The sequence below is a fragment of the Enterobacter cloacae complex sp. P6RS genome, assembly GCF_014982245.1.
GTDB classification, from domain to species: domain Bacteria; phylum Pseudomonadota; class Gammaproteobacteria; order Enterobacterales; family Enterobacteriaceae; genus Enterobacter; species Enterobacter bugandensis.
The window spans coordinates 1-57,671 of the sequence record NZ_JADCLB010000004.1; the positions used below are offsets into that span (position 1 = coordinate 1).

Annotated in this window: 56 protein-coding genes, 1 tRNA gene and 1 other RNA gene (1 of these 58 running past the window's edge); 13 read left to right on the forward strand and 45 right to left on the reverse strand. The window is 56.7% G+C overall.

The genetic code is table 11. The features are described from left to right. From INF73_RS02270 to INF73_RS02280, 3 genes are all read right to left on the reverse strand, one after another. The coding region (locus INF73_RS02270) for a FimD/PapC N-terminal domain-containing protein (RefSeq protein WP_227414397.1) at positions 1-319 on the reverse strand (319 nt) is incomplete at its 3' end. A gap of 45 nt (positions 320-364) precedes the next feature. Then, positions 365-928 (reverse strand): fimbrial protein, encoded by a 564-nt coding sequence (locus INF73_RS02275; RefSeq protein WP_227414398.1) that lies wholly within the window; start codon positions 926-928, stop codon positions 365-367. Positions 929-965: 37 nt separating this feature from the next. Beyond that, positions 966-1,496 (reverse strand): fimbrial protein, encoded by a 531-nt coding sequence (locus INF73_RS02280; protein WP_193540867.1) that lies wholly within the window; start codon positions 1,494-1,496, stop codon positions 966-968. Positions 1,497-1,917: 421 nt separating this feature from the next. Here INF73_RS02280 and INF73_RS02285 point away from each other — a divergent pair, with 421 nt between their 5' ends. Then, on the forward strand, positions 1,918-2,820 hold the full coding sequence (locus INF73_RS02285; protein ID WP_193540869.1) for a helix-turn-helix domain-containing protein: 903 nt from the start codon (positions 1,918-1,920) through the stop codon (positions 2,818-2,820). Positions 2,821-3,817: 997 nt separating this feature from the next. On the opposite strand, the gene INF73_RS02290 is transcribed toward INF73_RS02285, so the two are convergent. Both INF73_RS02290 and actS read right to left on the reverse strand, forming a co-directional pair. Continuing rightward, positions 3,818-3,891 (reverse strand) — tRNA-Gly (locus tag INF73_RS02290). 80 nt (positions 3,892-3,971) lie between these two features. After that, on the reverse strand, positions 3,972-4,715 hold the full coding sequence (gene actS / locus INF73_RS02295) for an amidase activator ActS (protein ID WP_255518525.1): 744 nt from the start codon (positions 4,713-4,715) through the stop codon (positions 3,972-3,974). Positions 4,716-4,878: 163 nt separating this feature from the next. Between actS and idi the strand changes: the two genes are divergently transcribed. Beyond that, positions 4,879-5,421, forward strand: coding sequence for an isopentenyl-diphosphate Delta-isomerase (gene idi, locus INF73_RS02300; RefSeq protein ID WP_041908358.1), 543 nt, complete (start codon positions 4,879-4,881; stop codon positions 5,419-5,421). Between the two features lie 38 nt (positions 5,422-5,459). Here idi and lysS read toward each other — a convergent pair whose 3' ends face one another. From lysS to xerD, 5 genes are all read right to left on the reverse strand, one after another. Then, on the reverse strand, positions 5,460-6,977 hold the full coding sequence (lysS, locus tag INF73_RS02305; protein WP_014885130.1) for a lysine--tRNA ligase: 1,518 nt from the start codon (positions 6,975-6,977) through the stop codon (positions 5,460-5,462). A 9-nt stretch (positions 6,978-6,986) separates the two neighbouring features. Continuing rightward, positions 6,987-8,085, reverse strand: a protein-coding gene (gene prfB, locus INF73_RS02310) for a peptide chain release factor 2 (protein WP_100170824.1) whose coding sequence is annotated in 2 segments (ribosomal slippage) — positions 6,987-8,009 and positions 8,011-8,085 — 1,098 coding nt in all. Because the reading frame shifts where the segments join, the coding sequence is not laid out codon by codon here. A gap of 90 nt (positions 8,086-8,175) precedes the next feature. Beyond that, the gene (gene recJ, locus INF73_RS02315) at positions 8,176-9,909 is read right to left on the reverse strand and encodes a single-stranded-DNA-specific exonuclease RecJ (protein WP_041908356.1); all 1,734 of its coding nucleotides are present in this window, start codon (positions 9,907-9,909) and stop codon (positions 8,176-8,178) included. Between the two features lie 5 nt (positions 9,910-9,914). After that, entirely contained in the window at positions 9,915-10,628 is a 714-nt protein-coding gene (dsbC, locus tag INF73_RS02320) for a bifunctional protein-disulfide isomerase/oxidoreductase DsbC (protein ID WP_028014319.1), read from the reverse strand. A 28-nt stretch (positions 10,629-10,656) separates the two neighbouring features. Next, positions 10,657-11,553: a site-specific tyrosine recombinase XerD gene (gene xerD / locus INF73_RS02325; protein ID WP_193540871.1), complete on the reverse strand. Its 897-nt coding sequence runs from the start codon at positions 11,551-11,553 to the stop codon at positions 10,657-10,659. A 101-nt stretch (positions 11,554-11,654) separates the two neighbouring features. On the opposite strand from xerD, the gene fldB reads away from it, so the two are divergent. Then, entirely contained in the window at positions 11,655-12,176 is a 522-nt protein-coding gene (gene fldB, locus INF73_RS02330; protein ID WP_041908355.1) for a flavodoxin FldB, read from the forward strand. Positions 12,177-12,182: 6 nt separating this feature from the next. On the opposite strand, the gene INF73_RS02335 is transcribed toward fldB, so the two are convergent. Both INF73_RS02335 and sdhE read right to left on the reverse strand, forming a co-directional pair. Next, entirely contained in the window at positions 12,183-12,593 is a 411-nt protein-coding gene (locus tag INF73_RS02335) for a protein YgfX (protein ID WP_028014322.1), read from the reverse strand. After that, the gene (gene sdhE, locus INF73_RS02340) at positions 12,574-12,840 is read right to left on the reverse strand and encodes an FAD assembly factor SdhE (RefSeq protein ID WP_010435322.1); all 267 of its coding nucleotides are present in this window, start codon (positions 12,838-12,840) and stop codon (positions 12,574-12,576) included. Before sdhE ends, INF73_RS02335 begins: the two co-directional genes overlap by 20 nt. Positions 12,841-13,134: 294 nt before the next feature. On the opposite strand from sdhE, the gene ygfZ reads away from it, so the two are divergent. Beyond that, positions 13,135-14,115, forward strand: coding sequence for a tRNA-modifying protein YgfZ (ygfZ, locus tag INF73_RS02345; protein WP_193540873.1), 981 nt, complete (start codon positions 13,135-13,137; stop codon positions 14,113-14,115). Positions 14,116-14,202: 87 nt separating this feature from the next. Here the strand turns inward: ygfZ and INF73_RS02350 are convergent, their stop codons facing one another. Further along, complete coding sequence (locus tag INF73_RS02350) at positions 14,203-14,862, reverse strand: hemolysin III family protein (protein WP_023331242.1); 660 nt, start codon at positions 14,860-14,862, stop codon at positions 14,203-14,205. Positions 14,863-15,127: 265 nt separating this feature from the next. Between INF73_RS02350 and INF73_RS02355 the strand changes: the two genes are divergently transcribed. Beyond that, entirely contained in the window at positions 15,128-15,859 is a 732-nt protein-coding gene (locus INF73_RS02355; RefSeq protein WP_193541034.1) for a MurR/RpiR family transcriptional regulator, read from the forward strand. A 116-nt stretch (positions 15,860-15,975) separates the two neighbouring features. Next, on the forward strand, positions 15,976-17,409 hold the full coding sequence (gene bglA, locus INF73_RS02360; RefSeq protein WP_193540875.1) for a 6-phospho-beta-glucosidase BglA: 1,434 nt from the start codon (positions 15,976-15,978) through the stop codon (positions 17,407-17,409). A gap of 50 nt (positions 17,410-17,459) precedes the next feature. On the opposite strand, the gene INF73_RS02365 is transcribed toward bglA, so the two are convergent. From INF73_RS02365 to INF73_RS02400, 8 genes are all read right to left on the reverse strand, one after another. Then, positions 17,460-18,203 (reverse strand): SDR family oxidoreductase, encoded by a 744-nt coding sequence (locus INF73_RS02365; RefSeq protein ID WP_193540877.1) that lies wholly within the window; start codon positions 18,201-18,203, stop codon positions 17,460-17,462. Between the two features lie 68 nt (positions 18,204-18,271). After that, the gene (gcvP, locus tag INF73_RS02370) at positions 18,272-21,145 is read right to left on the reverse strand and encodes an aminomethyl-transferring glycine dehydrogenase (RefSeq protein WP_192971652.1); all 2,874 of its coding nucleotides are present in this window, start codon (positions 21,143-21,145) and stop codon (positions 18,272-18,274) included. A gap of 118 nt (positions 21,146-21,263) precedes the next feature. Then, on the reverse strand, positions 21,264-21,653 hold the full coding sequence (gene gcvH, locus INF73_RS02375; protein WP_008499718.1) for a glycine cleavage system protein GcvH: 390 nt from the start codon (positions 21,651-21,653) through the stop codon (positions 21,264-21,266). A 23-nt stretch (positions 21,654-21,676) separates the two neighbouring features. After that, positions 21,677-22,771, reverse strand: coding sequence for a glycine cleavage system aminomethyltransferase GcvT (gene gcvT, locus INF73_RS02380; protein ID WP_193540879.1), 1,095 nt, complete (start codon positions 22,769-22,771; stop codon positions 21,677-21,679). Between the two features lie 397 nt (positions 22,772-23,168). Beyond that, positions 23,169-24,371, reverse strand: coding sequence for an FAD-dependent 2-octaprenylphenol hydroxylase (gene ubiI / locus INF73_RS02385; RefSeq protein ID WP_193540881.1), 1,203 nt, complete (start codon positions 24,369-24,371; stop codon positions 23,169-23,171). 12 nt (positions 24,372-24,383) lie between these two features. Beyond that, positions 24,384-25,562, reverse strand: a complete 1,179-nt coding sequence (gene ubiH / locus INF73_RS02390; protein ID WP_193359757.1) for a 2-octaprenyl-6-methoxyphenyl hydroxylase — start codon at positions 25,560-25,562, stop codon at positions 24,384-24,386. Further along, positions 25,559-26,872, reverse strand: a complete 1,314-nt coding sequence (gene pepP / locus INF73_RS02395) for a Xaa-Pro aminopeptidase (RefSeq protein WP_120247341.1) — start codon at positions 26,870-26,872, stop codon at positions 25,559-25,561. Before pepP ends, ubiH begins: the two co-directional genes overlap by 4 nt. A 31-nt stretch (positions 26,873-26,903) precedes the next feature. Next, on the reverse strand, positions 26,904-27,482 hold the full coding sequence (locus INF73_RS02400; protein WP_028014333.1) for a YecA family protein: 579 nt from the start codon (positions 27,480-27,482) through the stop codon (positions 26,904-26,906). 167 nt (positions 27,483-27,649) lie between these two features. Here INF73_RS02400 and zapA point away from each other — a divergent pair, with 167 nt between their 5' ends. The 3 genes from zapA (at position 27,650) to INF73_RS02415 (ending at position 28,825) form a co-directional block, all read left to right on the forward strand. Beyond that, positions 27,650-27,979 (forward strand): cell division protein ZapA, encoded by a 330-nt coding sequence (gene zapA / locus INF73_RS02405; protein WP_006811891.1) that lies wholly within the window; start codon positions 27,650-27,652, stop codon positions 27,977-27,979. A gap of 41 nt (positions 27,980-28,020) precedes the next feature. After that, positions 28,021-28,204: non-coding RNA, 6S RNA (gene ssrS / locus INF73_RS02410), on the forward strand. Between the two features lie 24 nt (positions 28,205-28,228). Next, the gene (locus INF73_RS02415) at positions 28,229-28,825 is read left to right on the forward strand and encodes a 5-formyltetrahydrofolate cyclo-ligase (RefSeq protein WP_048960956.1); all 597 of its coding nucleotides are present in this window, start codon (positions 28,229-28,231) and stop codon (positions 28,823-28,825) included. Positions 28,826-28,921: 96 nt separating this feature from the next. Here INF73_RS02415 and serA read toward each other — a convergent pair whose 3' ends face one another. Both serA and rpiA read right to left on the reverse strand, forming a co-directional pair. After that, on the reverse strand, positions 28,922-30,154 hold the full coding sequence (gene serA, locus INF73_RS02420; protein WP_041908347.1) for a phosphoglycerate dehydrogenase: 1,233 nt from the start codon (positions 30,152-30,154) through the stop codon (positions 28,922-28,924). A gap of 266 nt (positions 30,155-30,420) precedes the next feature. Further along, positions 30,421-31,080, reverse strand: coding sequence for a ribose-5-phosphate isomerase RpiA (rpiA, locus tag INF73_RS02425; protein WP_003860091.1), 660 nt, complete (start codon positions 31,078-31,080; stop codon positions 30,421-30,423). 127 nt (positions 31,081-31,207) lie between these two features. On the opposite strand from rpiA, the gene argP reads away from it, so the two are divergent. Beyond that, on the forward strand, positions 31,208-32,101 hold the full coding sequence (gene argP / locus INF73_RS02430; protein ID WP_003860089.1) for a DNA-binding transcriptional regulator ArgP: 894 nt from the start codon (positions 31,208-31,210) through the stop codon (positions 32,099-32,101). 43 nt (positions 32,102-32,144) lie between these two features. Here argP and INF73_RS02435 read toward each other — a convergent pair whose 3' ends face one another. From INF73_RS02435 to tkt, 7 genes are all read right to left on the reverse strand, one after another. Further along, the gene (locus INF73_RS02435) at positions 32,145-32,876 is read right to left on the reverse strand and encodes an oxidative stress defense protein (protein ID WP_028014336.1); all 732 of its coding nucleotides are present in this window, start codon (positions 32,874-32,876) and stop codon (positions 32,145-32,147) included. A gap of 92 nt (positions 32,877-32,968) precedes the next feature. Continuing rightward, entirely contained in the window at positions 32,969-33,604 is a 636-nt protein-coding gene (argO, locus tag INF73_RS02440; protein WP_021242063.1) for an arginine exporter ArgO, read from the reverse strand. A 145-nt stretch (positions 33,605-33,749) separates the two neighbouring features. Continuing rightward, complete coding sequence (mscS, locus tag INF73_RS02445; protein ID WP_003860082.1) at positions 33,750-34,604, reverse strand: small-conductance mechanosensitive channel MscS; 855 nt, start codon at positions 34,602-34,604, stop codon at positions 33,750-33,752. Positions 34,605-34,790: 186 nt separating this feature from the next. Further along, entirely contained in the window at positions 34,791-35,870 is a 1,080-nt protein-coding gene (gene fbaA, locus INF73_RS02450; protein ID WP_008499731.1) for a class II fructose-bisphosphate aldolase, read from the reverse strand. Positions 35,871-35,962: 92 nt separating this feature from the next. After that, the gene (gene pgk, locus INF73_RS02455) at positions 35,963-37,126 is read right to left on the reverse strand and encodes a phosphoglycerate kinase (protein ID WP_028014337.1); all 1,164 of its coding nucleotides are present in this window, start codon (positions 37,124-37,126) and stop codon (positions 35,963-35,965) included. Positions 37,127-37,175: 49 nt separating this feature from the next. After that, the gene (gene epd, locus INF73_RS02460) at positions 37,176-38,195 is read right to left on the reverse strand and encodes an erythrose-4-phosphate dehydrogenase (RefSeq protein ID WP_045260751.1); all 1,020 of its coding nucleotides are present in this window, start codon (positions 38,193-38,195) and stop codon (positions 37,176-37,178) included. 325 nt (positions 38,196-38,520) lie between these two features. Then, positions 38,521-40,512 carry a transketolase gene (gene tkt / locus INF73_RS02465; RefSeq protein ID WP_045260752.1) on the reverse strand — a complete coding sequence of 664 codons (1,992 nt, stop codon included), beginning with the start codon at positions 40,510-40,512 and terminating at the stop codon, positions 38,521-38,523. Between the two features lie 271 nt (positions 40,513-40,783). Here tkt and INF73_RS02470 point away from each other — a divergent pair, with 271 nt between their 5' ends. Then, entirely contained in the window at positions 40,784-41,542 is a 759-nt protein-coding gene (locus tag INF73_RS02470) for a M48 family metallopeptidase (RefSeq protein ID WP_028014340.1), read from the forward strand. Positions 41,543-41,752: 210 nt separating this feature from the next. Beyond that, the gene (locus INF73_RS02475) at positions 41,753-43,021 is read left to right on the forward strand and encodes an OprD family outer membrane porin (RefSeq protein ID WP_193540883.1); all 1,269 of its coding nucleotides are present in this window, start codon (positions 41,753-41,755) and stop codon (positions 43,019-43,021) included. A gap of 76 nt (positions 43,022-43,097) precedes the next feature. Here the strand turns inward: INF73_RS02475 and INF73_RS02480 are convergent, their stop codons facing one another. The 14 genes from INF73_RS02480 to INF73_RS02545 form a co-directional block, all read right to left on the reverse strand. Further along, positions 43,098-44,738, reverse strand: a complete 1,641-nt coding sequence (locus INF73_RS02480; protein WP_193540885.1) for a thiamine pyrophosphate-binding protein — start codon at positions 44,736-44,738, stop codon at positions 43,098-43,100. A 13-nt stretch (positions 44,739-44,751) separates the two neighbouring features. Beyond that, entirely contained in the window at positions 44,752-46,221 is a 1,470-nt protein-coding gene (locus INF73_RS02485; RefSeq protein ID WP_193540887.1) for an aldehyde dehydrogenase, read from the reverse strand. Positions 46,222-46,230: 9 nt separating this feature from the next. Further along, the gene (locus tag INF73_RS02490) at positions 46,231-47,001 is read right to left on the reverse strand and encodes an aspartate dehydrogenase (RefSeq protein WP_193540889.1); all 771 of its coding nucleotides are present in this window, start codon (positions 46,999-47,001) and stop codon (positions 46,231-46,233) included. Between the two features lie 9 nt (positions 47,002-47,010). Then, a complete protein-coding gene (locus tag INF73_RS02495) occupies positions 47,011-47,805 on the reverse strand; it encodes an SDR family oxidoreductase (protein WP_193540891.1) in 795 nt (264 codons plus the stop codon). Next, the gene (locus INF73_RS02500) at positions 47,789-48,559 is read right to left on the reverse strand and encodes an alpha/beta fold hydrolase (protein ID WP_193540893.1); all 771 of its coding nucleotides are present in this window, start codon (positions 48,557-48,559) and stop codon (positions 47,789-47,791) included. Before INF73_RS02500 ends, INF73_RS02495 begins: the two co-directional genes overlap by 17 nt. 9 nt (positions 48,560-48,568) lie before the next feature. After that, positions 48,569-49,099, reverse strand: coding sequence for a cupin domain-containing protein (locus INF73_RS02505; protein ID WP_017382915.1), 531 nt, complete (start codon positions 49,097-49,099; stop codon positions 48,569-48,571). A 10-nt stretch (positions 49,100-49,109) separates the two neighbouring features. Next, on the reverse strand, positions 49,110-50,366 hold the full coding sequence (locus INF73_RS02510) for an MFS transporter (protein ID WP_193540894.1): 1,257 nt from the start codon (positions 50,364-50,366) through the stop codon (positions 49,110-49,112). Between the two features lie 25 nt (positions 50,367-50,391). Beyond that, positions 50,392-51,579 (reverse strand): NAD(P)/FAD-dependent oxidoreductase, encoded by a 1,188-nt coding sequence (locus INF73_RS02515; RefSeq protein WP_193540895.1) that lies wholly within the window; start codon positions 51,577-51,579, stop codon positions 50,392-50,394. Continuing rightward, positions 51,576-52,502: a VOC family protein gene (locus tag INF73_RS02520; protein ID WP_107533707.1), complete on the reverse strand. Its 927-nt coding sequence runs from the start codon at positions 52,500-52,502 to the stop codon at positions 51,576-51,578. The genes INF73_RS02515 and INF73_RS02520 overlap by 4 nt, the downstream gene beginning before the upstream one ends. Positions 52,503-52,580: 78 nt before the next feature. Beyond that, positions 52,581-53,369, reverse strand: coding sequence for an IclR family transcriptional regulator (locus tag INF73_RS02525; protein WP_028014350.1), 789 nt, complete (start codon positions 53,367-53,369; stop codon positions 52,581-52,583). Between the two features lie 12 nt (positions 53,370-53,381). Continuing rightward, entirely contained in the window at positions 53,382-54,131 is a 750-nt protein-coding gene (locus tag INF73_RS02530; protein WP_193540897.1) for an SDR family oxidoreductase, read from the reverse strand. Beyond that, entirely contained in the window at positions 54,131-55,153 is a 1,023-nt protein-coding gene (locus tag INF73_RS02535) for an aromatic ring-hydroxylating dioxygenase subunit alpha (RefSeq protein ID WP_028014352.1), read from the reverse strand. Before INF73_RS02535 ends, INF73_RS02530 begins: the two co-directional genes overlap by 1 nt. A gap of 10 nt (positions 55,154-55,163) precedes the next feature. Next, positions 55,164-55,472: a recombinase-like helix-turn-helix domain-containing protein gene (locus INF73_RS02540; protein ID WP_028014353.1), complete on the reverse strand. Its 309-nt coding sequence runs from the start codon at positions 55,470-55,472 to the stop codon at positions 55,164-55,166. Then, complete coding sequence (locus INF73_RS02545; protein WP_003860044.1) at positions 55,469-55,792, reverse strand: non-heme iron oxygenase ferredoxin subunit; 324 nt, start codon at positions 55,790-55,792, stop codon at positions 55,469-55,471. The genes INF73_RS02540 and INF73_RS02545 overlap by 4 nt, the downstream gene beginning before the upstream one ends. A 414-nt stretch (positions 55,793-56,206) precedes the next feature. Between INF73_RS02545 and INF73_RS02550 the strand changes: the two genes are divergently transcribed. Further along, entirely contained in the window at positions 56,207-57,418 is a 1,212-nt protein-coding gene (locus tag INF73_RS02550; RefSeq protein ID WP_193540898.1) for an MFS transporter, read from the forward strand. 3 nt (positions 57,419-57,421) lie between these two features. Here the strand turns inward: INF73_RS02550 and speB are convergent, their stop codons facing one another. Then, a protein-coding gene (gene speB, locus INF73_RS02555; RefSeq protein ID WP_193540900.1) for an agmatinase crosses the window boundary here: on the reverse strand, positions 57,422-57,671 show its final stretch. Its footprint extends 671 nt past the window's final position; 250 of the gene's 921 nt are visible here — the last part of the coding sequence; its start codon lies beyond the right edge, outside the window — the gene reads right to left on this strand; its stop codon occupies positions 57,422-57,424.

Here is a 57,671-nt window from a genome sequence, read left to right on the forward strand (position 1 = left end):
ATGGGGTGATACAAGCCATTGTTTCTTTTTCATTTTTATCTGACACATAGACAGAAACTGGCTGTTCTTCAAGTTCATTCTGGTTGACTAAAATTTTAAAACTATAATCTCCTGGCATGATGTAATTGCCTTTGGAGAAACGACTTAAATCAATATTTTCTTTATCTTTAACATCAAGCACATCGGTATTGAACTGTATATCATCTTCGGCACTAGCGAGATTACTCAGACCGCAATATATCGCAAATGCGAGCAGCGATAATTTAATAAACACCGAGCGAGTCGCAGCATTGTCTTTATGCATCATTAACTTCTTCATACACTCCGCCACATTTGCAACCGAAGCTCAACGTCATTTAAATCATCAAAAATAACTTATTCGATATTTTAAAATGGTTGAATATTCTCCAGCATGGATTTGTTCGTGATTCGTTCTCAGGCGAAGTTCGTAATCGAGCCTGATATTTTGATTATCCACCCTAATATATGGCATTGCCTTTCCAGGTAATGCTTTAGTCCCGAATCGATCCGTGATTTGTAATGAAATCCCTTCTGCACTTCCGCTCACACCAAAATAGCCATCGTCACTTATACCGTCAAAAGTGACTTCTAAATAATGCCAGGGAATCTTATCATGCTGATTATCTTCAAGAGTACAATCAGTCAGATATAGGGAAAATGGTCTGATTTGCCCTTCGCCCATTTTCGTTAATCGGGCAACACTTTCAATTCCCATATCGATTGCCTGATATTTGCTTTCCATAGCAAGATTGCATGCCTTGGCCAAAATGGCACCCTGCATTGTGACTCGTCCATTAAGCCCGATATCAAATTCAGAGGCATGCAGTGATAACACTACCATATTGAGAGCAAATGCAGCCGTAAAAAGTACCTTTTTAATTTTGCCCTCCTTATCTGGATTTAACAAACACGCCTGTGATGACAGGCGTGTTTGCTACCAGAGATTACTGGTAAGCCAGGGTGAAGTCTGCGATAGCAGAGAAATCACCTGGAACAACAGCAGAAGCACCGTCACCCTGCAGATAGGCAGAGAACATCAGAGTGTTGTTACCATCTTGCAGCATATGTGCATCAGTTGGTTTACCCAGTTCGATTGGCTTACCGCTGCCATCAGTCAGAACAATACCTGCACCAGAAGCAGTGCCTGTAATACCCAGGTGGTTCGCTACTGCGCTGTCCTCTGCACCAGTAAAGGTTGCAGTAACAGTTTTCTGGGTGGTGGTATCGCAGTTTTCAAGTTTGATTTCGAACGGACGTGGAATAGAGGAACCGGTGTTACCGTTTGCATTCAACGCCACATTAGAAATCTCACCCAGTTTAACAGTCTGATCGATTGAATCTGGAGAAATAGAGCATGGAGCATCAATGATAGAACCCACGAAAGTTACTGTTCCGTGACCCTGATCTTTTGCCTGAGCGAAAGAAACCACACTGCCAGCCAGTACAATGGCCATTACAATCTTGTTCAGTTTCATTATTAATTCCTGAATTGCTTTTTTAAGGACAGATAAATTTACGCAGCAATATTACGCAGATAACGATCTGGGACCTAAACACGATATCGTTAACAGGACAAATTTAAAGATGCGCTTGCTGTGAGAATGATTATCTTGAGATTGTGACGTAAGTTCAATGATTGTTCTTTGCAGTGAGAAAAAGTGGTCAGCATTAACAAAAACATCACAATTATGTTTATAGAGTTCACTCATTCTAAAGAAATTAATTTAACGCACGTTAATTCTGAGAGAATTGACTATCCCTCACTAAGTAACCCTTGATTTTATCACTTCCCCCGTCTATAAGTTACCTTATTGTTAAGAGTTACCTTCTTCTGTCAACTCGCTTCACTTTCCACAGTTTAGCTTTAAAATCAGACCTATAGATGGATTAACTTACATGGATCATTCTCTGGAAAACCAATTTATCACTCAGATCCTGCGTTGGATAGATGCTAATATTGATAAAGACATTAGCATTAAGGATATCATTAACCGCTCAGGTTATAGCTCGGCACAGCTGTACCGTCTCTTTACAAACAACGTGGGATGCACACTCAGTGACTATGTCCACAATAAGAGAATGTATCGATGTGCATCTTCACTCAAATTTTCAAACTTGCCAATAAGTACTCTTTCAGCTCGTTGTTACTATGCGAACCCGCAAGCCTTTACCAGAGCATTCAAGAATTTTTTTGGTATGTCACCTAAAGAGTATAGAGATAACGCCGTCATCGATTTTCATCAACTCTTTTCCTGGAAACATAAAGGAGAGATGGCACTCTCGGGTTGCCTGATCGATTATGTGAATATTGGCCAACTAAAGCTCGCAGGTGTGGAGGGAATATATCAGTTATCCTTCGATGGGGTGGGTGAACCGCATTACGCACAGCGGGGGGTCATAGAAAGTAACTTTCAGGCATTAACGCAGCGCCCAATAGACAAGATTTATACACTATGTCGGCCTCATAATGACAACTCTACTCAACTCAGTTTCCTGTACCGGGTATGCATTGCACAATCTGATAGCGATTCTCCTACAAAATTACATTCATTCGAGCCTGTGTCTGGGGATTATCTAAAGTTCCATTTTGAAAATACCTTTCTCTCCCCTTATGAATATAACTCTATCGCCTATTGGGGATTTATCTCACCTAATCGGATTAAGCGAAGGAATGGATATGATATAGAACTCTTTGATTATGTTAACCATTCTTCAACTTCAGGTTATAGCTATACGCTTTTCATACCTGTTTTCTTTGATAATGAACTCATAAATGCGCTTCTGGCTCTACGTGGATAAAAAATCGGAATGGTTCTAACCCACTGCGACACATCAAACTTATAATCATGGTGTGGTTTGCAAAGTACAATGCTTTATTAGGTTATTTATAATCGTTTCAGTGGGTAATCATTGAGCGTTTATTGCAGGTGAGATAAAAATAAAAAGCGCACGATTGGTGCAAAAGGGAATTACGAGAAATAAAACAAAAATCTCTTATAAGGAGCACATTTTTTGTCATTTAAAAATGTACTGAATAACATTCGAATTTATATAACCTAACTTAAAAGATGAGATGAAATAACAACCAAACTTCTAATAATGTAATGTGACGAGAATCTTTCAAGAGTACCATTTTCACTTTTTAAAAAGCAAAGCGCTAGCATGGATTGTTAAAATGCCCGCTTCAGCTTACCAGCGCTTTGCTAGAGTGCACAATAGCTATTGCAACTGATTTGTGCAACCTTTTAGCAGTCCACATTTGGATTATTAAGACTTTAAATAAAAAAAGCCCCACAACGCAGGGGCGACAGGAAATCCTGAAAATACAACATGAAGCCTATGTGAAATCGGTTAAATCACATATAGCACGGGCAGTGCCGTAAACAATATAAGACAATTAAGTTGTGAGGTATATCATGAATAGGTCCAGAATTGGATGTTTATTATAAAGAATCTGTGGTCATTGCGCTTTTTAATTAAAAGATTGCCCAGAAAGGTGATAATAAAAAAACCGCTCGGGTGAGCGGTAACTTTCGTGGGTGGTATGTTATTTGTAGTTTTGACAGAAGCAAAGCGCCAGCAAGTATCGTGAGGCACCTGCTGCTTCAGCTTGCCAGCACTTTGCAAAGTTATTCTAAATGCCAAGCGTTTTTATATACATAAAAAGTAAGTACAAAATTGGACTTAAAATTATTATATTGCGAAATCAATGAGGCGCCCTGCGTATCCCGCGTGCATGGCTAATGACATATAAATAATCGGTCTCTTATCGTTACGCCCAAGCAAGACTGGAGATTGGAGCGGGCGAAGGGAATCGAACCCTCGTATAGAGCTTGGGAAGCTCTCGTTCTACCATTGAACTACGCCCGCTTTGAGGTGCGTAAGGCATTATAGACCTTACGCACCTTCATACAAGCCTCTTCACAACTAACCGGCGATTAAATAATCACTTAGCACTTAGGTTTGCTGCCGGGCGCAGGAAGGTAACGCTGCGGATCGATGGCCGTCGCCTTATAGCGGATCTGGAAGTGCAGCTTCACCGAATCGGTACCGGTACTGCCCATGGTGGCTATCTTCTGCCCCGCCTTCACGTTCTGGCCGTTGTTGACCAGCATCGTGTCGTTGTGCGCGTAGGCGGTGATGTAATCTTCGCCATGCTTAATCATGATGAGGTTACCGTAGCCGCGCAGCTGGTTACCCACATAAACCACCTTCCCTGCCCCGGAGGCATAAACCGGCGTACCGCGCGCAGCGGCGATATCAATACCCTTGTTGCCACCTTCAGAGAGTGAGTAAGGGGCGACCACTTTACCGCTGGCAGGCCAAATCCAGCAGCGCTGTCCAACCGGCGGCCATGACGATTGCGGTACCTGATAGGACGGCGTCACTTTGGCGGTTTTGCCTTTCGATGAGGATTTTTTGCCCGAGGACGAACTGCCGTTCACCTTGAGCTTTTGTCCCACTTCGATGGTGTACGGCGGAGAGATGTTATTCAGGCGCGCCAGATCCTTCACGCTGGTCCCCGTTGCGCGCGAAATCCGGTACAGCGTATCCCCGCGCTTAACGGTATAGACCGAACCGGAATAGCTACCCATATCCGACGATTTGCTTCCTGAACAGCCAGCCAGGAATAGCGTCATCGTCAGGCAAAAAATAGCGGTAAGAGGTTTTCTCGTCAGGCTTCCTGCAAACAAAACAGATCCTCGGTCAGCGTGAATGGCGCACTATGATAACAGCCAAAACGAACAGGGGTCATGCCCTTTTCCGCTCTACGAGCCAAACCGTTCGTATAAGAATGCAGTATAATGCTTCGGCTGATGGTGCTGAACCACTCGGCATTTTGGCACTGGAGCATGAATGAGTATTCAAGAACACGTTATTTTGGTTAATGACCAGGGAATGGTGATTGGCACTCAGGAAAAATACGCCGCGCATACTGCCCAAACCCCGCTGCATCTGGCGTTCTCATCCTGGCTGTTTAACGCCGAAGGCGAGTGTCTGGTAACCCGACGCGCACTAAGTAAAAAAGCCTGGCCGGGCGTCTGGACGAATTCTGTCTGCGGTCACCCTCAATCGGGTGAACGGACGGAAGAGGCAATTATCCGTCGCTGCCGCGATGAGATTGGCGCAGAAATTACCGCGATTACGCCTGTCGCCTCAGAATTCCGCTACCGCGAAACGGATCCTTCCGGGATCGTTGAAAACGAGATTTGCCCGGTCTTCGCTGCCCGCGTCACCAGCGAACTGCGAATTAACCATGATGAAGTGATGGCATTTGAATGGGTGACGCTGGAGTCGTTATTCCGCGCGCTGGACGCCGCCCCATGGAGCTTTAGCCCGTGGATGGTGCAGGAAGCAACGGTCGCGCGAGACGCGCTGAGAGCGTTCGCTGCGCAATAAAAAAGCCCCTTTCGGGGCTTTTTTAGCAACGTAACGCCTTATTTCACCGGGCGCATTGCCGGGAACAGGATCACGTCACGAATGGTGTGGCTGTTGGTGAACAGCATCACCATACGGTCGATACCAATACCCAGACCTGCAGTTGGCGGCAGGCCGTGCTCCAGCGCGGTCACGTAGTCTTCATCGAAGAACATCGCTTCGTCGTCGCCTGCTGCTTTCGCGTCAACCTGATCCTGGAAACGCTGCGCCTGGTCTTCCGCATCGTTCAGCTCGCTAAAGCCGTTACCGATTTCACGGCCGCCGATGAAGAATTCGAAACGGTCGGTGATTTCCGGGTTCTCGTCATTACGACGCGCCAGCGGAGAGACTTCCGCCGGGTATTCGGTAATGAAGGTCGGCTGAATCAGGTGCGCTTCGGCCACTTCTTCGAAGATCTCGGTCACGATACGGCCCAGACCCCAGCTCTTCTCAACCTTGATGCCGATGCTTTCAGCGATGGCCTTCGCAGAGTCGAAGTTATCCAGATCCGCCATGTTGGTTTCCGGACGGTATTTCTTGATCGCTTCGCGCATGGTCAGTTTTTCGAACGGCTTGCCGAAGTCGAAGACTTCTTCACCGTAAGGAACCTGCGTGGTGCCCAGAATATCCTGCGCCAGGGTACGGAACAGGGATTCGGTCAGCTCGATCAGATCTTTGTAGTCCGCGTACGCCATATAGAGTTCCATCATGGTGAACTCTGGGTTATGGCGAACGGAGATACCTTCGTTACGGAAGTTACGGTTGATTTCAAACACGCGGTCGAAACCACCGACCACCAGACGCTTCAGGTACAGTTCCGGCGCGATACGCAGGTACATGTCCAGGTCCAGGGCGTTGTGATGGGTGATGAACGGACGCGCAGACGCGCCGCCAGGGATCACCTGCATCATCGGGGTTTCCACTTCCATAAAGTCGCGGTTGACCATGAACTGGCGAATACCGGCCATGATCTGGGAGCGAATTTTGAAGGTCTTGCGGGATTCATCGTTAGAGATGAGATCCAGGTAACGCTGACGGTAGCGCGCTTCCTGATCCTGCAGGCCGTGGAACTTGTCCGGCAGCGGGCGCAGGGCTTTGGTCAGCAGGCGCAGCTCGGTGCAGTGGATAGACAGTTCACCGGTTTTGGTTTTAAACAGTTTACCTTTCGCGCCCAGGATATCGCCCAGGTCCCACTTTTTGAACTGCTCGTTGTAGATGCCTTCCGGCAGGTCGTCACGGGAAACGTACAGCTGAATACGGCCACCCACGTCCTGCAAGGTCACGAAGGAGGCTTTACCCATGATACGGCGGGTCATCATACGGCCTGCAACGGCCACTTCGATGTTCAGCGCTTCCAGCTCTTCGTTCTCTTTACCGTCGAAGTCAGCGTGCAGTTGGTCTGAGGTGTGGTCACGACGAAAATCGTTCGGGAACGGCACGCCCTGCTCGCGCAGCGCTGCCAGCTTCTCGCGGCGGGTTTTCAGTTCGTTGTTAAGATCGACTACCGCGTCAGCGCCCTGTGCTTGTTGTTCAGACATGTTGGTTCCTCATAACCCTGCTTTCAAACTTGCTTCGATAAATTGGTCCAGGCTGCCGTCCAGCACCGCCTGCGTGTTGCGGGTTTCAACCCCGGTACGCAGGTCTTTGATGCGGGAGTCATCAAGGACGTAAGAACGGATCTGGCTGCCCCAACCGATGTCGGACTTGTTGTCTTCCATCGCCTGTTTCTCAGCATTTTTCTTCTGCATCTCCAGCTCATAAAGCTTCGCTTTCATCTGCTTCATGGCCTGGTCTTTGTTCTTATGCTGGGAACGGTCGTTCTGGCACTGTGTTACCAGCCCGGTTGGAATGTGGGTAATACGCACCGCAGATTCTGTACGGTTAACGTGCTGACCACCCGCGCCGGACGCGCGGTAAACGTCAATACGCAGGTCCGCCGGGTTAATTTCGATATCGATATCTTCGTCAACTTCCGGGTAAACAAACGCGGAGCTGAAGGAGGTATGACGACGACCACCGGAGTCAAACGGGCTCTTACGCACCAGGCGGTGAACGCCGGTTTCGGTACGCAGCCAGCCGTAGGCGTAGTCGCCAATGATCTTGATAGTGACGGATTTAATACCGGCCACTTCACCTTCAGACTCTTCGATAATTTCGGTTTTGAAGCCGCGCGCTTCCGCCCAACGCAGATACATACGCGTCAGCATGCTGGCCCAGTCCTGCGCTTCGGTACCGCCAGAACCTGCCTGAATATCGAGATAGCAGTCAGCGCTGTCGTATTCGCCGGAGAACATGCGACGGAATTCCAGCTGTGCCAGCTTCTCTTCCAGCCCGTCGAGTTCTGCCACGGCTTCGTTAAAGGTTTCTTCGTCGTCGGCTTCGACGGCCAGCTCCAGCAAACCGGAAACATCTTCCAGCCCCTGGGCCATTTGATCCAACGTATCTACGATAGCTTCGAGAGAGGAACGCTCTTTACCCAGCGCTTGTGCGCGTTCAGGTTCGTTCCAGACGTCCGGCTGTTCCAGCTCGGCGTTTACTTCTTCAAGACGCTCTTTCTTGGCATCGTAGTCAAAGATACCCCCTAAGAACGTCAGAGCGCTCCGTGAGGTCCTGAATACGGTTTTTTACCGGATTAATTTCAAACATGGTCTGTTTTCTTTTATGGACTTGTCAAAATGCGGTGATAAGAGCGGGATTGTACCGAATCCACGCCCTTTTTTATAGAGATTACTGCCGCTAAATTGGCCAGATATTGTCGATGATGATCTGAAGGGTGCGGTTACCGCGAAACTCGTTGATATCCAGTTTGTACGCCAGCTCGACCTCGCGCACGCCGTTGTCCGGCCAGATGGAGGTGTCAACGTTGAAGGCAATGCCGTCCAGCAGCGGTCCGCCGCCCACGGGCTCGACCATCACTTTCAGGTGGCGTTCGCCAACGATACGCTGCTGCAGCAGGCGGAATCGCCCGTCGAACAACGGTTCCGGGAACATCTGCCCCCATGGACCGGCATCGCGCAGCATCTGCGCGACCTCCATCGTCATTTCGGAGACGGACAGCTCACCGTCAGAGACCACTTCGCCCTGCAGCAGCGCCGGGTCAATCCACTCGGTGACCAGCTCGCCAAACAGGCGCTGGAACTCGTCGAACTTTGCCTCTTCCAGCGACAAGCCTGCCGCCATCGCGTGACCGCCAAACTTAATCATCAGACCGGGATAAAGCGTATCCAGACGCTCCAGCGCATCGCGCATGTGCAGCCCCTGAATCGAACGGCCAGAGCCTTTCAGCGTGCCGTCACCCGCAGGCGCAAACGCGATCACCGGGCGGTGGAAGCGCTCTTTAATGCGCGACGCCAGAATGCCGACCACGCCCTGATGCCACTCGGGGTGGTACATTGCCAGCCCGCCCGGCAGCGTATCGCCACTGCGCTCAAGTTTTTCGCACAGGGTCAGCGCTTCGGCCTGCATCCCCTGCTCAATCTCTTTACGGGTCTGGTTCAGGGCGTCCAGCTCGTTGGCCAGCACGCGCGCTTCACCGATGTTGTCGCACAGCAGCAGCGCCACGCCGACGGACATATCGTCCAGCCTTCCGGCAGCGTTCAGACGCGGCCCGAGGGCAAAGCCCAGGTCGCTTGCCGCCAGCTTAAGCGGATCGCGGTTGGCAATCTCCAGCAGCGCCTTAATTCCGGGACGGCACTTGCCCGCGCGAATACGGCTTAAGCCCTGCCAGGTCAAAATGCGGTTATTGGCATCAAGAGGTACCACGTCCGCCACGGTGCCCAGCGCCACCAGGTCGAGGTATTCGGCCAGGTTTGGAACGGCAATGCCGCGGGATTCGAACCAGCCCTTATCGCGTAAGAGAGTACGCAACGCCAGCATCAGATAAAACGCCACGCCCACGCCGGCGAGGGATTTCGACGGGAAATCGCAGTCGCGCAGGTTGGGGTTAATAATCGCTTCTGCTGCGGGGAGCGTATCGCCGGGCAGGTGATGATCGGTGACCAGCACCGGGATCCCCAAAGCGTGAGCATGATCGACGCCCGCATGGGAGGAGATCCCGTTGTCGACGGTCATGATCATCTGCGCACCGCGGGCATGGGCCTGATCGACCACCTCCGGGCTGAGGCCATAGCCGTCTTCAAAGCGGTTCGGCACCAGATAGGTGACATTATCGCAGCCCAGCGCGCGCAGGCTGAGCACGCTCAGGGCGGTGCTGGTTGCGCCGTCGGCGTCGAAATCCCCTACCACCACAATGCGCGTTCCCTCACGCAGCGCGTTGTAGAGCATTTCGGTAGCTTTCTCGATACCGTTCAGCTGCTGCCAGGGCAGCATCCCTTTCACGCTGCGCTCAAGATCCTCTGCGCGACGCACGCCGCGGCTGGCGTAGAGGCGCTTTAGCAGCGGCGGGAGATCGTCCGGTAAATCAACGTGTTCAACCGCCTCGCGGCGGCGCAATTTGATGGGGGCTTTCACGCGAATTATTTACCACCAAACTGTTTCTGGTGCGCGTCGAGAAACTCTTTCATCTCTTTCGGTCCCTGATAGCCCGGAACAACATAGCCGTTACTCAGGACAATCGCTGGCGTACCGCTCACGCCAAACTGCACGCCCAGCGCGTAGTGGTTAGCAATGTCGATGTCGCAGGAGGCAGGCTTAACGTCTTTACCGTTCATCGCGTCATCAAACGCTTTGTTGCGGTCTTTGGCACACCAGATCGCTTTCATATCCTGCTCTGGCTTGCTCTGTACGCCTGCGCGCGGGAAGGCCAGGTAACGCACGGTAATGCCCAGCGCGTTATAGTCTTTCATCTGTTCATGCAGCTTGTGGCAGTAGCCACAGGTGATGTCGGTGAAGACGGTAATCACATGTTTTTCCTGCGCCGCTTTATAGACGATCATCTCTTTTTCGAGCGCGTTCAGGTTTTTCATCAGCAGCTGGTTGGTGACGTTCACCGGCTGCGCACCGCTCACGTCGTACAGCGGTCCCTGAATAAAGTGTTTGCCGTCTTCGGTGACGTACAGCACGCCGCTGTTGGTCAGTACGGTTTTCATACCGGCAACCGGCGCAGGCTGGATGTCGCTGCTGGTGACGCCAAGCTTAGCCAGAGACTGTTTGATGGCGGCGTCATCCGCATGGGCGAAGCCGGTAAATGAGGCTGCCAGCAGGGTGAACAGCACGAAAGACTTTTTCATAATTGATCCTGTTACAATTTGTCGGCACTCACGCACGAGGGTGGTGCTGTTGGTGTAGCTGCCGCAGGCGTTCCGTCGCGACATGGGTGTAAATTTGCGTCGTTGAAAGATCGCTGTGTCCCAGCAGCATCTGCACCACGCGTAAATCTGCGCCGTGGTTTAACAGATGCGTCGCGAAGGCGTGACGCAATACGTGCGGCGAAAGCTTTTCACTGTCGATACCCGCCAGTGTGGCGTAATGCTTGATGCGATGCCAGAACGTTTGTCGCGTCATCTGCTGCGCGCGCTGGCTCGGAAACAGGACGTCGATAGACACGCCATTGAGCAGCCAGGGGCGGCCATGCTCAAGGTACGTCTCCAGCCAGTAAACCGCCTCTTCTCCCAGCGGAACCAGCCTTTCCTTGTTTCCTTTACCGATGACGCGCACCACGCCCTGGCGCAGGCTGATGTCGCTCATCGTCAGGCCAACCAGTTCCGAAACGCGCAAGCCGGTAGCATACAATAGCTCAAGCATGGCTTTATCGCGTAACTCCAGCGGCAGGTCAACAGCCGGTGACTGTAATAATCTCTCAACTTGTGCTTCGCTGAGATCTTTCGGCAGCCGCTGCGGGAGTTTCGGGGACGCCAGCAGCGCGCTGGGATCGTCTTCGCGAATCTTCTCCCGATAAATATGCTGGAAAAGCCGACGCATTGCGCTGAGCAAACGTGCAGAGCTGGTGGCTTTGTACCCCCCTTCTACGCGTTCAGCGAGCAGCGCCTGCAGGTCGTCGCTTTGCGCGCTCGCAAGCGATAGCTCCCGACGCGCCAGCCACTCCACCAGCATGGTGAGATCGCGCCGGTAGGCACTGAGGGTATTCTCGGCCAGATTTTTCTCCAGCCACAGCGCGTCGAGAAACTGTTCAACGAGTGCGAGATCCTTTTCCACATCAGCCCCTTTGATTTTGCAGTCAGGCCATTATGCCTGATTGCGACCGGTTTCTGGTACACTACGCGCAAAGTCATAGCAAGAATTGAGATAGTTACGCGATGAATATTGGTCTGTTCTATGGTTCCAGCACCTGCTACACCGAAATGGCGGCGGAGAAAATTCGCGACATCATTGGCCCGGAACTGGTGACGTTGCATAACCTGAAAGATGACTCGGTCGCCTTGATGGAGCAGTATGATGTGCTGATTCTGGGCATCCCAACCTGGGATTTTGGTGAGATACAGGAAGACTGGGAAGCCATCTGGGATCAGCTCGATTCAGTCAATTTCGACGGTAAAATTATTGCGATGTACGGCATGGGTGACCAGTTGGGCTACGGCGAATGGTTCCTGGACGCACTCGGCATGCTGCACGATAAGCTGGCACCAAAAGGGGCGGCGTTTATCGGCTACTGGCCAACCGAAGGGTATGAATTCACCAGTAAAAAGCCGATTATTGCCGACGGCGAGCTGTTTGTCGGGCTCGCGCTGGATGAAACCAATCAGTACGATCTCAGCGACGAGCGCCTGCAGGCCTGGTGCGAGCAGATCCTCGGCGAAATGGCAGAAAAATTCAGCTAACGCGCGTTACTCCTGCGTCGGCTGTTGCAGCAACATCCGGCGCAGATCCCGCCATTCTGATGCGTCCATACTGTCCGCCGCCAGCCACAGGTGCTGGCAACGTCCGCCCCCCACTTTGCGTAACCGTAACATCATCCCGGCGTTAAGCATCCAGGGCACACCGAGAATATCCCACTCTTTTCCCTGCCAGCGCAGGCGGGAATCCATCAGCAGCTTGATCTCGCCCTGACGCGCGTTAATGCGACGCTGGCTGCGTACGCTGTCAAAAACAACAAACGAAAGTAATAGCAGCCACAGCGGCGTATAGCTGAGCGGCCACGGCATGAGTAAAACGATGGCCGCAACCAGCCCGTGGAGCAATAAAGACATCCACTGCGAGCGCCACGAGACGCGAAGATCAGATTGCCACAGGACCACGTTCCCGATTCCGTGTTTGAATTAATTGCACCATCCGTTGCAACTCGGTGTCGGCGGGTTTGCCGTGGTTCATCAGCCAGTTGAATAAATCCGGATCGTCAGACTCAAGCAGGCGAACAAACAGACGCTTATCATCATCGCTTAAGCTGTCGTACTCATATTCGAAGAAAGGCATGATGGAAATATCAAGTTCACGCATTCCGCGTCGGCATGCCCAGTGAATACGGGCCTTGTTGTTAATATCCATGTTCAGTTTCCTGCATTACGTTTGGCACAGTCGGTACCCCGTTTTCTGTTCTTAATTTCTCTACGGGGACACCAGCTAGTGTAACGTGTTTTTGACCGTTTCATTACTGGAATATTGCGTTTGACGAGCTGGCTTCCAGAATAATCCCTACATAGACAGCGGATTACACTATTTTGCGTAGCGCTACGCATAACCCGTTTATGGCACAAATGGTCTGCTGAAAGCGCTTGCAATGCCTGCAGGCTCTTTTACCATTAGGCATTATCAAAGCGTTAAGCAATTCAGGATACCGTTATGGCCTTTACACCATTTTCTCCTCGCCAGCCCGCCGCCTCTGCGCGTCTGCCGCTGACGCTTATTTCTCTTGATGACTGGGCGCTGGCAACCCTCTCCGGCGCCGACGCCGAAAAATACTTGCAGGGTCAGGTGACTGCGGATGTTGCGCAGTTGACTGAACACCAGCATCTGCTGGCCGCGCACTGCGATCCTAAGGGCAAAATGTGGAGCAACCTGCGTCTCTTCCGCCGTCAGGACGGTTTTGCCTTTATTGAGCGCCGCAGCCTGCGCGATGCGCAGCTCAAAGAACTGAAAAAATACGCGGTCTTTTCCAAAGTCACCATCGCCCCGGACGACGAACATGTTCTGCTGGGCGTGGCGGGCTTCCAGGCGCGTGCGGCGCTGAAAAACCTGTTTGCTGAACTGCCGGATGCAGAAAAACAGGTGGTCAGCGAGGGCGCGACTTCCATCCTTTGGTTTGAATACCCGGCAGAGCGCTTCCTGTTAGTCACGGATGCCGCAACAGCCGAACGCGTGACCGAGGAGCTGCGCGGCGAAGCGCAGCTCAACAACAGCCAGCAGTGGCTGGCGCTGAACATCGAAGCGGGTCTGCCGGTAATTGACGCAGCCAATAGCGCGCAGTTTATTCCTCAGGCAACTAACCTGCAGGCGCTGGGGGGAATCAGCTTTAAAAAAGGCTGCTACACCGGTCAGGAAATGGTCGCGCGTGCAAAATTCCGTGGGGCAAACAAACGCGCGTTGTGGACACTGGCAGGCCATGCCAGCCGCGTACCGGAAGCAGGTGAAGACTTAGAACTGAAGATGGGCGACAACTGGCGCCGCACCGGTACCGTGTTAGCCGCAGTCCAGCTGGACGATGGCCGTCTTTTGGTACAGGCTGTAATGAACAACGACATGGAAGCGGACAGCGTGTTCCGTGTGCGCGACGACGCGAATACGTTGAGTATTGAGCCGCTACCGTATTCACTGCAAGAGTGATGCTCTATCGCCCGGTGGCGCTGCGCTTACCGGGCCTACGGGTGCAAATCCAGGTCGGGTAAGGCGAAGCCGCCACCCGACAACAAACTAAACCTGCCCCACGTACAAATAAATCGCCAAAAAGTGGCACACGCTGCCGCCCAGCACAAAGCCGTGCCAGATGGCATGGTTGTATGGAATGCGCTTGCAGACGTAGAAAATAACGCCCAGCGAGTAGACCACACCGCCCACCGCCAGCAGCGTGACGCCCCCTACTGCCAGCTTAATCGCCAGCTGATACACCACAATCAGCGACAGCCAGCCCATCGTCAGATAGGTGACCAGCGACAACACTTTAAACCGGTGCGCAATGGTCAGCTTAAACAGGATCCCCAGCAGCGCCAGGCTCCAGATAACAATCATCAGGCCGCGCGACAGCGGTGAGTTTAGCCCCACCAGCAGGAAAGGCGTATAGGTACCCGCAATCAGCAGATAGATAGCGCAGTGGTCAAATTTCTTAAGCCATATTTTGGCCCGCTGATGCGGAATCGCGTGATAGAGCGTCGAGGCCAGGAACAGCAGGATCATACTTCCGCCATACAGGCTATAGCTGGTAATAGCCATCGCGCTGGCATTGGTATCCACCGCCTGTACCAGCAATAACACTAAACCGACAATCCCAAACACCAGGCCAATGCCGTGGCTGATGCTGTTGGCTACTTCCTCAGCCAGCGAATATCCCTGTGCGATTAATGGTCTGCTCGCCATACTAAACTCCGGGAAAACTAAAAATGATTATTCATCGCATGACTATGCTAACTGAGAATGATTCCAGTGAACACCTGTTAGCCAAAATAATTTTGGCGTAAATTTTTACAATAAAAATCAAAAACATAAACGAAAAACTCACCTGACATTTGTTCACATAAAAATTTAAGCATTACTAATCAATGGCATAAAATTGGCTCCTGCCGTCTGGCTGCATGATATGATGGATAAATGAGGTCTGAATGAGAGTTTTGCCACTGTGAGTATGTTCACCCACTCCGCCATTGCCAGTCTCAATAACCTGGAAATGATGGTCTACAACTATGTCATCAAAAACCGGGACAAAGTGATGTACATGACCATCCGCGAACTGGCGGATGCGGCTGGCGTCTCAACCACCACTATCCTGCGCTTTTGCCGCAAGCTCAACTGCGAAGGGTATTCTGAATTTCGCGTGCGCTTTAAGCTCTATCTTGAGCAGAACGAGCCCCAGCAGGCGAATTTCGGCGCCAGCGAAATTATCAGCTTCTTTAAAAGCGTGAATAATGAAGAGTTCGACGCGCTATTAAATGACGCGGTAAATATCATTTTGTCCTCCGAGCGAATTATATTTGTCGGGGCGGGCACGTCAGGCTCTTTGGCCAAATATGGCGCACGCTTCTTTTCAAATATTGGTAAATTCAGTAATCATATTGATGACCCTTATTTCCCGGTTACCAATGATATGGCGAAAAATGCGCTGGCGATTGTGCTCTCCGTCTCGGGCGAAACCGAGGAGATCCTGCGCTTCGCCAGCCAGTTCAGCCTGCATCACTGCAAGGTGCTCTCTATCACCAGCCACGAGCACTCGCGCCTGGCAAAACTGGCGGACTTTAATCTCTCCTGGCACGTTCCCCAGACGCGAATTGGCGGCGCCTACGATATCACCACGCAAATTCCCGTCATTTATATTCTGGAATCTCTCGGACGCAAGCTGGCGAAAAAACTGACGGAATAAAACACCCTGTTTTTTCGATGTGACAAATCACAATTTTCGCAAATTGTTATATCGTGACATTCAATTTCGCTTTGCTAGACTCAATGCCAATAAGCCATTTATTGAGAATAGCAGCGATGAAAAAAATAACCTTACCGAAAGATTTTTTATGGGGCGGCGCTGTTGCCGCTCATCAGGTTGAAGGCGGCTGGAACAAAGGCGGCAAAGGGCCAAGCATTTGCGACGTGCTGACCGGCGGCGCACACGGCGTGCCGCGCGAAATCACGCAGGAGGTGGTGCCGGGTAAATACTACCCAAACCACGAGGCCATCGACTTCCACGGCCACTATAAAGAAGACATCAAGCTATTTGCCGAGATGGGCTTCAAGTGTTTCCGTACCTCTATCGCCTGGACGCGCATCTTCCCGAAAGGTGACGAAACGCAGCCAAACGAAGAAGGGCTGAAGTTTTACGACGACATGTTCGATGAGCTGCTGAAGTACAACATCGAACCGGTGATCACCCTCTCCCACTTCGAAATGCCGCTGCACCTGGTGCAGGAGTACGGTAGCTGGACCAACCGCAAAGTGGTCGATTTCTTCGTGCGCTTCGCGGAAGTGGTGTTTGAGCGCTACAAGCACAAGGTCAAATACTGGATGACCTTCAACGAAATCAACAACCAGCGAAACTGGCGCGCCCCGCTGTTCGGCTACTGCTGCTCGGGCGTGGTCTACACCGAACATGACAACCCGGAAGAGACCATGTACCAGGTGCTGCACCACCAGTTTGTGGCCAGCGCCCTGGCGGTGAAAGCCGCGCGCCGCATCAACCCGGAGATGAAAGTCGGCTGCATGCTGGCGATGGTGGCGCTCTATCCGTTCTCCTGCAAGCCGGAAGACGTGATGTTCGCCCAGGAATCCATGCGCGAGCGCTATGTCTTTACCGACGTCCAACTGCGTGGTTACTACCCGTCCTACGTGCTGAACGAGTGGGAGCGCCGCGGCTTTTCCATCAAAATGGAGGCGGGCGACGAGCAGATCCTGCGTGAAGGTACCTGCGACTACTTAGGCTTCAGCTACTACATGACCAACGCGGTGAAGGCGGAAGGCGGCACAGGTGACGCCATTTCCGGCTTTGAAGGCAGCGTGCCGAACCCGCACGTGAAGGCGTCCGACTGGGGCTGGCAGATTGACCCGGTGGGCCTGCGTTATTCCCTGAGCGAACTTTACGAGCGTTACCAGAAGCCGCTGTTTATCGTTGAAAACGGCTTCGGCGCCTACGATAAGGTGGAAGAAGACGGCAGCATCAACGATGACTATCGCATCGACTATCTGCGTGCCCACGTGGAAGAGATGATCAAAGCCGTCACCCACGATGGCGTGGATCTGATGGGCTATACGCCGTGGGGCTGCATCGACTGCGTGTCGTTCACCACCGGTCAGTACAGCAAGCGCTACGGCTTTATCTACGTCAACAAGCACGACGACGGCACGGGCGACATGTCGCGCTCCCGTAAGAAGAGCTTCAAGTGGTATAAAGGCGTGATTGCCAGCAACGGCGAGAAACTTTAACGCCGGGCACCTAACCCTCTCCCTTTGGGGAGAGGGTTAGGGTGAGGGGTTTACTTCCCGCCAGCCAGCTCGATAAAACTGCCCGTAACGTAAGACGCCTTCTTGCTCAGCAGCCAGACAATCGCCTGCGCCACCTCTTCCGGCTGGCCGCCGCGCTGCATCGGCAGTAACGATTTTACGCGATCCACTCGCCCCGGCTCTCCGCCGGAAGCATGGATATCGGTATAAATCAGCCCAGGCCGCACGCAGTTCACGCGAATACCCTGCGCCGCCACCTCCAGCGATAGCCCGGTTGTCAGCGAATCTACCGCGCCTTTAGAAGCAGCGTAATCGACATATTCACCCGGCGCGCCCAGACGAGACGCGGCGGAAGAGACATTCACAATCGCCCCGCCCTTGCCGCCATGCTTGATGGACATGCGTTTCACCGCTTCACGACAGCAGAGAAAGTAGCCCGTGACGTTGGTCGCCAGCACGCGGTTAATGCGCTCTGCGGAGAGATTCTCAATGGTGGATTGCTCAAACAGAATGCCTGCATTATTGACCAGCGCGCGAAGCGGCTCACCTTCACGATCGATGCTGTCAAACATCGCCAGCACCTGAGCTTCATCGCTGATGTCCGCACGCACGGCAAACGCTTTACCGCCGGCCTCAACGATCTGATTGATAACGTCCGTCGCGGCTTTAATGTTGTGGTAATAGTTCACCGCCACGGTGTAGCCTTCACGTGCCAGCTGCAGCGCGGTGGCTTTCCCAATGCCCCGGCTCGCGCCGGTGACCAGTGCAATTGCCATTCACAACCTCCAGATAAAAAAAAGCCGGGTGGCGCTTACGCTTACCCGGCCTACAGTATGGCAAATACTTACTGGTATTCGCTCATCGGCACGCAGGAGCAGAACAGATTACGGTCGCCGTAAACGTCATCAAGACGCTTCACGGTCGGCCAGTATTTGTTTGCCACGCCTGCCGGGAAGACGGCCAGCTCGCGGGAGTAACCGTGGTTCCACTCTGCCACCATCTCGTGCTGGGTGTGCGGGGCGTTGACCAGCGGGTTATCTTCCAGCGTCCATTCGCCGTCCTGCACGCGGTCGATCTCCATGCGGATGGCCAGCATCGCGTCGATAAAGCGGTCCAGCTCGGCTTTGCTTTCAGACTCGGTCGGCTCCACCATCAGCGTCCCCGCAACCGGGAACGACATGGTTGGTGCGTGGAAGCCGTAGTCGATCAGACGCTTGGCGATATCCAGCTCGCTGATGCCGGTCTGCTCTTTCAGCGGACGAATATCCAGAATGCACTCGTGCGCCACGCGACCGTCGCGGCCGGTATAGAGCACCGGGAAGGCAGACTTCAGGCGAGTCGCAATGTAGTTGGCGTTCAGAATAGCCACCTGGCTCGCCTGCTTCAGCCCTTCCGCGCCCATCATGCGGATGTACATCCAGCTGATTGGCAGGATTGATGCGCTGCCGAACGGTGCCGCAGAGACCGCGCCCTGACGGGTCAGCATGCCTTCAATCTGCACCACGCTGTGCCCCGGCACAAACGGCGCCAGGTGCGCTTTCACGCCGATTGGTCCCATGCCCGGGCCGCCACCGCCGTGCGGAATGCAGAAGGTTTTATGCAGGTTCAGGTGCGACACGTCCGCGCCGATAAAGCCCGGAGAGGTAATGCCCACCTGAGCGTTCATGTTCGCGCCGTCGAGGTATACCTGACCGCCAAACTGGTGCACCACTTCGCACACTTCACGGATGGTCTCTTCGTACACGCCGTGGGTGGACGGGTAGGTCACCATGATGCAGGAGAGCTTGTCGCCCGCCTGCTGGGCTTTCGCACGCAGGTCGGCCAAATCGATGTTGCCGTTCTTATCGCACGCGACCACCACCACTTCCATGCCCGCCATCTGGGCTGAGGCCGGGTTGGTGCCGTGGGCGGAGCTTGGGATCAGGCAGATATCGCGGTGACCTTCGTTACGGCTTTCGTGATAGTGACGGATCGCCAGCAGGCCCGCGTATTCACCCTGCGCGCCGGAGTTCGGCTGCATGCAGAGCGCGTCGTAACCGGTCAGCTTCACCAGCCAGTCTGAAAGCTGGTTGATCATCATGTGATAGCCTTCCGCCTGTTCTGGCGGGCAGAACGGGTGCAGTTCGGAGAATTCAGGCCAGGTAATCGGGATCATCTCTGCCGCGGCGTTCAGCTTCATGGTGCAGGAGCCCAGCGGGATCATCGCCTGGTTAAGCGCCAAATCCTTGCGCTCCAGAGAGTGCATATAGCGCATCATCTCGGTTTCGCTGTGATAGCGATTGAACACCGGGTGAGTCAGGATCGCGTCATTGCGCAGCATGCTTTCCTGAATGGAGCGGCTGTCGAGCGCGACCTCTTTGTCGAGCGTATCAACGTCCAGACCGTGAGCGTCGCCCAGCAACACGCTGAACAGGTTCAGGATATCGTCGCGAGTGGTGCTTTCATCCAGCGTAATGCCGACCGCGTTGTGGATGTCGCTGCGCAGGTTGATTTCTGCTGCATTCGCGCGCGCCAGCACGGCGGCTTTGTCTGCCACTTCCACGCACAGGGTGTCGAAGTAGTGCGCGTGGCGCAGCTTGAGGCCCTTCTGCTGCAGGCCGCAGGCCAGAATATCGGCCAGGCGGTGAATGCGACTGGCAATGCGTTTCAGGCCAGCCGGACCGTGGAATACCGCATACAGGCTGGCGATGTTTGCCAGCAGTACCTGGGAAGTACAGATGTTGGAGTTCGCTTTCTCGCGGCGGATATGCTGCTCGCGGGTCTGCATCGCCATGCGCAACGCGGTATTACCGGCAGCATCTTTTGACACGCCAATGATACGGCCTGGCATGGAGCGTTTGAATTCATCTTTCGCGCCGAAGAACGCCGCGTGCGGGCCGCCGTAGCCCATCGGCACGCCGAAGCGCTGCGCAGAGCCGAATACAATATCCGCGCCCTGTTTGCCCGGCGCCGTCAGCAGCACCAGCGCCATAAAATCGGCGGCAACGCTGACAACCACTTTGCGGGATTTCAGCTCGGCAATCAGCGCGCCGTAGTCGTGAACTTCGCCGGTGGTGCCCACCTGCTGCAGCAGCACGCCGAAGACGTCCTGGTGATCCAGCACTTTGTCGGCGTCGTCGACGATCACCTCAAAGCCGAAGGTTTCTGCACGGGTGCGCACCACGTCCAGCGTCTGGGGATGCACGTCCGCCGCCACGAAGAAGCGGTTAGCATTTTTCAGCTTGCTTACGCGCTTTGCCATCGCCATCGCTTCGGCAGCGGCGGTCGCTTCATCCAGCAGAGAGGCGGAAGCGATATCCATACCGGTCAGATCCAGCGTCACCTGCTGGAAGTTCAGCAGCGCTTCCAGACGCCCCTGGGAGACTTCTGGCTGATAAGGGGTGTAAGCGGTGTACCAGCCCGGGTTTTCCAGCATGTTGCGCAGGATAACCGGCGGTAACTGCACGTTGGTGTAGCCCATGCCAATGTAAGACTTATAGCGCTTGTTGAGGCCTGCAATAGCCTTCAGCTCCGCCAGCGCGGCGAACTCCGTGGTGGCTTCCCCTACCTGAGGCGGCGTGGCAAGCTGGATGTCTTTTGGCACAATCTGGCCGATCAGTGCGTCTAATGAATCCGCGCCAACCGTCTTCAGCATCTCCTGCTGTTGCTGAGCATCCGGCCCAATGTGACGTTCAATGAAGGCGCCACGGTTTTCAAGCTGGCTTAAAGTCTGTGTCATGAGCGATGGTTCCTGATACGTGCAGTGAATCGTAGTTATCTGTAACGCTGTTGCCCGGTGGCGCTACCGCTTACCGGGCCCTGTAAGCCGGATAAGCGCAGCGCCATCCGGCACAACGTTATTCGTCTTCCAGTAGTGCTTCGTACGCGGTTGCATCCAGCAGCGCGGCAACTTGCGATTCGTCGCTGGCTTTGATCTTGAAGATCCAGCCGCCTTCATACGGCTCGCTGTTGACCAGCTCTGGCGAATCGCTCAGCGCGTCGTTGACCGCAACAATCTCACCGCTTACCGGTGCGTAGATGTCAGACGCCGCTTTTACGGACTCCGCCACGGCGCAGTCGTCGCCCGCGCTAACAGTCGTGCCCACGTCAGGCAGGTCAACAAACACCATGTCGCCCAGCAGCTCCTGCGCGTGCTCGGTGATCCCTACGGTGTAAGTGCCGTCCGCCTCTTTGCGCAGCCACTCGTGTTCTTTGCTGTATTTCAGTTCTGCTGGCACATTGCTCATTGAAGTTCTCCTGATAAAAATAGTTAGGCGACCGGCTTACCGGCGCGAACAAAAATCGGTTTGGTCACGTTGACCGGCATTTCGCGGTTGCGGATTTGCACTACCGCCGTGTCGCCAATGCCTGCCGGCACGCGTGCCAGTGCAATACTGTAGCCCAGCGTCGGGGAGAAGGTTCCGCTGGTGATCACGCCTTCGCGATGATTGCCGTCAGCATCGGTAAAGCGCACCGGCAGCTCGCCGCGCAGCACGCCTTTTTCCTTCATCACCAGTCCCACCAGTCGTTCGGTGCCCTTCTCGCGCTGCATCTCCAGCGCTTCACGGCCAATAAAGTCACGGTCAGCCGGTTCCCACGCGATGGTCCAGCCCATGTTGGCCGCCAGCGGAGAGACGCCTTCGTCCATTTCCTGACCGTAGAGGTTCATGCCCGCTTCCAGACGCAGCGTATCGCGCGCGCCCAGGCCCGCAGGCTTCACGCCCGCTTCTACCAGCGCACGCCAGAAATCGGCAGCTTTCTCGTTCGGCATCGCAATTTCGTAGCCCGCTTCACCGGTATAGCCGGTGGTGGCGATAAACAGATCCCCCGCCTGCACGCCGAAGAACGGCTTCATGCCTTCGGTGGCGGTGCGCTGCTCGTCGTTAAAGAGAGAGGCGGCTTTTGCCTGCGCGTTTGGTCCCTGCACGGCGATCAGCGACAGATCGTCACGGACGGTGATGTCGACGGCATAAGGTTCGGCGTGTTGGGTGATCCAGGAGAGGTCTTTTTCGCGGGTGGCGGAGTTTACAACGAGGCGGAAGAAATCTTCGGTGAAGTAGTAGACGATAAGGTCGTCAATCACGCCGCCCGAGGCATTCAGCATGCCGGTATAGAGCGCTTTACCCGGCGTCTTCAGTTTGGCGACGTCGTTTGCCAGCAGATAACGCAAAAACTCCCGGCTGCGGCTACCGTGCAGATCGACAATCGTCATGTGGGACACGTCGAACATACCGGCATCGGTGCGCACCGCGTGGTGCTCATCAATCTGCGAGCCGTAGTGCAGCGGCATCATCCAGCCATGGAAGTCCACCATGCGGGCGCCGCATAACACGTGTTGTTCGTACAAAGGAGTCTGTTGAGCCATCTTGTCCTCGTTGAAAAATTCACCGTGAAACCCGGTATCGGCCTCGTTCCCGAATGCCGACGCAAACGTTCTCTTTTACCTGAACTTACCACCGAAACCGGCGGTTAACCATAAGGTAAAACGGGTCATCACATTAGCTTATGACCAAAAAACGCTGAAAAGCCTACAGAGTTATTCACTGGAAAAATGCGATTAACCCCGCACAAAATTAACAATGATCTAACAGGATTTAGCACATGGTGATATTTCGTGCGGAAAAACGGGCCGAATTTCCGTCACGTAAAAATCACGACATGAGAATAACTAATGCGAAAAATGGCGTGGAATTAGAATATTTCAAACGAGGGGATTTCCCCGGCGCAGAGGCCGGGAAAATAAAGTGTGACGGGGATCGAGGTTAGCGTAACCAGTCGGGAAGATCGTTAAGACCCATTGCCTGACGAAGAAGTTGAGGTTTGACGCCGGGAAGGGTGTCGGCCAGCTTGAGGCCGATATCGCGCAGCAGTTTTTTCGCCGGATTTGCCCCGGCAAACAGCTCGCGGAAGCCCTGCATTCCTGCCAGCATCATCGCCGCACTGTGCTTGCGGCTGCGCTCGTAGCGACGCAGATACAGATGCTGGCCGATATCTTTACCCTCACGGTGCAGGCGACGCAGTTCTTCCACCAGTTCCGCCGCGTCCATAAAGCCGAGGTTAACGCCCTGCCCGGCCAGCGGATGAATGGTATGGGCAGCATCCCCCACCAGCGCCAGACGGTGCGCGGCAAACTGACGCGCGTAGCGGCCGGTTAACGGGAAAACCAGCCGCTCGCTTTCAAGCGTGCACAGGCCAAGGCGATTATCAAACGCCACGCACAGCGCCTGGTTAAAGGCCTCCGGCGTCGCCTCCTGCATCTGCTGGGCTTTCTCCGGCACCAGGGACCAGACAATCGAGCACAGGTGCGGATCGGCAAGCGGCAGGAACGCCAGTATGCCGTCGTTGTGGAAAATCTGCCGCGCAACGCCGCCGTGCGGCTCTTCAGTACGGATCGTTGCCACCATCGCATGATGGCGGTAATCCCAGTACGTCAGCGGGATATCGGCCTTGTTGCGCAGCCAGGAGTTAGCGCCGTCGGCACCGACCACCAGACGCGCGGTCAGCATGTCGCCGCTTTGCAGGGTGATAAACGCCTCGTTTTCGCCCCATGCCACCTGCTGGATCTGCGCAGGCGCAACCAGCGTCACGTCGCTGCACTGCTCTGCTTTCTGCCACAGCGCGTGGTGGATCACCGCATTCTCTATGATATGCCCCAGATGGCTATAGCCCATGCTTTCATCATCAAAGGCAATATGGCCAAAGCTGTCTTTGTCCCACACTTCCATTCCGTGATAGCAGCTGGCGCGCTGGGCGACGATATCTGACCAGACGCCGAGACGCGTTAAAAGCTTTTCGCTGGCCGCGTTAATCGCCGACACGCGGAGTTCCGGCGGGGCATCAGATGCGACAGGCTGGGGCTGCTTTTGCTCCAGCACGGCCACGCGCAGGCCGCTGCCCTGTAATCCACAGGCCAGCGCCAGCCCAACCATTCCGCCGCCAACGATGGCAACATCAACATTTTGCACAGTGATAACTCCTTAACGCGCGACCCAACCCAGGGTCCGCTGCGCCAGCACGTCACGTGCCGGAATGAACAGTTCCATCGCCATCAGCCCGAGGTTGCGACCAACAACCAGCGGCGCCCAGCGATTGGCAAAGAGATGGACTAAACCATCGGTGACGCCAATCGTCGCCTCTTTATCGGCCTGACGTCGCGCCTGGTAATGGCTTAGCACCGGGTAAGCGCCACAGTCTTTTTGTTCGCTCCACGCCCGCGAAAGCGTTTCGGCCAGGCTCATCACATCTCGCAGGCCGAGGTTAAAGCCCTGCCCGGCGATGGGGTGGAGGGTTTGCGCCGCGTTGCCGACCAGCGCCACGCGGTGAGAAACAGACTGTGATGCCGTGGTTAACGACAGTGGATAGACCGCACGTTTCCCGGCATGGGTAATACGCCCCAGCCGCCAGCCAAAGGCTTTCTGCAGCTCGGTACAAAAACGTTCGTCGGACCAGGATTTAACCTCTTCGGCCTTTTCCTGCGGGTGGCACCAGACCAGCGAGCAGCGCCCGCCCGTCATCGGCAGCATCGCCAGCGGGCCGTGCTGGGTGAAGCGCTCAAACGCCCGGCCGTTGTGTTCTGCTGCGGTCGAGACGTTCGCGATGACCGCGACCTGCCCGTAAGGCTGCTGCCGCCACTCTACCCCGCACTGGGTGCCGAGCGCCGAGCGCGACCCGTCAGCCGCCACCAGAAGCTGTCCGTCAAGCACGGTGCCATTGTCCAGCGTTACGCTGACCGCGTCTTCACTGCGGGTGAAGCTGGCAACGCGTGCCGGGCAGTGCAGCGTAACGCCCGGCGCGTCCTGCAACAGGCGGAACAGGCGCAGGCCAATATCGTGCAGTTCAACGACCTGACCCAGCGCGTCAATACGGTAATCATGGGCATCCAGCGTCACAAACCCGGCATGACCGCGATCGCTCACGTGCACGGTATTAATGGCGGTAGCGCAGTCGGCGATGGCCTGCCAGATGCCAATGCGGGATAGCTGCTGGCAGGTGCCCTGCGCCAGGGCAATGGCGCGGGAATCAAACCCAGGGTGATTCTTCGCCTGCGGCGCGACGGCTTCAACCAGATGCACCGGAAGCTGCCCCTTCGTCAAATGCGAGATGGCTAACGCCAGCGTGGCGCCAGTCATGCCGCCGCCAACGATAATCACGCTCATACGCGCGCCGCTGCCATCAGCGCCTCGATATCGTCCGCTTTTTTCACCACGCTCGCGGTCAGGTTTTCGTTGCCGGTTTCGGTGATGACGATGTCGTCTTCAATACGAATGCCAATTCCGCGGTATTCCTCTGGCACGTCGGCATCCGGCGCGATGTACAGGCCCGGCTCGACGGTCAGCACCATGCCCGGTTCAAGCACGCGCGAACGTTCAGGGCCGTACGCGCCCACGTCGTGCACGTCCAGCCCCAGCCAGTGGCTCAGGCCGTGCATAAAGTACGGGCGGTGAGCATTCTCGGTAATCAGGGTATCGACATCCCCTTTGAGGATCCCAAGCTTAACCAGCCCGGTAATCATGATGCGCACCACCTCACCGGTCACCTCCTGAATGGAGGTGCCCGGGCGATACAGCTTCAGCGCCGTCTCGAGTGATTCGAGAACGATGTCATAAATCGCCCGCTGCGCTGGCGAAAACTTGCCGTTCACCGGGAAGGTACGCGTGATGTCGCCGGCGTAGCCCTGATATTCGCAACCGGCGTCAATCAGCACCAGATCGCCGTCGCGCAGCGCGCTTTCGTTTTCTGTGTAGTGCAGAATGCAGCCGTTTTCCCCGCCGCCAACGATGGTGTTGTAGGAGGGATAACGCGCGCCGTGGCGGTTAAATTCGTGGTGAATTTCGCCTTCCAGCTGGTATTCAAACATTCCGGGACGACATTTTTCCATCGCGCGGGTGTGCGCCAGGGCGCTGATTTCGCCCGCACGGCGCAGCACGTTCAGCTCTTCTTCAGATTTGAACAGACGCATCTCGTGCACCACCGGACGCCAGTCCGTGAGGGTGGCGGGCGCGGACAGGTTCTGCCGCGAGCCTTTACGCAGTTTTTCCAGCGCGTTGAAAACAATCTCATCGGCGTAGGCGTATTCGCCCTGCGCGTGATAGAGCACGTCGAGGCCATTAAGCAGCTGATAGAGCTGCTGGTTGATTTCGCTAAACGCCAGCGCGCGGTCAACGCCCAGCTTTTCCGGGGCGGCCTCTTGCCCTAAGCGGCGGCCAAACCAGATCTCAGCGGTTAAGTCTCGTACGCGGTTGAAAATCACGCTGTGGTTGTGGGTGTCATTGCTCTTAATCAGCACCAGCACCGCTTCCGGCTCGTTGAAGCCGGTGAAGTACCAGAAATCGCTGCTCTGGCGATAGGGGTATTCGCTGTCGGCGCTGCGCGTCACTTCCGGCGCGGCAAAAATCAGCGCCGCGCTTCCCGGCTGCATGTTTGCCAGCAGCGCCTGACGACGGCGCAAATACTCTTGTTGCGAGATAACCATGACACCCTCCTGTGCGTTATTTTTCTTAATGTAAGGTTGGCTTGCGAACTTCCGGCGCGGTCGGCTGCGAGCGCGTAAAGTTGTCGTGGCACAGCAGCGCCGCCACGCGCACGTACTCGATGATCTCTTCGAGAGACATTTCCAGCTCTTCCTGATCTTCCTCTTCATCGTAGCCAAGCTGGGCGATGTTGCGCAGATCGTCAATCGCTTCACCCGCTTCGCCGGTGACTTTATCAAGCTTAGGCTGGGTGACGCCCAGGCCAAGCAGATAGTGGTTTACCCACCCCGCGAGCGCATCGGCGCGATCGAAGACGCTGACATCGTCGCCTTCAGGCAGATAAAGCTGAAAAAGGAAGCCATCGTCTTCCAGCGAATCGCTGGTTGCCGCGTGCATTTTTCGCAGCGCTTCCGCCAGTTCGTGGCCAAACGCCAGCCCTTCGTTGGTGAGGTCGTGGATCAGCGGCTGCCATGAGCTGTCGCTGTTTCCGCCGCACAGTATGCCGCTGATCAGACCGTGCATTTCGGCAGGGGTAAGACCGACTCCCTGCTGGTTCAGTAACTGGTTTAAATCCTTGTAACCAGGCATTTCGTTCTGTATAGACATACGCATTCGTCATCAAAGGGAGGATATTCATGATATGCTACCACTTTGGACCCTGGTGATACCAGAAAAGGGCTTGTATCTTCACATCAGGGTAGCTATAGTGTCGCCCCTTCGCAGCCCCCGGGGCAGTAAGCGAAGGCAGCGCAGTCAATCAGCAGGAAGGTGGCATGTCTGCACAACCCGTCGATCTCCAGATTTTTGGCCGTTCACTGCGAGTGAATTGTCCGCCTGAACAAAGGGATGCTTTGAATCAGGCTGCGGACGATTTGAATCAGCGGTTGCAAGATCTAAAAGAACGCACTAGAGTCACAAATACTGAGCAGCTGGTTTTCATCGCCGCGTTGAACATCAGCTATGAACTGACTCAGGAAAAAGCGAAGACCCGCGATTACGCGGCTAGCATGGAGCAGCGCATTAAAATGCTCCAGCAGACCATTGAACAGGCGTTGCTTGATCAAGGTCGCAATCCCGAAAGACCGGGACCAAAGTTTGAATAACACTTCGCAGTTGACTATGGTAGAGTAACTGTGAAGACAAAATTTCTCTGAGATGTTTGCAAGCGGGCCAGTCCCCTGAGCCGATATTTCATACCACAAGAATGTGGCGCTCCATGGTTGGTGAGCATGCTCGGTTCGTCCGAGAAGCCTTAAAACTATGACGACACATTCACCTTGAACCAAGGGTTCAAGGGTTACAGCCTGCGGCGGCATCTCGGAGATTCCCTCTCTCTTCTTCTACCGACTACCATGACTCAATTCCCTGAAGTTTCTGCTTCACGCCAGGACATCCGTCAGCTCATTCGCCAGCGTCGTCGCGCCCTTACGTCCGAACAACAAGCACACTTTGCGCAGCAGGCCGCTGCCCGCATGATGGCCTATCCGCCCGTGGTGATGGCAAACACCGTCGCGCTGTTTCTCTCGTTTGACGGCGAACTGGACACCCAGCCGCTTATCGACCAACTCTGGCGCGCCGGGAAAAAAGTTTACCTGCCGGTACTGCATCCGTTCAGCCGGGGCAATCTGCTGTTTCTGCATTACCATCCGCACAGCGAACTGGTGGTGAATCGTCTGAAAATCACCGAACCGAAACTCGACGTGCGCGACGTACTCCCGCTGTCACAGCTGGACGTGCTGATTACGCCGCTGGTGGCGTTTGATGAGCAGGGACAGCGCTTAGGTATGGGCGGCGGTTTTTACGACCGAACGCTGCAAAACTGGCGGCAGTATGGGTTGCAGCCGGTGGGCTATGCGCATGATTGCCAGGCTGTAGAAGCCTTGCCGGTGGAGAAATGGGATATTCCGCTGCCTGCGGTGGTAACGCCAGGTAAAACGTGGCTTTGGTAGCATAAAGCCGGGTGGCGCTTACGCTTACCCGGCCTACAAAAGCTCAACGTAGGTCGGGTAAGGCGTAGCCGCCACCCGACACCACAGACCGCACCATCAGTACAGCAGGCGCGCGCGAATCGTTCCCGGAATGGCCTTCATGCTCTGCAACGCTTTTTCAGCCACGTCTTCATCCGCTTCGATATCAATGACCACATAGCCCATCTGCGAGTTGGTCTGCAGATACTGGGCGGCAATGTTGACGCTCTGCTCGGCAAAAATCTGGTTAATTGCGGTCAGCACGCCAGGACGGTTTTCATGGATGTGCAGCAGACGACGACCGCCGTGCAGCGGCAGAGACACTTCCGGGAAGTTCACAGCAGAGAGCGTAGAACCGTTGTCGGAGTATTTGCTCAGCTTACCCGCCACTTCCAGACCAATATTCTCCTGCGCTTCCTGAGTAGAACCGCCGATGTGCGGCGTCAGGATCACGTTGTCGAATTCGCACAGCGGAGAGTTAAACGGATCGCTGTTGGTGGCAGGTTCCGTCGGGAACACGTCGATGGCCGCCCCCGCCAGATGCTTACGCTTCAGCGCATCGCACAGCGCAGGGATATCGACCACCGTACCACGCGCGGCGTTGATCAGCAGAGATCCCGGCTTCATCAGCGCCAGCTCTTCCGCGCCCATCATGTTTTTGGTGGAGGCGTTTTCCGGCACGTGCAGGCTGACCACGTCGCTCATGTTCAGCAGGTCAGACAGATGCTGTACCTGCGTCGCGTTACCCAGCGGCAGCTTGCTTTCGATATCGTAGAAGTAGACGTGCATCCCCAGCGATTCCGCCAGGATCCCCAGTTGGGTACCGATGTGGCCGTAGCCGATGATACCCAGCTTTTTACCACGGGCTTCGTATGAGCCCGCGGCCAGTTTGTTCCACACGCCGCGGTGCGCTTTGGCGTTAGCTTCCGGGATACCGCGCAGCAGCAGCAGCAGCTCGCCAATTACCAGCTCCGCCACGGAACGGGTGTTAGAGAACGGGGCGTTAAAGACCGGGATACCGCGTTTTGCGGCAGCGTTCAGGTCGACCTGGTTGGTGCCGATGCAGAAACAGCCAATAGCAACCAGCTTTTCTGCCGCGGCAATCACGTCTTCAGTCAGATGGGTACGGGATCGCAGGCCAATGAAGTGGGCATCACGGATGGCGGCTTTCAGCTCTTCCGTGTCCAGCGCGCCTTTGTGAAATTCGATGTTGGTGTAACCCGCCGCACGAAGGCTATCAAGCGCTTTCTGATGCACGCCCTCGACCAGCAGGAATTTAATCTTGTCTTTCTCCAGTGATACCTTTGCCATTTCCCCGACCCTGTTTTTATCTGAACTGATGTTGTGCTGGATTGAAATCCGCTGTAGCCAACATATCAAAAAAAACTATTGCAGCAATATGAACGTTTGCGTCGGCACTCTGAAGAAAAGTCATACAGGGCAAAATGACAGAGTAAAATGCTGAGGAAATTTACAAACGTGGCAGGATCGGCAAAAGAGGCGGAAAAGCGTGACACAAGTCACCAAATTTAGCTTTTCAAAAATTTTTTAGCGGGGGGAGCACTCCCCCCATCAGATCATTTTACGATGGTTTTCACACCGTCAGCCGTACCGATCAGCGCCACATCCGCGCCGCGGTTGGCAAATAACCCTACGGTGACGACGCCTGGAATGCCGTTGATGGCGTTTTCCAGCGCAATCGCGTCGAGAATCTCCAGACCGTGAACATCGAGGATGACGTTACCGTTGTCGGTGACCACGCCCTGACGGTATTCCGGACGGCCGCCCAGCTTCACCAGCTGACGGGCAACCGCACTGCGCGCCATCGGGATCACTTCAACCGGCAGCGGGAAATTACCCAGAATGTCGACCTGCTTGGAGGCATCCGCGATGCAGATGAACTTGTCCGCCACGGAGGCGATGATCTTTTCACGGGTCAGCGCCGCGCCGCCGCCTTTGATCATCTGCATATGGCCGTTGATTTCATCCGCGCCATCAACGTAAATGCCCAGACGATCCACTTCGTTGAGATCGAAAACGGTAATGCCGAGGCTTTTCAGCTTTTCCGTGGACGCATCGGAGCTGGAAACCGCGCCCTCGATCTGCCCCTTCATCGTGCCCAGTGCATCGATAAAGTGCGCCGCCGTTGACCCCGTACCAACACCGACAATGGTCCCTGGCTGTACGTACTGGAGAGCGGCCCATCCTACTGCTTTTTTCAGTTCATCCTGCGTCATGATCGTTTTGCCTGTGGTGTGAAAACTCAGGGCGCATTATAGAACACGTCGAATGGATTTCGTCTGTCAGGAAGGGAAAATTGTGTCATAGTGCAGATTAAGCAAAATTTAGGAGCCAGCCAGAGCAATGAAACGTCCGGACTACAGAACACTACAGGCACTTGATGCAGTTATTCGTGAACGCGGCTTTGAGCGCGCAGCGCAAAAGCTGTGCATCACCCAGTCCGCCGTATCACAGCGTATCAAACAGCTTGAAAATATGTTCGGGCAGCCGCTGCTGGTGCGTACCGTACCGCCGCGCCCAACGGAGCAAGGACAAAAGCTTCTCGCCCTGCTGCGCCAGGTTGAACTCCTGGAAGACGAGTGGCTGGGTGACGAACAAACGGGTTCCACGCCGCTGCTGCTCTCGCTGGCGGTGAACGCCGACAGTCTGGCGACCTGGCTGCTGCCAGCTCTTGCGCCGGTGCTGGCCGACTCCCCTATCCGCCTGAATCTTCAGGTCGAAGATGAAACCCGCACCCAGGAGCGCCTGCGTCGCGGCGAAGTGGTTGGGGCGGTCAGTATCCAGCCTCAGGCACTGCCAAGCTGTCTTGTCGATCAGCTGGGCGCGCTCGACTACCTGTTTGTCGGTTCAAAAGCCTTTGCGGAGCGCTACTTCCCGAATGGCGTCACCCGCGCCGCGCTGCTGAAAGCCCCTGCCGTGGCGTTCGACCATCTGGACGATATGCACCAGGCGTTTTTGCAGCAAAACTTCGATCTGCCGCCGGGCAGCGTGCCGTGTCATATCGTTAACTCGTCCGAAGCTTTCGTGCAGCTGGCGCGTCAGGGCACCACCTGCTGCATGATCCCGCATTTACAGATTGAGAAAGAGTTGAAAAGCGGTGAGCTGATTGACCTGACGCCGGGGCTGTATCAGCGCCGGATGCTCTACTGGCACCGTTTTGCGCCGGAAAGCCGCATGATGCGCAACGTGACTGATGCGCTGCTGGCATTTGGACATAAGGTGTTGAGACAGGATTAAAATGAAAAGCCGGGTGGCGGCTACGCCTTACCCGGCCTATTGATTATTGTGCAGGTTTCGGCTGTGCTGCAACGGGTTCCAGCTGGAACACCACATCAACCTGATCGTCGAACTGAATCGTTGGCTGCTCGTAGGTTTCCTGAGCAGAAACCGGCGCGGCGTCCGCCTTCATCATCCGAACCATCGGGCTTGGCTGGTAGTTAGAGACGTGGTAACGCACGCTGTATACCGGGCCAAGCTTGCTCTTGAAGCCAGACGCCAGCTGTTCCGCCTGATGAATGGCATCATCAATCGCCGCTTTACGCGCTTCGTCTTTGTATTTCTCCGGTTGCGCAACGCCCAGCGACACGGAACGAATTTCGTTCAGGCCGGCCTTCAGCGCGCCGTCCAGCAGAGAGTTCAGCTTGTCCAGCTGACGCACGGTCACTTCCACAGTGCGCACGGCGCGATAGCCTTTCAGGATACTTTTGCCGTTCTGGTAGTCGTAATCGGGCTGGGTACGCAGGTTCGCAGAGCTGATGTCTTTTTTAGCAACACCGTTCTGTTCCAGGAAAGAGAGATATTGCGCAACACGATCGTCTGCCTGTTTTTTGGCGGAAGCGGCATCTTTTGCAGCCACATTCACTTCAATTGCCAGGGTTGCAACATCCGGTACCGCGTCCACGCTTGCGGTGCCTGACGTGACGATGTGCGGGCCATCCGGCAGTTCACTTGCCTGCGCCGACACCGCACCGAAACTTACTAATGCCGCGAGGGCCATCACTTTAAACTTCACTGTCATTCCTCCATGTTGCGAAGAGTGCCCCAACAACAGGGCTCATGCCAGCAAGCTTAGCGGGTCTTGCTCAGTTGTCCATAAGACAAGGATTAGTTGAACAATTCCTGGACGTGGTGAATGCCCTCTTTTGCCAGCTGAAAAGCAATAAACCACATCACCAGCCCCACCAGGGTATTAATAATGCGCTGGGCTTTGGCAGTCCGCAGACGAGGCGCCAGCCATGCCGCCAGAATGGCGAGACCGAAGAACCAGAGGAAAGAGGCGCTAACCGTGCCGAGCGCAAACCAGCGTTTCGGCTCAACGTCCAGCTGTCCGCCCAGGCTGCCCAGCACTACGAAGGTGTCGAGGTAGACGTGCGGATTTAGCCAGGTGACCGCCAGCATGGTGACGATAATCTTCCAGCGGCCCTGCTTCATGACTTCCGCGCTCGCCAGTTCGAGGTTGCTGCTCATCGCCGTTTTCAACGCACCGAATCCGTACCACAGCAGAAACGCCACGCCACCCCAGGTCACCAGCGCCAGCAGCCAGGGGGACTGCATCAGCAGCGCGCTGCCGCCAAAAATGCCGGCGCAAATCAGCAGCAGATCGCTCACCGCGCACAGCAGGGCAATCATCAGATGATACTGGCGGCGAATGCCCTGATTCATTACGAAGGCGTTTTGCGGGCCGAGGGGTAAAATCATGGCCGCACCTAAGGCAAGCCCTTGAAAATAATAAGATAGCATGACGATTTTCTCGCAGTGTTGTTCTGGAGGCTGACTATACTGCGCGAATCACATTAGAGGAAATGGATAATATTAATTGGGTATTAGCGGAGCTTATGAAAGTAAAGCCCGGTGGCGCGAGCGCTTACCGGGCCTACGGGTGACGTTATTCTGCTTCTTTGACTTTTTTGACGTTTACGTCCATCTGCGGGTAAGGGAAGCTGATGCCGTTGGCGTCGAAATCGCGCTTGATGCGCTCCAGCACATCCCAGTAAACGTTTTGCAGATCGCTGCTTTTGCTCCAGATACGCACCACGAAGTTAATAGAGGAAGCACCCAGTTCGTTCAGGCGAACCGTCTGCTCGCGGTCCTTCAGAATGCGGTCGTCAGAGGCGATGATATTCGCGATCAGCGACTTCACCTGATCGATATCGGAATCATACGCCACGCTGATGATTAGCTCGTTACGACGCACCGGCTCGCGGGAGAAGTTAATGATATTGCCCGCTATGATTTTCCCGTTCGGTACCACCACAATACGACCATCGACGGTACGCAGGGTGGTAGAGAAAATCTGTACCTGCAACACGGTACCGGCGATGCCGCCAAGGTCAACATATTCACCGGAACGGAACGGACGGAAAGTCACCAGCAGTACGCCCGCCGCCAGGTTTGAAAGCGAGCCCTGCAGTGCCAGACCAATGGCCAGACCGGCGGCGCCAAGAACGGCAATCACGGAGGCGGTTTGCACCCCAACACGGCCCAGCGCGGCAATCAGCGTGAAGGCGATAATGCCGTAGCGCACCAGTGCGGAGAGGAAGTCAGCCACCGTGGCGTCAATGTGTCGCGCGACCATCACACGGTTGACGGCGTTCGACACGATACGCGCCACGATCATCCCGACGATGATGATGGCAATCGCCGCGACAATGTTCACGGCATAGCTCAGCAGCAGGGCCTGGTTGCGCACCAGCCAGTTGCCGGCGTTATTGATGCTGTCTACAACATCGAGTTGTTCCATTTATTCTTCCTTTTGTTAAACCAAAACACAAAATCCATCCCCCATGGAGACAGGCAGGTCAGTAAAGGGTAAACAAAAAGCACCGGCTTTGCCAAACAGATCACAAAAACAGGTCTGACAGGGTATTGAAAAAACATAAAAAAAGGCCCGCATTTGCGGGCCTTCTGATGCTGTCAGCAGCTCAAATTACAGAACGTCGATTGCGTTCAGTTCTTTGAAAGCCTGCTCCAGACGGGTCACCATGGACGTCTGAGCAGCGCGCAGCCATACGCGTGGATCGTAGTATTTCTTGTTCGGCTGGTCTTCGCCTTTCGGGTTGCCCAGTTGGCCCTGCAGGTAAGCTTCGTTCGCTTTGTAGTACTGCAGGATACCGTCCCAGGTTGCCCACTGGGTGTCGGTATCGATGTTCATTTTCACTACGCCGTAGCTTACGGAGTCTTTGATTTCCTGAGCAGAAGAACCGGAACCGCCGTGGAAGACGAAGTTCAGGCTGTTGTGCGGCAGGTTGTGTTTCTTGGAAACGTATTCCTGAGAATCGCGCAGGATGGTCGGGGTCAGAACCACGTTACCTGGCTTATAAACGCCGTGCACGTTACCGAAGGACGCTGCAATGGTGAAGCGTGGGCTGATTTTGCTCAGCTCGGTGTAAGCGTAATCAACGTCTTCTGGCTGGGTGTACAGGGCAGAAGCGTCCATGTGGCTGTTGTCCACGCCGTCTTCTTCACCACCGGTGCAACCCAGTTCGATTTCCAGGGTCATGTCCATTTTGGCCATGCGCGCCAGGTACTTAGAGCAGATCTCGATGTTTTCGTGCAGTGACTCTTCAGACAGGTCGATCATGTGAGAAGAGAACAGTGGCTTACCGGTTGCCGCGAAGTGTTTTTCACCCGCGTCCAGCAGACCGTCGATCCACGGCAGCAGTTTCTTCGCGCAGTGGTCAGTGTGCAGGATAACTGGAACACCGTAGTGTTCAGCCATCTGGTGAACGTGGTGCGCACCAGAGATAGCACCCAGGATAGCAGCACCCTGAGGAATGTCAGTTTTCACGCCTTTACCTGCGATGAACGCAGCGCCGCCGTTAGAGAACTGAACGATAACCGGTGCTTTAACTTTTGCAGCGGTTTCCAGTACGGCGTTGATGGAGTCGGTACCTACGCAGTTAACTGCTGGCAGAGCGAAGTTGTTTTCTTTAGCTACCTGGAACACTTTCTGTACGTCATCACCAGTGATAACGCCAGGTTTTACGAAATCAAAAATTTTAGACATGTTGCTTAGTCCTGTATCTTCGGCCGTTAGAAAAGGTGCGAGCTCTTAAAAGCGCGCTGAAAATTGGGCAGGTTTCCCTGCCCTTGAATGGCTTACTTCTTAGCGCGCTCTTCGAGCATTGCTACTGCTGGCAGTACTTTGCCTTCCACGAATTCGAGGAATGCGCCGCCACCAGTGGAGATGTAGGAGATCTTGTCAGCGATACCGAACAGGTCGATTGCTGCCAGGGTGTCACCACCGCCTGCGATAGAGAACGCTTCGCTGTCTGCGATTGCGTTAGCCACGATTTCAGTCCCTTTGCGGAAGTTCGGGAATTCGAACACGCCAACAGGACCGTTCCACAGGATAGTTTTTGCGTTTTTCAGGATTTCAGCCAGTTTCTGTGCAGAAACGTCGCCCAGGTCCAGAATCTGCTCTTCGTCTTTGATGTCGTTTACAGATTTCAGGGTCGCGGTTGCGGTTTCGGAGAACTCGGTCGCCACGCGAACGTCAGTTGGAACCGGGATATCACAGGTACCCAGCAGGCGTTTGGCTTCGTCAACCAGGTCTGCTTCGTACAGGGATTTACCCACGTTGTGGCCCTGAGCGGCAACGAAGGTGTTCGCGATACCACCGCCCACGATCAGCTGGTCAGCGATTTTAGACAGGGAATCCAGAACGGTGAGTTTGGTAGACACTTTAGAACCACCAACGATAGCGACCATTGGGCGAGCAGGTTCTTTCAGTGCTTTACCCAGTGCTTCCAGTTCGTCAGCCAGCAGAGGACCCGCACACGCGACGTCTGCGAATTTACCGATACCGTGGGTAGATGCCTGCGCACGGTGCGCTGTACCGAATGCATCCATCACGAATACGTCGCACAGTGCAGCGTATTTTTTGGACAGGGTTTCGTCGTCTTTCTTTTCGCCTTTGTTGAAGCGAACGTTTTCCAGAACAACCAGCTCACCTTCGGCAACGTCTACGCCGTCCAGGTAATCTTTAACCAGGCGAACCGGGTTGGACAGTTTGTCTTTCAGGTAATTAACAACCGGCAGCAGAGAGAACTCTTCGTTGTACTCGCCTTCAGTTGGACGGCCCAGGTGGGAGGTGACCATCACTTTAGCGCCCTGCTTCAGAGCCAGTTCAATGGTTGGCAGAGATGCACGGATACGCGCGTCGCTGGTCACTTTGCCATCTTTAACCGGTACGTTCAGATCGGCACGGATGAAAACGCGTTTACCTGCCAGATCCAGATCGGTCATCTTAATTACAGACATGGTGAATCCTCTCGTTGATTCTTAAAGTTTTGCAAGCGCAAGGTGCGCTCTACCTGAAACCTTTTGCGGCCATGGCTAACGTGGTGTCGAGCATTCGGTTAGCAAAGCCCCATTCGTTATCACACCAGACCAGCGTCTTGATAAGGTGCGCACCACTGACTCGCGTCTGCGTGCCATCCACGATGGCGCTGTGCGGGTCGTGGTTAAAATCTACTGAGACCAACGGTAATTCCGTATAGTCAACTATACCATGAAATGCTCCCTGTGCCGCTTTTTGCAGCAACAGGTTGACTTCACAGGCTTTTACCGGTTTTTTCACCGTCACGCTGAGGTCGATTGCGGTGACGTTTATCGTCGGAACCCGCACGGCAATCGCTTCGAAACGGTCATTAAACTGCGGAAAAATTCGGGTGATCCCTGCAGCCAGTTTCGTGTCCACCGGGATGATTGACTGGCTCGCCGCGCGAGTGCGTCGTAAATCCGGGTGATAGGCGTCGATAACCTGCTGATCGTGCATGGCGGAGTGAATCGTGGTTACGGTGCCGGATTCAATGCCATACGCATCGTCTAACAGTTTGATGACCGGAATAATGCAGTTGGTGGTGCAGGAGGCGTTGGAAACAATGCGGTGCTCGGCTTGCAGCTCATGCTGGTTGACGCCAAACACGACGGTCGCGTCGAGGTCGTGACTGCCGGGATGAGAAAACAGGACTTTCTTCGCGCCTGCTCTCAGATGCGCTTCGCCGTGTTCGCGGTTGCCATACACACCGGTACAGTCAAGCACGACATCCACACCCAGTTCACGCCAGGGTAGCCCGGAAATGCTGTTCTCATGCAGCACACGAATAGCGTCATCACCCACAAAAAGCTGATCTCTTTCCTGGCGCACATCCCAGGCGAAGCGTCCGTGGCTGGTGTCATACTTCAATAAATGCGCCATGCCAGCAGCATCCGCCAGTTCATTGATTGCCACCACGGTGATTTCCGCCCGACGTCCGGATTCATACAAAGCACGAACCACATTACGCCCGATGCGACCGAAGCCATTAATCGCTACGCGTACGGTCATAGATCTCCTGCAAAGCAATCCCTGAGTTTGAGGTGGCTGAAAGAGTAATCCAGCGACGCCCGAAGGGGAATCTTTGCTATCACAAACTGCGATTGATTGGTCAATTGTCGAACATTTAATCGACTGAAACGCTTCAGCAAGAATAAGCGAATCGGGGAATAAAAGGAATGTCTGTCCAGATGAATAAGCGAGCTATATGACTTGCGTCACATTTTCGTTGGAATAATGACGCAAAAAAAGCCGGGTAAGTGCTAGCGCTTACCCGGCCTACTTTTGAGCCATTTGTAGGCCCGGTCAGCGTAAGCGCCACCGGGCAAAACGGCGATTACAGCAGTTCTTTCGCCTTAGCGACCACGTTCTCAACGGTGAAGCCGAACTCTTCGAACAGCTGTTCTGCCGGAGCAGACTCACCGAAGGTGGTCATACCGACGATAGCGCCGTTCAGACCCACGTATTTGAACCAGTAGTCAGCAATACCCGCTTCCACCGCCACGCGAGCGGAAACCGCTTTAGGCAGTACAGATTCACGGTAAGCGGCATCCTGCTTGTCGAACGCATCGGTAGACGGCATGGAGACCACGCGCGCCTTCACGCCTTCGGCAGTCAGTTTTTCCCATGCTGCTACAGCCAGTTCAACTTCAGAACCGGTCGCGATGAAGATCAGCTCAGGCTGGCCCGCGCAATCTTTCAGCACGTAGCCACCGCGGGCGATGTTTGCCAGCTGCTCAGGGGTACGCTCCTGCTGCGCCAGGTTCTGACGGGAGAGGATCAGCGCGGTCGGGCCGTCCTGACGCTCAACGCCGTATTTCCACGCCACCGCAGATTCAACCTGGTCACATGGACGCCATGTGCTCATGTTCGGGGTTACACGCAGGGAAGCTACCTGCTCTACCGGCTGGTGAGTTGGACCATCTTCGCCCAGACCGATGGAGTCATGGGTGTAGACCATCACCTGACGCTGTTTCATCAGCGCAGCCATACGCACGGCGTTACGTGCATATTCCACGAACATCAGGAAGGTAGAGGTGTACGGCAGGAAACCACCGTGCAGAGCGATACCGTTCGCGATAGCGGTCATACCGAACTCACGTACACCGTAATGGATGTAGTTACCGGCACTGTCTTCGTTGATTGGCTTAGAACCAGACCACAGGGTCAGGTTAGAAGGCGCCAGGTCAGCGGAGCCGCCCAGGAATTCTGGAAGCAGCGGACCGAACGCTTCAATCGCATTCTGAGATGCTTTACGGCTGGCGATTTTAGACGGGTTCGCCTGCAGCTTCGCGATGAATTCGTTGGCTTTAGCGTCGAAGTCAGACGGCATATCGCCTTTCATACGACGGGTGAATTCAGCCGCTTCCTGTGGGAACGCCTTCGCATAGGCAGCGAATTTCTCGTTCCAGGCCGCTTCTTTCGCCTGGCCCACTTCTTTAGCATCCCACTGAGCATAGATCTCAGACGGGATTTCGAAGGCAGGGTGTTTCCAGCCCAGTGCTTCACGGGTCAGTGCGATTTCCGCGTCGCCCAGCGGTGCGCCGTGGGAGTCATGGGTGCCCGCTTTGTTCGGAGAACCGAAGCCGATGATGGTTTTGCACATCAGCAGGGACGGTTTGTCGGTGACTGCGCGAGCTTCTTCTACTGCACGTTTAATCGAGTCAGCATCGTGGCCGTCAACACCACGCACAACGTGCCAGCCGTAGGCTTCGAAACGTGCGGCGGTGTCGTCAGTGAACCAGCCTTCAACGTGACCGTCGATGGAGATACCGTTGTCGTCGTAGAACGCCACCAGTTTGCCCAGCTTCAGGGTACCAGCCAGGGAGCACACTTCGTGAGAAATGCCTTCCATCATGCAGCCGTCGCCCAGGAAAGCGTAGGTGAAGTGGTCAACGATGTCATGGCCAGGACGGTTGAACTGCGCCGCCAGGGTCTTCTCGGCAATCGCCATACCCACAGCGTTAGCAATGCCCTGACCCAGCGGGCCGGTGGTGGTTTCTACGCCAGCGGTGTAGCCCACTTCCGGGTGACCTGGAGTTTTGGAGTGCAGCTGACGGAAGTTTTTCAGCTCTTCGATTGGCAGATCGTAGCCGGTGAGGTGCAGCAGGCTGTAGATCAGCATAGAGCCGTGGCCGTTAGACAGCACGAAACGGTCGCGGTCAGCCCATGCCGGGTTCTGCGGGTTGTGGTTAAGGAAATCACGCCACAGGACTTCGGCGATATCAGCCATACCCATAGGGGCACCCGGGTGGCCGGATTTGGCTTTCTGTACTGCGTCCATGCTCAGCGCACGAATAGCATTAGCAAGCTCTTTACGTGAGGACATTTTAACTCCAGATCGGACTGTTAAAGGCCATGCCCTTGACGACAGCGCGTTTTGGGCTACGCCGGAAAAAAGTGCCAACAATGTAACCCAAGCCGCAGGGCATGTACATGGACCATTCTTTTGCAGCTTAAGAAATCTCTGGATCATGCTCGCATGTTGCGCAATCTGCTCGCCCGCGCCTGTAGATATTCCTTATACTTATCCCGCCCCGGCTTCGTTGCGGGGGCACTTTTCGGATTTTATTCAGTTTAACGAGTACGGAAGCAACCTCATGAAAATGCGTGCAATAGTGCTGGCCCTGGGTACAACGCTCGTGCTGAGCGGCTGTCAGAATATGGACTCTAACGGTCTGATGACCTCAGGTGCAGAAGCCTTTCAGGCCTACTCCCTGAGCGACGCGCAGGTTAAAGCGCTGAGCGATCAGGCCTGTAAAGATATGGACGGAAAAGCCACGCTTGCGCCGGCTGACAGTACCTACACACAGCGTCTGAATAAGATTGCTTCCGCGCTCGGCGATAACATCAACGGCCAGCCGGTGAACTACAAGGTTTACATGGCGAAAGACGTCAACGCCTTCGCGATGGCTAACGGCTGTATCCGCGTCTACAGCGGGCTGATGGATATGATGACCGACAACGAAGTGGAAGCGGTTATCGGCCATGAAATGGGTCACGTTGCGCTCGGCCACGTGAAGAAAGGGATGCAGGTTGCCTTAGGCACCAACGCCATTCGCGCGGCGGCGGCCTCTGCGGGCGGCATCGTTGGCAGCCTGTCCCAGTCGCAGCTTGGTGACGTAGGTGAAAAACTGGTTAACTCCCAGTTCTCGCAGCGTCAGGAGTCCGAAGCGGACGACTACTCCTACGATCTGTTGCGCAAACGCGGTATTAATCCATCCGGTTTAGCCACCAGCTTCGAAAAGCTGGCAAAACTGGAAGCGGGTCGCCAGAGCTCCATGTTTGACGATCACCCGGCCTCAGAAGCGCGCGCACAGCATATTCGCGACCGAATGGCCGCTGACGGAATTAAATAATTTTGGAAGGAGGCAATTTTGCCTCCTTTTTATTTCGCATGAATTGCTAACTAAATCGCACGTATCGGTAACACCTCTGAAAGCCCCGTCAAATCTACCCTTTCCGGCTGAAACGTCTGGTCACATATTTATTGCAATCGTTAATCTTTCCGGTAATTATCAAACGCGCAGTAATTCAATTTAATATATTAAGACAGAGACGTTCCCTCCGTGAAAAAAGAATTATCATTAATTGCTTTTAGTTTATTCGCCGCATTACCCGCCGCTGCAAGCCAGCAATCTGACAGCAAGGGTTTTATCGACGACAGCCATTTAGACCTGTTTTTACGCAATGCGTATATCAGCCGTGACTACCATCAGGGCCAGCAGGATAAAGCCGAATGGGGTCAGGGCATCATCGCCACCTTTGAATCCGGCTATACCGAAGGGCTGGTGGGCTTTGGCGTGGACGGCATCGCGCAGTACGGCGTGCGCCTGGATGGCGGTCGCGGCAAGAGCGGTGCGGGAGGTATCGACTTCTTTAAACAGGAAGACGATGGCCGGGCCAAATCCGATTTAGCGAAATTTGGCGCTACCGCCAAAATGCGGATCTCGAATACCGTGCTGAGCTACGGTAACCAGCGTCCTGAACTGCCTATCGTTAACGCCGACAGCTCCCGCCTGCTGTTTGAAAGCTACACCGGTGCCATGCTGACGTCTAAAGAGATCGACGGGCTGGAAGTGAACGCCGGTTATTTCACCGACGAGCAGCGTAAAAGCGACGACCGCCACGACAGCGGCCTGAAAAGCCTGACTTTCGGTGGCGCAAGCTACCAGTTCAACGACCAGTTCAGCGGCGCGCTATACGCCTCTCATAACGAAGAGGTGATGAACAAACAGTACCTGGGGCTGAATTTCAAACAGCCGTTCAGCACCGGGCAGCAGCTGGTGCTCGACTTTAACGGCTATAACTCGCGTCTGGATCAGGGCTACGCTGACAGCCTCGACACTGGCCGCAGCAACACCATCTGGAGCCTGGCGGCGAGCTACATCTGGGATATTCACACGTTCAAAGTGGCGTACCAGCAGAGCAGCGGCAGCACAGGCTATAACTACGGCGGATATCGCGACAAGGGCGGCGTGGGCGACGGCGGCAACACCATCTGGCTCGCGAACTCCTACTGGTCTGACTTTAACGGTGAAGACGAGCGCTCATGGCAGGCATCCTACGGTCTGGACTTCGCGGGTCTCGGCCTGCCGGGCCTGAGCTGGACCACCGCCTACGTGCGCGGCGACAATATCAAGACCTCTGAAACCAGCAACGGCAAAGAGCACGAGTGGTTTAACCAGATCCAGTACCAGGTGCAGGATGGCCCGGCAAAAGATCTGAAGCTGAAACTGCGCTACTCCGTGCTGCGCGTCTCCAGCAACGCCAGCGACTATAACGTGGGCGGGGACGAGATCCGCGCCTACGTGGAATACCCGTTTAACGTGTTCTGATAAAACAAGCCGGGTGGCGGCTTCGCCTTACCCGGACTACTGTTTTCTCCCTCTCCCCGTGGGAGAGGGAAAACCGCTAGTAAAGCGTTTTCTGCGGCGGCCCGGCAAACTTCAGGGCGCCTATCTGCTCCATCCGCACTTCCACCACCGACGGCCCCGGCATAGCCAGCGCCTCCGTCATGACCGCATCAAAGTCCTCGGCCCGCTCAACGCGCCAGGCCTGTAAGCCAATCGCCTGCGCCAGCAGGGTAAAGTCCGGCGTGTGCAATTCGTTGTAATACTGTCGCCCGCCGAAATACTTATCCTGAATGCCGCGCATGACGCCGTAGCCCCCGTCGTTCATGATCAGCAGCGTCACGTTAGCTTTCTCCTGCGCCAGCGTCGCCAGCTCGCCTAAATTCAGGCTCAGGCCACCGTCGCCCACCAGCCCCACCACCTTACGCTGCGGGTTGGCAATCGCGGTACCAATCGCCATTGGCAGCCCCATGCCAATCGCCCCGGCCAGAGAGTGAATGTTCATCAGCGGGCCGTTAGCGCGAAACAGACGACTGCCCCACAGGCTGCCGGAAACGGTGATATCGCGCACCAGCAGGCCGTCCTGCGGCAGGGCTTTTTCAATGGCGTCGTTGAGCTTCGCATAGGCGCCGCACTGCTCGCGCAGGCCCTGTTCAGCCTGCGAGACCACCTGCTGCACCTGCGCGTCCCACTGGGCGTTGCCCCACTCGCGGCCCTGCGCTTTTTCAGCCAGCGCGCCAAGCAGCGCTGAACAGTCGGCTATCAGCGTGTTATCCATCAGATAGTTACGGCTCGCCGCCGCCGGGTCGATATCAATCTGCACGCGTGGAGACGGCAACTCCAGCGTCCAGGAGCGGGTTTCGTTGCTGCGCAGGCGAGAACCGGCCACCAGCGTAAAATCACACTGCGAAATAAGCGCCTCAACCGACGGCGAATTGTGGAACGCCCGCAGGCTGGCGCGATGGCCGTCCGGCAGCACGCCGCGCGCGTGGGTGCTGGAGATCACGGTGATGCCCGCATCCGCCAGTTTTTTCACCGCGTCAGCGCTGCCCAGCGCCCCGCCGCCCAGCCACAGCAGCGGCTGTTTTGCCTGCCTGAGCTGCGCCCATAAAGCATCCACCATCGCGGGATCCACGGCTGCAACCGAAGCTGGTTTCACCGGTGCGGTCACCAGCGACAGCGGAATTTTCGCACCCTGAATATCAATCGGGATCTCCACGGAGACCGGCCCGCACGGCGGGGTCTGCGCGTCCTGAATGGCTTTATGCAGGGTGGCTATCGCCTGGCTGGCATTGCTGATGCGGTACGCCCGTTTTGAACTGGCCTTCAGGAAGGTCAGCTGGTCGCGGGTCTCGTGGATAAACCCGGTGTCGGCATCCAGCCAGGCCTTTTCCACCTGCCCGGTTAAATGCAGCAGCGGCGTGCAGGCGTTCATCGCCTCCACCAGCGCGCCTACCGCGTTCCCCGCCCCCGCGCCGGTGCTGGTCAGCGCCACGCCGAGGCCGGAAAACCGCCCGTGGGCGTCGGCCATGGTGACGGAACCCGCCTCGCCGCGTGCGGGCACGAAGCGGATTTTGCCCCGCTGCCCTACCGCATCCGCGATCGGCAGGTTGTGAATGGAGATGACGCCGTAGATGGCCTCAACCTGATACTGCTCCAGCGTTCTGGCGATGGCGTCGCCGACGGTTATCATTTCGCTCATTGCTCACCCTTTCTCAGTCGCACCAGTGGTTGACGCTGTTACCCGTCGCCAGATAAATGCTCTTTTGCTGCATCCAGGCTTTCAGCCCCTGAATGCCCTTTTCGCGGCCCAGACCGCTCTCTTTAAAGCCCCCGAACGGGGTCGAAATCGCAAAAACTTTGTAGGTGTTGATCCACACCGTACCGGCCTCCAGCTGCTCGCTCAGGCGCAGCGCCCGCCCGGTGTCACGGGTCCAGATCCCTGCCGCCAGGCCGTAAACCGAGTCGTTCGCCTCGCGGATCAACGCCGCTTCATCGCGAAACGGCATCGCCACCAGCACCGGGCCGAAGATCTCCTCCTGGCAGGCGCGGGCGCCGTTCGTCAGCCCTTCGATAATGGTCGGCTGGAAGAAGCTGCCGTTTGCGAGGTCAGGATCCGCCGGGCTCTCCCCGCCGCACAGCACCCGGCCCCCCTCGCGCTTCGCCAGCTCGACGTATTCCTGCACGCTCTGGCGATGTTTCTCATTGATCAGCGGCCCAACGTGAACGCCGTCGGTGAAGGGGTGCCCTACGCGCAGCCCGCGAGTTAATTCCAGCAGCCGCGCCATCAGCGGCGCGTACAGGCTTTCGTGGATAAACAGCCGGGACCCGGCGATGCACGCCTGCCCTGCTGAGCTGAAAATACCGTAGCAGATCCCGCGCGCGGCCTGCTCAACGTCGGCATCCTCCAGCACGATGGTCGGGGATTTACCGCCCAGCTCCAGCGACGCCGGGATCAGCTTTTCCGCAGCCACGTGCGCCAGATGGCGGCCCGTGGCGGTGCCGCCGGTAAAGGAAATTTTTCGCACGCGGGGATGGCGCGCCAGCGCGTCGCCAATCACCGAGCCTTTGCCCGGCAGCACGCTCAGCAGCCCGGCGGGCAGCCCGGCCTGTTCAAAAATGCGCGCCAGCTCCAGCGCCATCAGCGACGTGGCTTCGGCTGGCTTGAGGATCACCGCGTTCCCGGCGGCGATGGCCGGGGCGACCTTCTGCATCTCGCTGGCAATGGGCGAGTTCCACGGCGTGATAGCCGCCACCACGCCGAGCGGCTCATAGCGGCTTAGCGTCAGCAGATCCGGCTGGCGCGGCGTGGGCAGCTCCCCTTCCAGCAGCTCGCAGGCGGCGGCGAAGTAGCACGCCGTTCCCGCCGCGCTCATCACCAGCCCGCGCGCCTCCGCCAGCGGCTTGCCGTTATCCCGGCTCTGCATCTGCGCCAGCTCGTCCGCGCGGGACTCAATCAGATCCGCCACCTTGTGCAGGATCTTCGCCCGCACGTGCGGCAGGCTGTTGCGCCAGGCGGGATCGCGCCACGCGCGCTCGCCGGCCTCGATCGCGTCGTGCAGATCGTCAAGGTTTGCCGCGTTCAGCGTCGCATTGATCGACCCGTCAGCCGGGAAGTGGCTCTGCATCGGGTTGCCACCGCCGCGTCGCCACTGGCCGCCGATAAAAATATTCAGATCGTCCATCGTCACTCCTTAGCTCAGGGCCAGCTCGCGGCAGGCGCGCACCGCGCTGAGTGCCGCCAGGGTGGAGGTTTTAGGGTTAGACGCCAGCGGCAGCCCGCTCAGCTCCAGATGGAATTCGCCAAACAGCCCTTCTACGTGCAGCGTGTGGGTGTTACGTTTCGTTGCCGGGTCAACCATCAGCTGCACGCGGGTTTCATCCATCCCGACGCCGCCGAGCGCCACGGTCGCCGCCACGTTGGCGTTCGCCGGGAACAGGCGCGCCGCCTCGCGGGCGCTGCCTTCAAAAAAGACCTTCGCCTCTGAGACCGCGTTAAGATCGATAAGCTGCTCGGCGTAGCTGCCGCGCCAGCTGGCCGGGCTTTTACGCGACTGATAGGTGACGCGCTCAAGCCCGCCCTCCTTCGCCGCCGCCAGCCCGTCGATGCCGGCCACCGCCCCGGAAAGCAGCGTCAGTTTTCCGCCCGCCGCGAACAGGCGCTGCTCCAGCGCGCTGTCCGCCAGCGCGCCGGTGGAAATGACCGCCAGATGCCAGCCGCGGCGCAGAATCGCTTCGCCGTACTGCGCAACCGCCTGCTGGCTGGCGCACTCCAGCACCAGATCGGGCGTTTGTGCGCACGCCATCGGCGAGGTCAGCGCCTCGACCGCATCGCCAAACTGGTCGCGAATGGCGGCATGGTGAGACGCGCGTGCCACGATCCAGCCGATAGCCACGCCGGCGGGCAGACGCTCAATCACCGCCTGCGCCATGGCGCCATAACCAATTAACATTACCTTTTTCATGATGCGTCCTTACAGATGGCGGCAAAAGCCGCCGGAAACGTCCAGCGCCGCGCCGGTGGTAAACGAGGCCAGCGGCGAGGCGAGGAACAGCAGCGCCTGCGCGGGTTCCTGCGGCTTGCCGAGGCGCGCCATCGGAATGCCGCGCTTGCGCGCGATCTCCGCCGTCCACTCCGGCCAGCTCTGGCTTTTATCCGCCCGGCTTTCAAAGCGGCGCTGCCACTGGCCGGACTCGACCATACCGAGCAGTATGGAATTGACGCGAATCCCTTTGCCTACCAGCTCTTTCGAGAGCGTCAGCGTCATGTTCAGCAGCGCGGCGCGGGCTGCCGACGTGGCGATCATGTGCTCTTCCGGCTGAAGCGCCAGCAGGGAGTTCACGCAGGTGATGGAGGCGATGTCGGACCGTTCCAGCAGCGGCTGAAACGCCTGCACCGGATTAATGACGCCAAACAGTTTGAGTTCGGCTTCGTGCAGCCACGCCTCGCGCGGGGTGTCATGGAAGTGCGCCACGTAGCCCTGACCGGCGTTGTTGATCAGCATATCCGCCGCGCCAAAGCGCGCCTGCACCGCATCCGCGAAGGCCTGCACCTCGTCGGCGCTCAGCACGTCGCAGCGGTAAGAGTAAATTTCCCCGTCGGGGTATTCGTTGTGCAGCGCCGCATGCGCGCTGGCGAGCCGGTCCGGGTCGCGGCCACAGAAGGCGACTCTCGCCCCTTCGCCCAGCAGCAGGCGCAGCGTTTCAAAGCCAATGCCGGACGAACCGCCGGTAACGACCGCTACGCGGCCGTCAATGTGTGCATTCATCGCGCACCTCTTCGTTAATGCGTAAAAGCTGTTGATTAAAAAACGCGTCGTTATCGAGATAGCTCGCGTGTCCGGCCTGGGGAATCGCGGTAAACGGCATGCCGTAGCGCAGCGCCAGCCCCTGTACCAGCTCGGGCTGCGTGATCGCGTCCTGCTCGCCGCACCAGACTTCAAATTGTCCGGCGTAACGCGTAAGCCAGCCGTGAATGTCATCATGCGCCAGCATCCACGCGGCAGCGAGGTAGCCTTCGGGGCGCAGCCTGCGCATGCCCGCCGCGACGGTTGCGATATCTTCTGCGCTCGCGCCGGGGCGCAGCAGCTTCGCGGCGCGGGTCTGGGCGAGGATGTCGCCGCCGAGCGCCATCTGCTGCTCGCGATTACGCCAGACCTGCTCTCGCTGCTCCGGCGCGGCATTACCGTAGCCCTGCGCGGCGTCCGCCAGCACCAGATAAATGACGCGTTCAGGGAACTTCGCCGCAAACGCGCTGGCCACCAGCGCCCCCAGGGAATGGCCCACCAGTACCGCCTGCCAGACGCCTGCGCGGTCGAGCATCGCCGCCAGCGCGTCGGCGTAATCTCCGGCGTTCGCCCGCTCAACCGCCAGCATCGGGCTTTCGCCGTAACCGGGCATGTCCCACGCCAGCACGCGAAAACCGTTAAGCGCCATCTGCTTATGCCAGGACGCAGCGCCAGAGCTGATCCCATGCAGCAGCATCAGCGGGATGCCGCTTCCCTGTTCACGAAAACCCGTCATGGCGCCCCCTTAGTTCCGCTTCACTTTTGAGAGCGGATGATCGGAGGGATAGGTCGGGATTTCCGGCTTGTTGGTTCCCAGCATGACGCACATCAGCGCCTCTTCTTCCCCGTGGTTAAACAGGCCGCGATAGATGCCCGGCGGGACGGAGATCAGGTCACGCTCGCGCAGCACGGTTTCGGTGTAGTTATCGCCGTCCTGGATCATCAGCGTGATCTGCCCTTTGAGCATGAAGAACACCTCCTCCACGTCGTCGTGCAGGTGCAGCGGCCCTTCGCACTTCGACGGCAGCACCATGGTGGAGAAGGTAAAATGGTCCGCCTGCACGGTGTTGGTGTCGTTCGCCACGCCGGTTGCTCCGGTGCCGATGTAGCGCATCTGCGCCCGGCGGTATTTCGGGTCAAAATCGGCCTGGAACTTCAGCGCGTTCCAGTCGTATTTACGGCCTTCGAAGCGCGCGATGCGCGACTCGACCCACTCTTCCATCGTCAGGTGGTCAGGTTTGATGCCTGTTTTGTTGGTTACGGTTGAATCAGTCATGACACTCTCCTCAGTAACGTCTCAGCAGCGGCAGTAACAGGACGCAGCCCACCGCCGCCATCACCGCCAGAAAAATCAGCCCGGAATCCATGCTGTGGGTGAAAGCGATCAGCGCGCCCATCACCGCCGGCGACAGCGCGCCCGCAAAGTTTCCCAGCCCGTTGAAGATGCCGCCCGCCGTGGCGCTCACCCGGGGATGGGTGGCCTTCGCCAGCAGGGCGAAAATGTTGGGGGCGCCGGTGCCCCACATAAAGGTGCTGAAGCTCATCGCCGCGATGATGGCAAGCGGGGTATCAAGGTGCATCACCGCCGCCAGCCCGACGGCCGCCCCCGCCATCGAGATAAAGCAGGCCGCCGCGCGCTTATCGACCCGGTCAGAGAGCCACGCGCCAATCACCTCTCCCGCCAGCATGGCGATGAACGGCATCGACGACAGCCAGCCCGCGTGCTCCAGGTGGATGCCTTTGCCCTTAATTAAGTAGCCAGGCAGCCAGCCGTTGATGCCCCACAGGTAGGTCAGAAAAGCGATGTTAAAGATGCAGATGATCCAGAAGTGCGGGCTAACAAACAGCTCGCTCCGCGCCGCGCGCCGCTCGTCCTGAGACGCCTGCGAGGTACCGGGTTTTGCTTCCAGACGGATCCCGCGCAGGCCAACGCGCACAAAGATAAGCACCGGCACGGTCAGCATTGCCATCACAAAGAAGGTGCTCTGCCAGCCGAAGGTGTTCAGCAGCCAGAGGGAGAGCGGGAAGCCAATCGCCGCCCCTACCGGCGTGCCCAGCAGCCACAGCATGGTGGCGCGTGCCTGTAAATGCTGCGGGAAGTTGTGGCGCACGATGGCGAAAGCCAGCGGGAACAGCGGCCCTTCCGCCACGCCCAGCAGGATGCGCAGGACGATCATCAGCGTGTAGTTATGGGTAAAGCCCATCGCCACCATCAGCACGCACCAGATCGCCATCATCCCGGTGAGCAGGCGCAGCGGCGCGATTTTGTCGCCTAAACCGCTCAAAAATACCGACGAAAAGCCGTAACTCAGCAGGAAGGCGCTCATCAGAATGCCGAGGCGCGTGGTGTCAAAATCGATGCCCATCGCCTGCTGGAAATGGGTGTCGGAAAAGAGCGCCGCGATGCTGATTTTGTCGAAAAAGGCCAGCAGCACGCAGGCCAGCAGCGACAGCGGGATGGCCCAGCGCACCGCTTTTTCAGGCGTGCGGGTTCCCTCACCGCTCGCCTCAACGGGTGCGGTGTTGGTCTCTAATGTGGTCATGTCTCCCCCTACGGGTGCGGGTTAGCTATCGCAATGACATCAGTGAAAAAGCAGGATCGGCGAGCGGTACGTCCGACAGGTCCCGCCCCGCCGCCATCCAGCGCTTCGCCAGCTTGACGGTGCGCGCATCGTTGAACGCCACCAGCTGCGTTAGCCGACCGTTGTCGTCCAGCGAGAAGTACAGCACCTCTTCACGCACTATCGTTCGGCTGCCCGGCTGCGGAATGCCGAGGATCTGGATGTTGTGCTGATATTGATCCGACCACAGCCACGGCGCGTCGTCGTAGCCTGGCGCATCGGGGTTAAGCATGGCTTTCGCCGTCGCCACCGCCTGATTCTGGGCGAAGGCCCAGGACTGAATGCACAGGCCGTAGTGATGGTGCTGCGCGACGTCGCCGGCGGCAAAGATGAACGGATCGGACGTGCGCCCCTGGGCGTCCACCACGATCCCCCGCTCGGTGCGAAGTCCCGCATCGCGCGCCAGCTCCAGATTGAGATCGACGCCGATCCCCACCACCACCGCGTCAAAGGTTTCGCGCTGGCCGTCCCAGTGGATGACCGGCAGGCCGTTATCGTCCTCCAGCTCCAGCGCGCCGCAGCCGGTGCGGATATCCACCCCCTGCTCGCGATGGATGGCTTCTAAGCGCTGCGACACCTCGCCGCTCACCGAGCGCATGCACAGCGCGGGCTGCTGCTCGAACAGCGTGACCGCCACGCCGCTTTTGCGCGCGGAAGCGGCAATCTCCAGGCCGATCCAGCCGCCGCCGACAATCGCAAGTCTTTTACTTTCCGCCAGGCGCGCCTTCAGGCGCTGCGCGTCCTGCCAGTGGCGCAGAGTGTAGACCTGCGGGTGCGCCGCCCACGCCTGCGAAGGCAGGCGCGCCCGCCCGCCGGTGGCCATTAAAAGAATGTTGTAACTAAGACGTTCGCCGTTGCTTAAACGCACGGTTTTCGTTTCACGATCGACTGATTCAGCACGCAGCGGGCGGTACCAGGTCAGGTTCAGCGCCTGCTGTGCTTCTTCGCTAAACAGCCGCGGGAGCGCCGCGTCCGGCTCCAGCAGAGACGCTTTCGACAGCGGCGGACGTTCGTAGAAATCCCACTCCTCTTCCGCCACCACGCAGATCTCGCCGTCGAAGCCCTCGTCGCGCAGGGTTTTCGCCGCCCAGCCGCCCGCCTGACCGCCGCCGATAATGACAATGCGCGACGTCATACCGCCTCCGGCTTTTTCTGCTGGCGGCGCGTGTCGTGGTCAATCCCGCCTTCTACCGCCCATTCGGTAAAGGAGACCAGGGAGTGCTCCAGCTCGCGCGGCTGCCAGTTTTCCGTCAGATAGTCGTCGTTGGTGTAATACTCAAACGCGCCGCCGGTCGGGCTATTGACGTACCAGAAATAGGCCGACGACACCGGATGGCGGCCCGGCCCGATAAAGGTGCTCCATTCATTTTTATTCATCGCGATACCGCCGCCGATCACCTCGTGGATGTCGCGCACGGTGAAGGCCACGTGGTTGAGGCCGCGCTTGCGGTTCGGCAGTTGCAGCAGGAACAGGTTGTGATGTCCGCCGCGCACCCCGCAGCGCAGGAACACAGCGCGGTTGATGTAGCGGTCCGAAACCTGGAAGCCGAGCACCTCGCGGTAGAATTTCTCCACCGCCGCCAGCTCTTCTACGAAGAACACCACGTGCCCGACGTTGATCGGCTGCGCGCGATCGTAAACCGGGCTGGGCGTGTCGATGCGGCGGGCGTCGCCCCACTGGTTAATCGGCTCAACGTTCAGCTCCACGTCAGTCTGCTGGCTGACCTGCACGCGCAGGGTCATGCCGTTCGGATCGAGGCATTCCAGCGCGTCGCCCACTTCACGAAAGCCGGGCTGCTGCGCAAGCTTCGGGCGCAGCGCGTCGAGATCGGACTGTGCGGCCACCGCCCAGGTCATGCGGCGCAGGGTGTTGCCCGCTTCAAACGCCGGCGGCAGGTCGGGGCTGTCGATGGGGTTCAGCTCCACGCGCGCGCCGCTCAGGGTGGTAAAACGCTGGCCGCTGGCATCGCCCGTCAGGCCAAAATCACGCATAAATTTGGCGCAGTGCGTCAGGTCTTCCACGCCAAATTCCAGCTTTTCAATTCCGGTTACACTCATCGTTCGTTGCCTCATCTGGCCCAAATTGGGCGTAAAACATGCCCGACGCAGTCAAGCGCCTGACGTTAACTCACTGATTTAACTGGCCTGTGACAGGTACCCTAAGAAGCCAGAAATTTTATCCGCCGCGAGGCGAACCTCGTTTTGCAGCCGCTCGCGGTCGGTCTGCGGGATCTCTTCCGACGGCACCAGAATGCTGACCACCGCCGCCACGCGTCCGCTTCGGTCATACACCGGGTAGACGATGGAGGAGATGCCGTGGCGGAAGAAGGATTCGCCGATGACAAACCCGCGGGCTTTGTCCTGCTGCACCATCTGCCACAGGGCCTCGCGGTCGTGAAGCTGCCCCGGCGTGTTGCCCGGCAGGCGCTCGTGCGGGAACAACTGTTCGAAATCGGCGCGGGAAATATCGGTCAGCAGCATGCGGCCCAGCGAGGTGCAGTGCACCGGCAGGCGGGTGCCAATGCTGACCTGATTGATGCGCGACCCGGCGGCGCTGACGCGGGCGATGTAGATAATGTCGCGCCCGTCGCGGATCGCCAGATGGCTGCTGCACTGGCTGACGTCGCGCAGCTGCTCGATCACCGGCTGGCCGACCTGCGCCACGTCCAGCGAGGCGATGTACTCAAAGCCGAGACGCAGCACGTTCATGCCCAGCGAAAAGGTATTGGTGCGCGCGTTGCGCTCCAGAAAGCCCATGTACTCCAGCGTCTGCACCACGCGATAGGCGGTCGCCTTCGGCATATCCACCAGCCGGTGCAGCTCGGCAAAGGTCAGATCGCGATGCTGCTCGCCAAAGGCCAACAGCAGCTGTAAACCGCGCTCCAGCCCCGGCACCAGATACTTCACTTCCTGATCGTTTGCCATAATCGCTACACCTTAGTTAAAGACAAAACCGCCGTTGACCGGGATCAGCTGCCCGGTGATAAACCGCGACAGATCGCTTAACAGCCAGACCACGCTGCCGGTGACGTCTTCCGGCTGCTGCGCGCCGGCTAACGCGCGGCCATTCTCGTAGAGCTGATGGCGCTCGGCCGGAACATATTCGGTCGCCTCGACGCGGGTTAACCCCGGCGCGATGGCATTAATGCGTATACGCTTTTCACCCAGTTCGCGTGCCATTGAGCGGGTCATGGCAATCACGGCGCCCTTACTGGCGACGTAGGCCATCAGGCGCGGCGCGCCCCACAGCGCGGTGTCGGACGCAACGTTCACGATACCCGCGCCCTCGCGCAGCAGCGGCACCGCGGCGCGCGTCACCAGCCACGTGCCTTTGACGTTGACGCTCATCACCCGATCCCAGAGATCCGGATCGTAATCGAGCATATTTTTGCCGCCGACGCCGGTCGCCATCGCCGCGTTGTTCACCAGGCCATCAATCTGACCCTGCTCGCCAATCGCGCTGAACACCTGCTCAATGGACTGCGGATCGGCCAGATCGATAACGTGCGGTTCGATCGCATAGCCCCGCTCGCTCAGGGCGTGGGCGCTTTCGGCCAGCTCACCCTTGAGGATGTCGCACATCACCACCGCCGCGCCCTGCTCCGCGCAGGCTTTGGCAAAGTGAAAGCCCAGCCCGCGCGCGGCGCCGGTTATGACGATGCGCTTGCCGCTCAGCAGCCCGTTCATCAGGCGGCTCCCTGCTGTTCTTCGCGCATCGCCAGCTGCTCTTTGGCGGCCTTTTGCATCATGCGGCGCAGGCGCGAGAGGCCGACGTCGTGCTGATACAGGTATTCATGGTCGCGGGCGTTTGGCGCCAGGCTTTCCAGCACCACGCGGTCCTGCTCCAGCACTTCCCAGTGCAGTTTTTCCAGACGGTTGCGGTACATGAAGCGCCACATGTCGCGCTGCCAGCCCTGCACCCGGCGAATGCGCCAGAAGAAGACTCGGCAGTTGTCGTTATCTTCCGGCACCACCATGCCGACGATAAAGAAGTGGCCGCCCGGCCCGAAACGCTTCTTGTACGGAATGGAGAGGCGCATCCAGCAGGTGCCGCTGTTGCCCAGCTCCACCCAGTCAAAGTTGACGCCGCTCTGCCCTTTCTTCTCGAAGATAAAGCCGGTTTTGGTCGGCTGGAGCACCATGTCGGCCTTGCGATCCCCTTCCGCCATTGAGTGCGACGAGGAGTGCAGATAGGTGCCGTGCATCGGGTCCATCACGTTTTCCAGCGCGTACTGGTAATTGCATTTCCACGCGGCGGTGCAGAGGAAGTTGCTGAAGCTGTCCGTATCGGCGAGCTCGTCCGGGAAGGTCAGCTCGTCCGGCTGCTGGTCCGCGGTGACGCCAAACCACAGAAAGATTGCGCCGTGCGCCTCCTGCACGTTGTAGCTGCGCACGCACTGCTGGCCGACCAGCGGACATTTGTCCACGGCGGGCACGTCTTTCACCTCGCCGTTGCCCGCGACCTCCACGCCGTGATACCAGCAGGCAATGCGGTCGCCCAGGTTCCAGCCCATCGACAGGCGTGCGCCGCGGTGCGGACAGCGGTCCTCCAGCGCCTGCACTTGGCCGTCTTTGTTGCGCCAGACCACAATCTGTTCGCCCAGGCGGGTAATGCCCACCGGTGCAGACTGCACCTCCCAGCTCGCCAGCACCGGATACCAGAGGCCGCGCAGACCTTTATCGAGATAGTGTTGTACGGTAGTCGTCATCGCGTTGCCCTCAGTAGCCGTTAACCTGTAAGAATGCCTGGAAGCTGGCCTCGCTCCACGGCTCGCCCTGCTGATCGTGCATGCGCACCGCGTTCAGCCCGTTCACCAGCTCCGGTAAAGTTTCAACTCCCTGCTCGAAGAGATCTTCCAGCGTGGCGATAAGGTTCACTTCCCAGCTTTCCGGCTCGCGGCTGCGGGTCTGCCAGATCAGGTTCTGGTAATCACCCGGCTTATGGATCGCACCGTTACCGCCCTCAGCCGGTGGGGCAAACTGACGGCTTTCCGGCAGCGCCGGGTTGTAGTTCAGGGTGTCGCTCATGCCACGGTCTCCTCGACGAAGGTAATCTGAATCTGGTTTTCAAAAACCCGAACCGGGTAGCGGTTGAGGTTGCGCCCGCCGGGGCCGTGCAGGCACTGACCGGTTTTGACGTCGAATACCGCCTCGTGCAACGGGCATTCCACCTTGCCGTCCTCCACGAAGCCCTGGCTCAGCAGGGCATAGGCGTGGGGGCATACGTCTTCCAGCGCGTAATATTCACCGTCAATCAAATACACGCCGATCTCTTTACCGTCGACGTTGCCGCTAAAAGGGAAATCTTCCTGTACTTGTTCTGCGTCACATACGCCTATCCAGCTCATCACGATCCTCCAGGCTTTTGTTTCATATATGAAACTCTGTTTCTTATTTAATACGGTCAATATAAAAGCGATGAATGTTTCGTCAAGCCGCAATGTGACGAATTTGTTAATCAAACAGCAATTAATTAACTAAGTGTGCAAAGGATCACGAAAAAATGCAGCGATATGAAATTTTCATTATTTCGGTGTGAAAGAATACGATTTATCGATGGCCTTAAATTTTAATAAACAGTGATTGACTTCTTTTCTTTTTGTTCCTTAAAAATAAAAGAAGTGAAAAACATCGTGTTTCACCTGTGAAACTTAATTTTATTTTTTCTTTAATAAACAATGAGTTTCACAGGTGAACCATTTTACACACGTGACAATCACGCGCATAAAAATAGAAATAAGCGAAAACATAAGGCAGGCGTTATGACGGCAAGATGGCAGGGCACAGTGGCATTGTTATTACTGATTATTATTTCCTACGTTGACCGGGTGAATATTTCTGTAATGATTTTAAACCCGGAATTTGCTCAGCATTTTCAGCTAAATGAAAACAGAATGTTACAGGGAATGCTTATGACCTGTTTTCTGCTGGGTTATGGATTTTCAGCTTTATTATTAACTCCGGTTATTGAAAGCAAACTCCATTATCGACAGGGATTATTGAGCAGCATAGCGATTTGGGCAGCGGTATGCGCCATTTCCCCGCTGCTCGGATCGCTGATGGGCATGCTCGTCGCGCGCACGATCCTGGGGATCGCTGAGGGGCCGCTCTTTTCGCTGAAAACGCGCTTCATCAGCGATCACTTTAGCGCGCAGGAGATCGGCAAACCCAACGCCGTGACCGCGCTGGGGGTCTCGCTCGGGCTGGCCGTGGGCTTTCCGCTGGTAACGTGGCTGATGGCGCATCTCGGCTGGACCGGATCGTTTTATGCCCTGGCGGTACTGAACCTGGTGCTGGGCGGCGGCCTTGTCTGGCGCTTCCTGCCCGCGCCGCAGGGTGCGGAGCAGATCAAAAAACCGGGCTTCGCAGAGACGTTTTCGCTTGCCTGGCAGACGCCGCTGCTCGGGTGGATCCTGCTGGTGGAGATTGCCACCCTGAGCTATCTCTGGGGGAGCAGCGCCTGGCTGCCCGCGTGGCTGCGCGACGAGCATCATTTCTCGCTGCACGCCACGGGCATGCTTGCGGCCATTCCCTTCCTGCTGAGTCTGGGCTCGAAGTTCCTCGGCGGGGTGCTGCTCGACAAAATGCGCCCGGAACAGGCGCCAATGCTGTTTGTGGTGGGCGGCGCGCTGACGGCGCTGTCCGTGGTCGCACTGATGCTCAGCCATCAGCCAGCCTGGCTGGCGCTGTTTATGCTCTCGGCGAATATCTTTTGGGGGCTACAGGGGGCGGCTATTCCGGCGGTGATCCAGCATCACGCCGCGCGGGAAGCGGTGGGCAGCGCTTACGGCATTATCAACGGGATCGGCAATATCTGCGCGGCGTTTATTCCGCTGCTGATGGGGATGGTAATGAGGTCGGTAGGGTCAGTCAGCTCAGGCTTTTCGGTACTGGTCGTCTCGCAGGTAATCACCCTGCTTGCCGGGGGAATGTTGCTGCTGCGCATGCGTCGCGCAGCAGCAATCAGCGCGTAAGGCTTATTCGCCTTTTTTCGCGGCCTGGATGTAGAGCATTTCCAGCGCCAGGGTCGCCGCGGCAAGCGCGGTGATCTCGGACTGGTCATAGGCTGGTGCCACTTCCACCACGTCCATCCCAACGATGTTCAGATCCTTCAGGCCACGCACCAGCTTGATGGCGCGGTCTGACGTCAGGCCGCCAATAACCGGCGTACCGGTACCCGGTGCAAACGCCGGATCCAGGCAGTCGATATCGAAGGTCAGATACACA

Bases quoted from the DNA above. Each gene is read 5' to 3' on its own strand.
- INF73_RS02505 (WP_017382915.1), bottom strand. From the start codon at position 49,099: ATGACTGATTCAACCGTAACCAACAAAACAGGCATCAAACCTGACCAC.
- INF73_RS02495 (WP_193540891.1), bottom strand. From the start codon at position 47,805: ATGAATGCACACATTGACGGCCGCGTAGCGGTCGTTACCGGCGGTTCG.
- ygfZ (WP_193540873.1), top strand. From the start codon at position 13,135: ATGGCCTTTACACCATTTTCTCCTCGCCAGCCCGCCGCCTCTGCGCGT.
- mscS (WP_003860082.1), bottom strand. From the start codon at position 34,604: ATGGAACAACTCGATGTTGTAGACAGCATCAATAACGCCGGCAACTGG.
- INF73_RS02350 (WP_023331242.1), bottom strand. From the start codon at position 14,862: ATGGCGAGCAGACCATTAATCGCACAGGGATATTCGCTGGCTGAGGAA.
- INF73_RS02280 (WP_193540867.1), bottom strand. From the start codon at position 1,496: ATGAAACTGAACAAGATTGTAATGGCCATTGTACTGGCTGGCAGTGTG.
- bglA (WP_193540875.1), top strand. From the start codon at position 15,976: ATGAAAAAAATAACCTTACCGAAAGATTTTTTATGGGGCGGCGCTGTT.
- argP (WP_003860089.1), top strand. From the start codon at position 31,208: ATGAAACGTCCGGACTACAGAACACTACAGGCACTTGATGCAGTTATT.
- INF73_RS02530 (WP_193540897.1), bottom strand. From the start codon at position 54,131: ATGAACGGGCTGCTGAGCGGCAAGCGCATCGTCATAACCGGCGCCGCG.
- INF73_RS02490 (WP_193540889.1), bottom strand. From the start codon at position 47,001: ATGAAAAAGGTAATGTTAATTGGTTATGGCGCCATGGCGCAGGCGGTG.
- zapA (WP_006811891.1), top strand. From the start codon at position 27,650: ATGTCTGCACAACCCGTCGATCTCCAGATTTTTGGCCGTTCACTGCGA.
- gcvP (WP_192971652.1), bottom strand. From the start codon at position 21,145: ATGACACAGACTTTAAGCCAGCTTGAAAACCGTGGCGCCTTCATTGAA.
- sdhE (WP_010435322.1), bottom strand. From the start codon at position 12,840: ATGGATATTAACAACAAGGCCCGTATTCACTGGGCATGCCGACGCGGA.
- INF73_RS02485 (WP_193540887.1), bottom strand. From the start codon at position 46,221: ATGGACGATCTGAATATTTTTATCGGCGGCCAGTGGCGACGCGGCGGT.
- serA (WP_041908347.1), bottom strand. From the start codon at position 30,154: ATGGCAAAGGTATCACTGGAGAAAGACAAGATTAAATTCCTGCTGGTC.
- INF73_RS02365 (WP_193540877.1), bottom strand. From the start codon at position 18,203: ATGGCAATTGCACTGGTCACCGGCGCGAGCCGGGGCATTGGGAAAGCC.
- pgk (WP_028014337.1), bottom strand. From the start codon at position 37,126: ATGTCTGTAATTAAGATGACCGATCTGGATCTGGCAGGTAAACGCGTT.
- INF73_RS02470 (WP_028014340.1), top strand. From the start codon at position 40,784: ATGAAAATGCGTGCAATAGTGCTGGCCCTGGGTACAACGCTCGTGCTG.
- tkt (WP_045260752.1), bottom strand. From the start codon at position 40,512: ATGTCCTCACGTAAAGAGCTTGCTAATGCTATTCGTGCGCTGAGCATG.
- idi (WP_041908358.1), top strand. From the start codon at position 4,879: ATGAGTATTCAAGAACACGTTATTTTGGTTAATGACCAGGGAATGGTG.
- INF73_RS02515 (WP_193540895.1), bottom strand. From the start codon at position 51,579: ATGACGTCGCGCATTGTCATTATCGGCGGCGGTCAGGCGGGCGGCTGG.
- argO (WP_021242063.1), bottom strand. From the start codon at position 33,604: ATGCTATCTTATTATTTTCAAGGGCTTGCCTTAGGTGCGGCCATGATT.
- INF73_RS02285 (WP_193540869.1), top strand. From the start codon at position 1,918: ATGGATCATTCTCTGGAAAACCAATTTATCACTCAGATCCTGCGTTGG.
- INF73_RS02500 (WP_193540893.1), bottom strand. From the start codon at position 48,559: ATGACGGGTTTTCGTGAACAGGGAAGCGGCATCCCGCTGATGCTGCTG.
- lysS (WP_014885130.1), bottom strand. From the start codon at position 6,977: ATGTCTGAACAACAAGCACAGGGCGCTGACGCGGTAGTCGATCTTAAC.
- rpiA (WP_003860091.1), bottom strand. From the start codon at position 31,080: ATGACGCAGGATGAACTGAAAAAAGCAGTAGGATGGGCCGCTCTCCAG.
- INF73_RS02355 (WP_193541034.1), top strand. From the start codon at position 15,128: ATGTTCACCCACTCCGCCATTGCCAGTCTCAATAACCTGGAAATGATG.
- INF73_RS02510 (WP_193540894.1), bottom strand. From the start codon at position 50,366: ATGACCACATTAGAGACCAACACCGCACCCGTTGAGGCGAGCGGTGAG.
- epd (WP_045260751.1), bottom strand. From the start codon at position 38,195: ATGACCGTACGCGTAGCGATTAATGGCTTCGGTCGCATCGGGCGTAAT.
- dsbC (WP_028014319.1), bottom strand. From the start codon at position 10,628: ATGAAAAAGTCTTTCGTGCTGTTCACCCTGCTGGCAGCCTCATTTACC.
- ubiH (WP_193359757.1), bottom strand. From the start codon at position 25,562: ATGAGCGTGATTATCGTTGGCGGCGGCATGACTGGCGCCACGCTGGCG.
- INF73_RS02480 (WP_193540885.1), bottom strand. From the start codon at position 44,738: ATGAGCGAAATGATAACCGTCGGCGACGCCATCGCCAGAACGCTGGAG.
- INF73_RS02540 (WP_028014353.1), bottom strand. From the start codon at position 55,472: ATGAGCGACACCCTGAACTACAACCCGGCGCTGCCGGAAAGCCGTCAG.
- INF73_RS02550 (WP_193540898.1), top strand. From the start codon at position 56,207: ATGACGGCAAGATGGCAGGGCACAGTGGCATTGTTATTACTGATTATT.
- fbaA (WP_008499731.1), bottom strand. From the start codon at position 35,870: ATGTCTAAAATTTTTGATTTCGTAAAACCTGGCGTTATCACTGGTGAT.
- INF73_RS02520 (WP_107533707.1), bottom strand. From the start codon at position 52,502: ATGAGTGTAACCGGAATTGAAAAGCTGGAATTTGGCGTGGAAGACCTG.
- INF73_RS02525 (WP_028014350.1), bottom strand. From the start codon at position 53,369: ATGGCAAACGATCAGGAAGTGAAGTATCTGGTGCCGGGGCTGGAGCGC.
- INF73_RS02545 (WP_003860044.1), bottom strand. From the start codon at position 55,792: ATGAGCTGGATAGGCGTATGTGACGCAGAACAAGTACAGGAAGATTTC.
- INF73_RS02400 (WP_028014333.1), bottom strand. From the start codon at position 27,482: ATGTCTATACAGAACGAAATGCCTGGTTACAAGGATTTAAACCAGTTA.
- gcvH (WP_008499718.1), bottom strand. From the start codon at position 21,653: ATGAGCAATGTGCCAGCAGAACTGAAATACAGCAAAGAACACGAGTGG.
- gcvT (WP_193540879.1), bottom strand. From the start codon at position 22,771: ATGGCTCAACAGACTCCTTTGTACGAACAACACGTGTTATGCGGCGCC.
- INF73_RS02535 (WP_028014352.1), bottom strand. From the start codon at position 55,153: ATGACGACTACCGTACAACACTATCTCGATAAAGGTCTGCGCGGCCTC.
- fldB (WP_041908355.1), top strand. From the start codon at position 11,655: ATGAATATTGGTCTGTTCTATGGTTCCAGCACCTGCTACACCGAAATG.
- INF73_RS02415 (WP_048960956.1), top strand. From the start codon at position 28,229: ATGACTCAATTCCCTGAAGTTTCTGCTTCACGCCAGGACATCCGTCAG.